Raw genomic sequence first — 57,671 nt, 5'->3', positions numbered from 1 at the left:
GTAAAAAGGATAGCATCATTGTTTATTCCAATTGCGATGAAGTGGAGCTTTTTAATGATCTCAACCATGAGTCATTAGGCCGGAGAAAACGACAAGGTATCGGCACGCATTTTCAATGGGATGGCGCGGATATTAAATACAATGTATTATATGCAGTGGGGTATGTTAATGGTAAGCAGGTAACTCACGATGAGATCATGCTGAATCACTTGCCATCTGCCCCTCATTTATCAAAAGAAAATTCCACTATACTGCAACCGCAAGCTGGTTACAATTATTTATACCGCCTTAATTGCGGCGGCTCGGATTATACCGACAGCTACGGAAACATCTGGATGGCCGACAGGCATCAGGACAATAAACAGCAACCCGGATCCACATCATGGACGGATGATTACCCCGGCATGCCATCCTTCTTCGCCAGCCAGCAACGCACTTTTGACAGGGTTAGCGAAACGGCTGATGGCGAACTCTTCCAAACGTTCAGGTATGGCTTAGATAAATTAAAATTCAATTTCCCGGTGCCTGATGGGGATTACCGTATCGAGCTATATTTTACCGAACCCTGGTACGGTACCGGAGGGGGGATGGATTGTTCAGGCTGGCGTTTGTTTGATGTAGCGGTGAATGGTAAAACTATGATCCATGATCTCGATATCTGGAAAGAAGCGGGATATGCAAAAGCGCTTAAAAAAAGTATTACCGCGCATGTTACCGGTGGGATGCTAACGATTTCTTTTCCAAATGCCGCAGCAGGTGAAGCCATCATATCTGCGATAGCAATCAGTACTTTAAACAAAACCACAAAACCACAATCGGTGGGTTCGGGAATAATTAGCCAATTACAAGGCAATAATAAATGGACGACAAAAAGCTGGATGGACATCGGCCAAAAACAATACACCGATGCCGGGGTAACCTTTAACGATCTTCCACCGGTATTTTATGGTGCTGATTGGATGAGTACAAGCAATTCGGCCCAAGCACAAACAGGCTCATTTATTTTAAATGCTGATGCCGATGTTTATGTAGTTATGGATGTACCGGCATCGCAAAGGCCGGCCTGGCTTTCGGATTATGAAAACACCGGCTTATTTGTAAAAACTGATGCTGATTGTGGGCATCAATTACCCGTTTACAGGAAACGCTTCAAGAAAGCGGATGTAGTTACTTTAGGCGAAAATAAAGGTAAGTTCATGTACACCGTGGTGGTATTGCCTGTTACTTCGCTGCAACCCGCAACTGATCTTCGCAAAACCATCAGTTATAAAGCTGAAGCTGCCGAATTAAAAGGAAGTGGCGCAAGCAGCGATACCTTGAACGGCAAAAAAGTAGTTAAATTTAGCAGCGGTGCGGTCGGCAGTGTGATATTCGCGATAACACCGGGAGTTGCGGATCTGTATGCCCTGCGCATCAAATATTATAACCAAAGCAATCAAACTTTTACAGCAAAAATGCAGCTACTGGCTGCCGATCGTACGGTGATGAAGGAGGAAGAACTGAGTTTTAAACCGGTTGCCAAAAATAAGTCGGGTACGGTTGCAACCAATACGGGCACGAGTATCAACGCGGGTAATTATAAACTGGTGATCACGGGCATTAAAGCTGATGGTTTGGCTGTTTCGGGCATTGAAATGCAATAAAATATTAACATGAAAAGAAAGATCTGCCTGTTATTTCTACTGCTGCCCTTCGGCGCTTTTTCTCAAAATCTGAAGGTGCTTAACCTGCAATGCGAGTACAAAACAAACCCATTAGGTATCGAATCGGCTAAGCCGAAGCTTAGCTGGCAAATGCAAAGCGATGCCCGTAATACAACGCAAACGGCTTACCGGGTTTTGGTTGCTGATGACGCTGCCAAGCTCACAAATAACAATGCCGATATCTGGGATTCGGGAAAGGTACCATCCAACAGATCATTACAAATAGCTTGCAATGGCAAGGGGATGCAAGCCGCCAAAACGTATTATTGGAAGGTAATGGTTTGGGACAATCATGGCAAAGCATCTGCATGGAGCAGTGTTGCCAGCTGGCAAATGGGTTTGCTCACAAAAGCCGACTGGCACGGTGCCGACTGGATAGCCTACGATAAATTGCCCGATTCGTCGGCCATTGTGCCGTTTTATCATGGCAAAGGGCCCAAAAAACTGGGTACTGCTAATGATGTTTTGCCTTTGATGCGTAAGGCATTTAACGTGGAAGGTAAGCTAAAAAAAGCCACGCTTTATTTATGCGGATTAGGGCATTTTGAATTGAGTTTGAATGGTAAAAAAGTAGGCGATCATTTCCTTGATCCCGGCTGGACAAAATATGATAAACAGGCCTTATATGTGCCTTTTGATGTGACCAGTCAACTGATTGCCGGTAAAAATACCATTGGCGTAATGTTGGGCAACGGCTTTTATTACATCCCGCGCGATAGGCGTTACCGCAAGCTTACCGGTGCTTTTGGTTACCCTAAGATGATCTGTCGTTTAATGTTGGAGTATGATAATGGCCGTGTGGATAATGTGGTGAGTGATGGTTCATGGAAAACAGCTCCTTCGCCGGTTACTTTCAGTAGTATTTATGGGGGCGAAGATTATAATGCTAACCTTAAACAACCGGATTGGGATACCAACAACTTTGATGATTCAAAATGGCGAAGTGTGGTTAAGGTAGATGATGTGCCGCAGCTTAACGCGCAAATGGCCGAGCCTTTAAAGATCATGCAGGAGCTTGCTCCCAAAAGCAAAAAACAGCTCACTAATGAGGCATGGGTGTATGATCTCGGCCAAAATTTTTCGGGAATCCCGCAGATTACTGTGCGTGGTAAAAAGGGTGATACTATACGTATTATCCCTGCCGAATTGGTAAATGAGGATGGTAGCGCCAATCAGAAAGCCTCGGGCAGTCCGCATTATTATGATTACGTTTTAAAGGGCGATGGAATTGAAACCTGGCATCCATTATTTACCTATTATGGTTTCAGGTATTTACAGGTTCAGGGTGTTGTTCCTCAAAATGAAGCTAACAGCCAGCAATTGCCCGTCATTGCTGACATCAAAGGCCTGCACACCCGTAACGCTGCTGAAACAGTGGGCAGTTTCGCCTGCTCCAACGAGCTGTTCAACAAAACCTTTAAACTGATTGACTGGGCCATGAAAAGCAATATGGCCAGCGTGTTTACCGATTGTCCTCACCGCGAAAAATTGGGCTGGCTGGAAGAAGCGCACCTGGTTGGCAGTTCCCTGCATTATAACTATGACATTGTGGGCCTGGCGCGCAAGTGTATCAATGATATGCGCATCTCTCAAACCGAAGACGGGCTGATCCCCGAGATCTCGCCCGAATATGTAAAGTTTGATGAGCCTTTCCGCGATTCGCCTGAATGGGGAAGCAATGCTGTGATCCTACCCTGGTATGTATACCAGTGGTATGGCGATAAAGAGGTGCTTGCTCAAAACTATGAGATGATCAAACGATATTTGGCCTACCTTGATAAAAAATCTCAAAACCATTTATTGTACCAGGGTCTGGGCGATTGGTATGACCTCGGTCCAAATCCTCCGGGTGTTTCACAGTTAACGCCGCAAGGGATTACGGCTACTTCGCTTTACTATTATGACCTGGATATAGCGGTTAAAATAGCAAGTCTGCTGGGTAAAAGCGACGATGCCGCATCATATAAAAAGCTGGCTGCCGAAGTTAAACAGGCATACAATCAAAAGTTTTTTAATGCCGAAACCAAACAATACGGTACCGGCAGTCAGGCCGCTAATGCCATGTCTGTTTATGCCGGACTGGTTGAGCCGCAATACAAAGCGGCCGTAGTGAACAATATTGTAAAAGACATTCGCGACCGTGGTAATGCCCTTACCGCCGGTGATATCGGTTACCGTTACCTGCTTCGTGTGCTGGATGATGAAAGCCGCTCAGATGTGATCTATGATATGAACAGCCGTGCCGATGTACCGGGCTATGGTTACCAGCTTGCTCATGGTGCTACGGCCTTAACCGAATCATGGGCGGCGTTGACTTCGGTATCTAATAACCACTTTATGTTAGGCCATTTAATGGAGTGGTTTTACAGCGGTTTGGCTGGCATCCGCCCTGCGGATGATGCTATTGCTTTTAATAAAATAGAGATCAGGCCCGAAACCGTGGGGGATGTAACCTGGGCAAAGGCTAACTACAAATCACCGTATGGAAATATCGTAAGCAGCTGGAAAAAAGATAAGGGGCAGTTTAAGCTCGAAGTAAGTATCCCCGCTAATACTACGGCAAGTATCTATTTGCCTGTTAAAAGTAATGCTGCCATTACGGTGGATGGGCAAAACATCAAAGCAAGGCATGATCTTAAGTTCGTCGGTTATCACGATGGAAAGGCCGAAGTAAAAGTAGGATCGGGTAACTATACATTCATCGCCAAATAAAATATTATATGAACAAGCTAAAAACCAAATGCATAAAGCTGAAACAGGAGAATCGCTTTTAAACAGGAGGCGCCTACGGAGCCAATTCTCTTGATTTTCGTTTCTACAAACATGTTACTCCTACGGAGTTTAAAAAGTGTATGATTATAACTCCGTAGGAGTAACATGTTTATAGCAAAAAACAAGATATATGTATTGGCTCCGTAGGTGTCTCCTTTTCATTACAAGTTTTAAAAGCAATTTTTCTGAAATCTAATGAATTGGTTTTCAGTTTTATAATAGCTTAATCAGTAGACTTATTAATGGACTATATATACAAACCATGAAATACATTTTCAAATCATCCACATTCTTAGTTTATGTTTTTTTAATGCTGAAGGTGCAGGCACAGGAGGTGCCCGAAAAGGTGATGAAAGACATTTATGAGCAAGTAAAAACCCCGTATAAGTACGGACTGGTGATATCGTCCGATGATAATAGCCAGAAGGCCGATTGTCCTATGGTTTTTCGGCAGGGGGATAGCTGGTATATGAGCTATATTATTTTTAACGGTCGTGGTTATGAAACATGGCTGGCCGATAGCAAAGATCTGCTGCACTGGAAAACCCGCGGCCGGATCCTCTCATTTTCTGATGATACCACACGCTGGGATAATAACCAAAAGGCTGGTTATGTTGGCTTGCAGGATTATAAATGGGGAGGCTCGTACAAATTACAGCAATATGATGGCAAGTATTGGCTGTCGTATTTCGGCGGACAAAGTAAGGGGTATGAAAAAGGTTTGTTATCCATAAGCGTAGCTTCTACCGATCAGGATCCGGGTACTGCGCATGAATGGCGAGGATTGGATCATCCCGTACTGTCAAGCATCGATAAAGATGTTAGCTGGTGGGATAACCATACGCAATACAAGCAAACGATTATCTGGGATAAAAAGAAGCTGACCGGTCACCCTTTTATTATGTATTATAATGCCAATGGCGATAGTGTAAACAAAAAACGCGGTGCCGAACGGATTGGTATGGCCGTATCTGACGATATGCTGCATTGGAAACGTTTCGGCAAAGACCCGGTATTGAATCACGGCGATGGCATTACCGGCGATCCATATATTCAGCAGATAGGGAATGTGTATGTCATGTTTTATTTCGGAGCATTTTGGAAAACCGGCGATTCGGGCGTGTTTAACCGCTTTGCCTGCTCGTATGATCTGGTGCACTGGACAGACTGGATAGGAGAGAAGCTCATCCAATCATCTGAGCCTTATGATCATATGTTCGCCCACAAATCATGCGTGGTGAAGTATAAAGGCATAGTTTATCACTTTTATTGCGCCGTAAACAAAGCCGATCAGCGCGGTATAGCGGTTGCTGTGTCAAAAGATCTGGGTAAAAGCGAGCTGAACTTTGTTGCTCCGCCTGTTAAGAAAAGTAAAACAAAATGAGGCTCCGTTATTTATATACGTTGTGTTTAGTACTTTTTACGGCGGGTTTTGCATCCGCCCAAAACGTCCGCAAAACAGAAAGTTTTAACGCAGACTGGAAGTTTTTTTTAGGCGATGACACGGCTGCGAGCCAGGTGAAATTTGATGACAATCGTTGGCGAAAACTTGATCTTCCGCATGATTGGAGTATCGAAGGGGAATTCGACAGTAAAAATCCCACCACGCAGGCCGAGGGCGGGCTGCCTGCCGGTATCGGTTGGTATCGTAAAAGTTTTATGATCCCTGCATCGTCAAAAACTAAAACTATTTTGATTGATTTTGACGGCGTTTTTCACAACAGCGAAGTTTGGATCAATGGCCATTATTTAGGCAAGCGGCCTAACGGTTATATCTCTTTCAGGTATGATTTGACGCCTTACCTCAAATTTGGAGCGCAGCAAAATGTGATCGCAGTTAGGGTTGACAACAGCGATCAGCCTAATTCACGCTGGTACACCGGGTCGGGCATTTACCGCAATGTTTGGTTAACCACTGCCAATAAAATCCATCTGCCGCAATGGTCATCATTTATAACTACGCCGCAGGTTGATCATCAAAAAGCAGCGATTAATATTCGTACGGTATTAGCGGGTTTGGTAGGTTCAAAATTAACGCTCAGGGCTTCGGTTTTGGATGATCAGGGTAAGGTTGTGGGTACAGTTACATCTTCAGTAATTGATACTGTAATTCAACAGAACATTAGGGTTATGAACCCTAAGCTATGGTCAATAAATCATCCTAACCTGTACAAAGTAAAGCTGCAGTTAATTGCTGGTAATAAAGTTATAGATGATTATACGACCACCACAGGTATCCGTTATTTCAACTTCGATGCCGATAAAGGATTTAGACTGAATGGCGAGCCGATGAAAATTCTTGGCGTTTGTCTGCATCATGACCAGGGTGCTTTAGGTACGGCTGTAAATACACGTGCTATTGAGCGCCAATTGCAGATCTTAAAAAATATGGGCTGCAATGCCATCCGTACATCACACAATCCACCGGCACCCGAACTGCTTGACCTGTGCGATAAAATGGGTTTCCTGGTGATGGACGAAGCTTTTGATATGTGGAAGAAGAAAAAAAGCAAACACGATTACCACGAGGACTGGGACGAGTGGCATGTGAAAGATCTGCAAGACCAGGTTTTGCGCGACCGGAACCATCCGTCCATTTTTGCCTGGAGCATTGGCAACGAGATCAGGGAACAGTTTGACAGCACAGGCGTGAGCATTGGTCGCGAATTGGTAAAAATTGTAAAGCAACTGGATAACACACGACCAGTTACATCGGCCCTGAGCGATGCCGACCCTAAAAAGAACTTCATTTACCAGTCGGGCGCGCTTGATCTGGTTGGCTTAAATTATCACCAGGAAGTATACGCCGATTTTCAGAAAAACTATCCCGGCCAAAAGTTTATCGGAACCGAAAACATGTCGGCATTGGCAACAAGGGGGCATTATGATATGCCGTCAGACAGCATCAGGCGCTGGCCAAAGGATGGTAAAACCCCGTTGAAGGATGGCAATGCCGATTTTACGGTATCATCATACGATAACGTATCTGCCTACTGGGGCTCTACGCACGAGGAAACATGGAAGATCATCAAGACGCATGATTTTCTTTCGGGCCTTTTTGTGTGGACCGGCTTCGACTACATTGGTGAACCCACCCCGTACCTGTGGCCGGCCCGAAGCTCATACTTTGGTATTGTTGATTTGGCCGGTTTCCCCAAGGATGTTTATTACATGTACCAAAGCGAATGGACAAACAAATCCGTTTTGCACCTTTTACCGCACTGGAACTGGAAACCCGGGCAGCTGATTGATGTTTGGGCCTATTACAATAATGCGGATGAAGTAGAAGCATTTTTAAACGGTAAATCAATAGGGGTAAGAAAGAAAACCGGCGATGACCTGCATGTGATGTGGCGTGTTAAATATGAGCCGGGGGTATTAAAAGCGGTATCCCGTCGTAATGGCAAAGTGGTTATGACCACGCAGGTAGTTACAGCAGGCGAGCCTTACAAAATACAGCTTAAGGCCGATAGGAGTAAAATTAAAGCCGATGGTAAAGACCTGTCGTATATCACCGTATCTGTTCTGGATAAAAACAACGTTCCTGTGCCTGATGCTAATCAACTGGTAAAGTTTAAAGTAACCGGGCAAGGCGTGCTGAAAGCTGTAGACAATGGTTCGCAAACGGATCTGGATCCGTTTGTATCTGATCAGCACCATTTGTTTAATGGTTTGGGGCTGGCTATTATTCAATCTAAAGCTGTTGGTGGGAAGATTACTGTTACTGCTGCTGCCGATGGGTTGCAGGCGGGTAGTGTTGTGATTGAAAGTTTGCGTTAACAATTAATCAATTTCCAGCGATCACCCGCCAGGCGGCAAATGTGTTGCGAAGACGAGAGGTGCTGGTAAATAATAAACAATGTCATTGCGAGCGCAGCGTGGCAATCTCGTAGCCAATGCATATTTGACTTGCATAGCTACGAGATTGCTTCGTCGTTCCTCCTCGCAATGACATATCTTTTAATAATATCACGGTTAGAAGACAGGTACCTCTCCTGTTTGTGTATTCATTCCGTTAGTGATAATATCCTACAATAGCCGGCGAAAATATTACAGTAAAGGCTAACACCGGTACGTTACATTTGTTATACAATTTTAAACCATAATACTAAATTTACTGTACCACCCGATTAACGCATGAGAGTGTTGCCTGTGTTAGATTTTACCATTATAGGTATTTACCTTATAGCCATGGTGCTGGTTGGATTTTATTTTTCGCGTAAAAATAAAAATGCCGAACAGTTCACCGTTGCATCTGGGTTGATACCGGGTTGGGCCATCGGATTGTCCATTTATGCCACTTTTTTAAGCAGCAACACCTTTTTGGGTGTTCCGGGCAAAGCCTACGGCGGCAACTGGAACGCTTTTGTATTTAGCTTATCCATGCCATTTGCAGCCTGGATAGCGGTTAAATATTTTATACCATTTTATCGTAATACCGGCAACATATCCGCTTATACGCACTTTGAAAAACGCTTTGGTCCCTGGGCAAGGGTTTATGCGGTTATTTGCTTTTTGCTAACGCAGATTGCCCGCATGGGTTCCGTGTTTTTTGGAATAGCACTGAGCTTACAGGCGCTTACCGGCTTGTCTATGAAGATCATCATGATCGTAATGGGCATATCCATTATCCTGTATACCGTATCCGGCGGAATTAAAGCTGTGATCTGGACAGAAGTAGTACAGGCCATCATCAAAACATTAGGAGCCTTGCTCATCATTTATCTCGTGGTAAGCAATATTCCCGGCGGCTTTGATAAGATCGTAGAAATTGGCAAAGCCGATCATAAATTCAGCCTGGGCAGTTTCTCACTTAACTTAACTGAGCCAACATTTTGGGTGATCCTGTTCTATGGTTTTTTCATCAATCTCAACAACTTCGGGATGGATCAGAATTATATCCAGCGTTATCATGCAGCTGCATCTACCAAACAGGCAGCCAAATCGGTATGGCTTTGTGTTGGCATTTATGTGCCTGCATCGTTCCTGTTTTTTGTAATAGGCTCATGCCTATATGCTTACTATAGCCAGCATCCTGATCTGATCTTAAGCCTTAAACACCAGGTAGCTATCGAACGCCTGCCTGCAACAGCTTCGGCAAATGAGGTTGCTGCGTTCATGGGCAAACTTACACCTGCCGATTATGGCGATAAGATCATGCCGCATTTTATGGTTACCAAAATCCCGGCAGGTTTGGTTGGTATTATCGTGGCAGCCATTTTATCGGCAGCCATGAGCACCATTAGCTCGGGCATGAACTCTTCGGCTACAGTTTTCACTATCGATATCTACAAAAGATATTTTAAACCACAGCTCAGCGAAAAAAACACCCTGAATGCATTGCATATAGGCACTGTGGTTTTTGGGTTCGCAGGTATGGCAGCAGGCATAGCTATGATAGGGGTAAAGAGCATCCTCGATTTATGGTGGCAGCTTTCGGGTATTTTTGCAGCAGGTATGCTCGGCCTATTTTTGTTGGGTATCATCAGCAGGCAAACCCGTAACCACGAGGCTATTATCGCCAGCATCATTGGTGTTTTAGTGATCCTTTGGCTTACTTTTCCGGCCCTCATTCCCGAACAATATGCAGCTCTTCGCAGCACGCTCAATACCAATATGATCATTGTTGCGGGTACGCTCGCTATATTTTTAACAGGGATCTTTTTAACCAAAACGAGGCAGTTAACAGTTTAATTTAATCATCAAATGGAACAATCAAAAAAGGGTTTTATCCCGGTAATGTTAACGCCTTTTAAAGATAACGGTGCGGTTGATTACGTAGCACTAACCCGTTTAACCGAGATGTACCTGCATGCAGGTGCCGCAGGAGTGTTTGCCAATTGCCTCTCGAGCGAAATGTTTGAACTGACTGGCGAAGAGCGGTTATCGATCATCAAACACGTAGTTGAAACTGTTGACGGTGCTGTTCCTGTTGTAGCTACCGGTACCTTTGGCGGGCCGATTGAAAAGCAAGCCGATTTTATAAAAAGAGTGTATGACACAGGCACTTCGGCGGTAATAGCCATTACAAGTTTACTGGCCGATGTCAATGAGCCGGATACTGCACTTAACGATCGCGTATTTGACCTTTTTGATCAAACTGAAAATATTCCTTTAGGATTTTACGAATGCCCCGTGCCATACAAAAGGTTATTATCGCCAGAACAGATTCAACATTTTGCAGCAACCGGCAGGGTAATATATCATAAAGATACTTGCCTTAACCTGGAGATAGTAAAACAGAAACTGGAGGCGAGTAAAATTAATAAGGCGTTTGGTTTGTACGATGCTTACATGGTTCATGCGGTTGAATCGCTGAAAGCTGGCTCGGCGGGGTTATCATGTATTCAGGGGAATTTCTTCCCGGAACTTATTGTTTGGTTATGTGATCATTACGATGATGCATCACGCCAGCATGAGGTTGCCATGGTACAGGAGTTTTTAACCGAAAACATGGATGTGATGCATAATGTTTACCCGATTATTGCTAAATATTATCTTACCAAACGCGGTTTGAAAATAACTACCACCACCCGCCGGGATGTTGGCTATTTTTCGCCGGCCATCCGTAATAAAATAGAAGATCTTTATAGTAACTATACCACGCTTCAAAGCGAGATAGGTATTTAAAAATGAAAAAAAACGTCATTGCGAGGAACGAAGCAATCGCGAACTGTACAGGGCACTTGTCTGGTTACTCTGTAAAGTAGAGGATTGCTTCGTGCCTCGCAATGACGTTGGGGATATACCAGTTTTCTTGAATCGTTTTTAAACGGCTTCTAATTTTACTTTGGACTTCAGGCTAAGGACTTAAGATTTAGCAAAATTAAGCAGAAATTGCCTGCTTTTGCCCTTTAATATAACGGCGTTTATACTCAAGCGGGGTCATGCCGGTGACCCTTTTAAAGTGCCGATAAAAGTTTGAAATATTATTGTAACCGCATTCAAAGCACAAAACCTCGGTAGGCAATTTATCCTCAATCAAAAATCGGCAGGCATGACTGATCCTGATCTCGGTTAAAAAATCAAAATACGTTTTCTTGGTCATCAGCTTAAAATAACGGCAAAAGGAGGTAACACTCAGGTTGCCGATGGCGGCTATTTTCTCCAGACTGATCTCCTGTTTATAATTGGCCAGTGTATATGAACATACCTTATTAAGGCGAATAGTGTCCGACTCGTTGGATTGGTGAAAGTCGCTGTGCGATAGCGTGATCGGTTCAAAGTCCTCATTTTCGGCTAACACCTTCAATATTGAAAGCAGGATAATGATCCTGTCGAGGTTGGTAGCTTCGGCTGCCTGGCGCATCAGTTTGGCCAGCTCGGTCTTTGCTTCGCCCTTGATGACCATGCCACTTTTAGCTTTTTCAAAAAGCTTGGGCAGCATGAAAGCTTCGGGTAAATTTAACAAGTAACGGCCAAGGCAGTCGGGTAAAAAGTGGATCACGATCACTTCAACATTCAATCCCGAATCTGGTAAAAAGTATTCGTCCTTGCAGCGCCAGCAGTGTGGCAGGGCTTCACCAAGCAGTGTAATTTCGCCGGGCGAAAAATTGCTGATATTATCACCAATAAACCTAACCCCTTCGCCCTTTATTACGTAGTGCAATTCAAGCTCGGGATGGTAGTGCCAGATGCCCCGGAAGGTGGGCAAAATATCATGCCGTATACTGAATGAATTTTGCGGTTTTACCGCAACCTTGAGAAAATGGGGCTTCATTTTATGAAAATCAATAAAGGTTAGCGGGCCGGCCTATATTTATGTATGTGCCGTGTTGGTTTATATTTTTAAAAGTAGCAATTTTTAATTAAACCCAATTTGCAGTAATGTAATTTTCTTTTGACAAAAAATTAGCTTTGCGGGAAAAATGGGTTATGCTAAGATTGTATAATAAATAGATAAATACAAACAGGAAACGCAAAGGCTAACCATTGATATTTGTTAAAGCAACTTGTTAATCAGGCTGCGGGATACCAGGAAATATAAACCAATAAATTAATTATACTTTTTAGCAGGCTTTTAGAACTGACAAGATTTTAATACTTAATTAATTGTGATATAAACAATTAATTGCTTAAAAAAATGGCAGGATACTATAAACTTTTTGAGGGCTTTTGCATAAGCTGTATAAAGAATTTAACCAATTAAAACACTCATGAAGCACTTTAAATACATAGCCATATTGTTATTATCAGTAGCAGGGAATGCCGCTTTTGCACAAACCACAACCGATAACAACTATATAAAGGTGATCACCGAACGCTCGAACAAAATTGTTACCGGAGCCGGCATTACCGACTCGGTAAAATTTAAGAAAGTACGTGATATTGTGGTAGCCCAGTACAACGATCTGAACACTGTTTACGATGCACGTAAAACAAAAGTAAACGATATCAAAACGCAAATGGCCGATGATAAGGCGGGTGCCAATGCTAAAATTGCCCTTGTTGACAGCGACGTGGTAAAGCAGGTTAAAGTATTACACGCATCATATATCAAAAAGCTGAACAAAGAATTAAGTGCCGATGAAGTTGATAAGATAAAAGACGGCATGACCTATCGCATTTATCCTATCACTTACACTGCTTACCAGGACGAAATCCCCAACCTTACCGACGAACAAAAAGGCAAAATAAAAGGCTGGCTGCTGGAGGCAAGGGAGAACGCAATAGACGCCGAATCATCAGAGAAAAAACATGCCTGGTTTGGCAAGTTTAAAGGCCGCATTAATAACTATCTGTCTGCACAGGGCTATGATATGAAAAAGGAGGGGGAAGAATGGCAGAAACGGATCAAGGAACGGCAGGCCGCAAAGCAATAATTTGAACTAACCTAATATTCCCGGTATCATGATATAAGCTTTAGCCGGGCAAACCAATTATACCAATTAATTAACCTGATCATGAAAATTAAATTATCAAGTTTATGAGAAAACTTTTCCTCTTACTTTCGGTGTTGCTGTGTTTGGGCAGTGCGCTAAAAGCCCAGGATCGTAACATAACGGGTTCCGTTGTGGACGAAAAAGGTGCCCCTTTGCCGGGAGTTGCCATACAGGTAAAAGGCAGCAACACAGGTACTATTACCAATGCCGATGGTAAATACTCTATTAAAGCTACTAACCTGCAATCCATTGTAGTTGGTGCTAAATTTCTTGGATACAACTACCAGGAAAAAACGCTGAAAATTGGCGAAATGAATGCCGATTTCAAAATGTTACCATCACAAAATGCCCTTGATGAGGTTGTGGTGGTAGGTTACGGCACACAAAAGAAAGTTCACTTAACAGGTGCGGTTGCCGCGGTGGATATGAAAACTATCCAGGATATACCTACAACTAACCTTGCCGCTGCGCTTCGCGGTACCAATGCTGCGGTAAGTGTTACCGGTGGTATTGCAAGGCCAGGCCAAAGCGGAACCATCACTATCCGTAACCCTGTTTTCCTGGCAAAGAATGGCGGTAGTACAACACCATTATATGTCATTGACGGTGTACAACGTACCGAAGCCGATTTTAACCTGCTTGACCAAAGCGAGGTGGAAAACATTTCGATATTGAAAGATGCTGCCGCAGCCATTTATGGTATTTTAGGTGCAAACGGTGTTATCGTTGTAACAACTAAACGTGGCCAGGCAGGTGGGCCAAAGGTGAGTTTCAGTTCATCAGTAGGTGTTGCTGATGCCATTCAATTGCCTAAAATGATGTCGGGCGTTCAAATGGCTACTTATCTTAATGATATTGAGCAAACACGATATAACCATACTATTACTCCCGAAGGTTACATCAACGGCGATTTAAGCAATAAAGACTTAAAATATTATACGCCTGATGAGCTTGAGTACTTTAAAAACAATAATCAAAATTTCCTGGAGCAGGCATTTAAGCCGGCGGTAACGAGCAGGAATGCGCTTAGCATAACAGGTGGTAATGATAAGGTTACTTATTTTGCAGGTGCAAACTATGTAAACCAAAACTCAAACTTTAAAGGGGTAAATACCAACCGTTTCGGCTTTAGGGCCAGTGTTGATGCAAAGGTGGCAAAAGGTTTAAAATTGTCATTGTCATTGAGCGAAGACCTTGCCAAAAGCAAAATTTACTGGTACAAGCTTTCAAGCACCACCGAAAGCCCGGACAACGACTTTCTGTCGCTTAACCAGGCACCACCATGGCAAAAATATTTTATCGACGGGCACCCTGTATATTTAGGAACCAGCAATAACGATAACCTTAACTTCTTTGCCGTTCAAAATTCTAACAACTACACAGGTAACAATAATACTGTATTTAATGGTTTAGCCAATTTGAGTTACGAAATTCCGGGCATTAGCGGCTTAACTGCCAATGTAAGCTATAACCGTAACATTAATAATGCTTTTAACAAGCAATATGGCTCAACATTCTATTATAACCAATATTCGGGTGAAGGCGACAATAATCACATTCCGGGAGGAACTGTGGTAAGTGTAAAAGCTATAAAAAATGGTGATAAGGTTCGTCTTACACCGTCATTGGCCGATAACTACCAGTTTAACGCCAACCTTAGCTACCACAAACGGTTTGGTGCGCATGAAATTACGGCCCTTGCATTGTATGAGCAGTATGAATCATACAGCGAAGGTGTGGCAGCAGAAGCCGACGGTGTGATTGTAGGCGGAAAAGATAACCAAACCTTTACTACAGGCGATCAGTCATCAAACCAGGCCACGCTGGTAAAAGAATACGGTCGTAAGGCTGTTGCAGGCAGGGTGAATTATGCTTATGCTGATAAATACCTGGTTGAACTGGCCATGAGGGCCGATGCCAATACCAACTTTGCACCGGGCCATCAATGGGGATATTTCCCTTCGGCTTCGGCAGGTTGGGTAGTTTCAAAAGAGAACTTCTTTAAATCAGTGAGCTTTGTGGATATGTTGAAATTCAGGGGTTCGGTTGGTTTGTTGGGCTCTGATAACACGCCATCATATCTATATGCAGTTAACTACCAGTTTGGTACCGGTAATAAAGGCGGGGCGGTTTTCGGTGGCAATGGCGACAGGGGCCTTGGTGCGTTGTTAAATATCGCCATTCCTAATGCTAATTTAACCTGGGACCATGACTTAAAAACAAACTACGGTCTGGATGCTGCTTTCCTGAATAATCGCTTATCAATTTCTGCAGATTATTTCTGGGAGCACCGTTATGACATGCTTGCTTCATTAAATACTTCTGTTCCGGTAACTATCGGTGCAGCACCATCTGCCGAAAACTATGGTATTATCAATACTTTCGGTTATGAGATCTCTGCAAGCTGGAAAGATAAGATCGGATCAAATTTTAGCTATAGTTTCAGCCCGTTCTTTTCATGGAGCGATAATAAATACATCAAGTATGATATAGCTGCAGCCCAGGTTGGTACTATTCAGGACCTTACAGGTAAATCAGGCGATCCCGGTACACTGGGTTACAAATCGCTTGGTATTATCCGTACACAAGCAGATGCCGATGCGATCATAGCCCAGAGGGCTGCAGCGGCAGGCGGTGCTCAAAATGTTAAGATCTTCGGTTATACACCTGCTCCGGGCATGATCAACTATGTTGATAAAAACGGCGACGGTATCATCAAACAAAACGATATTAACGATCAGTTTTATTTAGGCCATAAAGCATCAAACCACTACAATCTTGGTTTAAACTTTGGCGGCGCATATAAAACTTTGAGTTTAAATGTGGTAATGGGCATGAGTTGGGGTGGTACGCAATCAATTGAGAGCGCAGCTATTAAACAGGCCACAGCTAATCAGAACAGGCCGGTTTTTTGGGCCGATCACTGGACGCCAACTAACACAAATGCTAAATATCCCGATCCGTATTACTCAGATGACGTAAGCGTTACAAGTGATTTCTGGTTTGTTAGTCCGTTCACCTGGAATATCTCCAGCGCTAACTTAAGTTACACCTTGCCTGCCGGTTTAACCAAAAGGCTGGGCATGTCAAGCATCAGGGCCTATGTGGTAGCTACAAACCCTATCAACTTTGTAAACCCGTTCCCTGATCATTATCGTGATATTTCATCACCATTTGGGGTGTATCCCAACTTACGTACAGTATCTTTTGGTTTAAACTTAGGCTTCTAAACTTTGAAAGACATGAAATTATTTAAAACCATATTTGCAGCTTTGATCGTATCAGCCCTGTTTACGAACTGTAAAAAGGTGCTCGATAAAGAGGATCTTACCCATAGCACCCCCAGCCAGGTATTTAATGACTCAACGGTAGCTATCTTAAATATCAATTACCTGTACACAGCTAACCAACCCGGTTGGTTTGGCGACACCGGCGGCGCTATTGGCGGCGGCGGCGATAAATGCGACGAATTTTACAGCGATAACGCCTACGTAAAAGGAACAGTTACTATCGAAACTGTTGGTGATATCGGTACATCAGTAAACATCAGCAATAATTACGGGCGGATCCGTAATATCAATCAAACCCTGCAGGACCTTGATGCCAGTACTTTACCGGCAGGAACAAAAAACAGGTATAAAGCGCAGGCTTATTTTTGGCGGGCTTTCAGGTATTTTGATTTAGTAAGGTTGTATGGCGGGGTTCCGCTGGTATTAAAGCCGTTAGATGCTATAGGCCAGGACGCCAAGAACGCGGCTTTACTGCCTCGTAACAAAACTTCAGAGTGCTTTAAACAAATTGTAAGCGATTTGGACAGCTGTATAAAATATTTGCCTGCTAAATGGAGCGGAAGTGACTATGGCCGTATTTCGTCAGCTGCCGCTGCTGCTTTTAAAGGTAGGGTATTGTTAACCTATGCAAGTCCTCAGTTTAATCCCAGCAACGATGCCGCCCGCTGGCAAACTGCTGCTGATGCCAATGATAAGGCAATGCAGATACTTACTGCCAATAATTACGGTTTAAATCCTTCATATGATAACATGTGGTTTACCGAAAGCAGCAGTAACCCGGAAGCTATTTTGGTTACTGGTTATAACACATCAACAACCGATCAAAACCAAAACAACAACACTTATGACAATGCAACCCGTCCCGCTTATTTAGGTACTAAGGGCGGTTCAAACCAGCCTACCTGGGATATTGTAAAATCATACCCTATGCTTGATGGTAAAGCACCTGGCGCATCAACAAAATATGCTTATGACGATTCTAAGTTTTTTGACAATCGCGACCCAAGGTTTAACAAAACTATTGCCTATAACGGTTGTAACTGGCCTATAAACGGTAACACCTCGTACCGCCTGTGGACTTACTTCTACTACAACAAGGCAGACGGCTCGGGTGTTAAAACTACTGAGCCGGCATCAGCAACCAACTCCGGGTTTTATCTGCGTAAAGCTATCGACCCAAATGTTAGCGTAGCAAACGCGCCTTATGTTGGTACCGATTGGATGGAGATCCGCTATGCAGAGGTGTTATTAAACCAGGCCGAATGTGCTGCTGCATTGGGTAATGTTACTACAGGCTATACCAATATTGCAGCTATCAGGAAACGTGCCGGGATTGAGGCCGGTGCCGATAACCAGTACGGTTTAGATGCAGGCATGAGCCCCGATCAGATGATCACGGCTATCATGAATGAGCGCAAAATTGAGTTTGCTTTTGAAGGTAAACGCTATTGGGACCTTCGCCGCCGTAAACTGCTTGAAAGCACATTAAACGGCTCAAAAAGAACAGGCCTCACCGTTACGCTTAACAATAATGCAAGCGCTAAAGATTATATCACCGGCACAAGGGATGCTTCTGCAGCTGCGTCATTGGATGCACTGTACAGTGCATCGTTCACCGTTAAAACCAAAACGCTGGATTCATACAATATCGCAGTTCAGGCGGGCGATTACTTTTTCGGCATCCCTGCGGCTGCATTGTTAAACAATGTCAATTTACAGCAAAACAACACCTGGGGTGGGCCGTTTGATCCGCTTCAATAATAAATTAATTGAACGATGGGTACCTGCTAACCAATCAACAGAAAGAAAATTACCAATATAGAATATGAAAAAACACACAGCTTTATTTTTAGTAGCAGCGGCATTGGGTTTAGCTAAACCGGCTTTTGCCCAATACCCTGAAGTGCCGGAAAAGGTTAAAGCAGAGAGTGAAGCTTTGATGAAAGAGGCTACCCGTCGTTCAGATTCGGCATGGGCTGTTGCCCTGCCGATTATCCAGGCCGATCAAAGGCGTGGCAAAGTATACGTACCATGGGCTGCGCGCCCAACAGATTTGCCGCAGGCTAAGATCCCGGCATTCCCTGGTGCAGAAGGCGGAGGTAAATTTACTTTTGGTGGTCGTGGTGGTAAGGTATATGTAGTTACCAGTTTGGCTGATAATGGCCCGGGTACACTACGCGAAGCCTGCGAAAAAGGCGGTGCCCGTATCGTAGTATTCAATGTTTCTGGTATCATCCGGATCAAAACGCCGATCATTGTAAGGGCTCCGTATATTTCCATTGAAGGACAAACAGCACCGGGCGATGGTGTTTGCGTTGCCGGCGAATCATTTTGGGTTAACACGCATGACGTTGTGATCCGCTACATGCGTTTCCGCCGTGGCGAAACCAATGTTGGTCGCAGGGATGATGCTTTGGGCGGTAATCCTGTTGGTAACATTATTGCCGATCACGTATCTGCAAGCTGGGGCCTGGACGAAAACTTTTCGATGTACCGTCACATGTTTGATCCGGGCGATGGCTCAAAAGAAGAGAAACTGGGTACTGTGAATATCACCATCCAAAACTGTATCTACTCCGAATCATTGGATTACTGGAACCACGCTTTCGGTTCAACTACCGGCGGCGAAAACAGCTCATTGATGCGTAACCTTTGGGCAGATAACACCGGCCGTAACCCATCAGTTGGTTGGAATGGTGTATACAACTTTGTAAATAACGTGGTATTTAACTGGCACCACCGTTCAATGGATGGCGGCGATTATACTACCAATTACAATGTGATCAATAACTACTTTAAACCAGGTCCGGTTACACCAAAAGATGAACCGGTGGGTCACCGCATCCTGAAACCGGAATCGGGCAGGAGCAAGTTGAAAGAAAAAGTATTCGGTCGTGTTTATGCATCAGGTAACATCATGGAAGGCTATCCTGAAGTAACCAAAGATGCTTGGAACGGTGGTATCCAGGTTGAAGGCCCGGGTGGTAAAGAATTACCTGATGCCGGCCAGTACAAGGATTATATGAAATCAGATGTTCCGTTCCCGATGCCTTCAATGACGATCCTATCGGCAAAAGATGCTTTCAAATTTGTTGTGGCAAACGCCGGTGCAACATTGCCGAAACGCGACCCGGTTGACGTTCGCATCACCGAGCAGGTACGTACCGGTAAAATCACTTACAAAGACATGGAAACCGATACTGCGTACCAGTTTAAAGTGCGTAAATTACCTAAAGACTCATACAAACTGGGTATCATCACTGCTCCATGGCAGGTTGGCGGCTATCCTGAATATAAAGGCACGCCTTACAAAGATTCGGACAATGACGGTTTGCCTGACGATTGGGAACTGGCTCACGGCCTTAACCCTAAAGATGGTAAAGACTCGGCGCTACCTGCAAAAAATGGCGGCGGTTATACCAATATCGAAGTATATTTAAATACAGTAGCCGCTAAAGGCGAAAAGAAACTGGCTACTTTAAAATAAAGAAATATTAGAAGCTTGAAGTCATTTGTATCGTTTATAAAAATCATTGCCGTTGGTTTTAACCAACGGAATAATAAATGGAAACAAAGGGCTTTAGCCCAAATGCCACTTACATAATTTGGCTGAAGCCCGGATTTTTTGGCTTCTATAACCGTTGGTTAAAACCAACGGCAATGAAAAAAATAGATTTTTAAACAACTGCTATAATGCGGGAATTGAGGTTTACAAGGATTTATATTTGGGTTGGTTTAATGACTGGGGGGATGCTTATGCATTCCCCCTTATTTGCACAGGATAAGAAAAAAGCCCCTAAACCACAACCGCCTGTTGCCGCCGATAAAAACGGCAAACTGACTTACGCGGTAGCCCCCAATGGCGACCGCATTCCTGATTATTCATATTGCGGATATATGGCATCCGAAAAGCCTATCCCATTTGTGCCCGTAAAAGTTGTAGTGCCAGTAAAAGCAGGTGACGCAACATTGAGGATCCAGGCTGCTTTAGATTATGTGGCTGGTTTACCTGCCGACAAAGATGGTTTTCGCGGAGCGGTATTGCTTGACAAAGGCACATACCAGGTAAACGGTAGCCTTAAAATTAATGCTTCGGGCGTGGTTTTACGAGGAAGCGGGATGGCTGCTAATGGCACCATATTATTCGCTGCAGGAACAGACAGAGAGACTTTTATACATGTAACCGGAAAAAATGACCGGCAAACATCCAAAGAAATTAAAATTACCGATGCTTATGTACCGGTAAATGCCAATACGCTGCATATTGCAGATGGCGCAAATATTAAAACCGGTGATCTGGTTTTTATCCATCGCCCAAGTACGCAGGTATGGATCAGTACCATCAAAACTGATCATTTTGGCGGCGACCTAACCGCCTTAGCCTGGAAACCCGGAGAACGCGACATTTACTGGGATCGCAAAGTAATATCGATAGATGGCAATAAGATAACCCTTGACGCGCCTTTAACTACCGCTTTGGATACCACTTATGGCGGTGGCTTAATAGCAACCTACCAATGGCCTGGAAGAATTGCCCAGGTAGGTGTCGAAAACTTAAAACTACAATCTGCATATAACACTGCTAATGCCAAAGATGAAGCCCATCGCTGGATGGCAATCACCATAGAAAATGTGAGTGATGCCTGGGTACGCCAGATAACATTTGAGCATTTTGCAGGTTCGGCGGTATTTGTTGGTACTACCGGAAACCGCGTTACAGTTGAGGATTGTAAATCGCTTGCGCCGGTTTCGGAAATAGGGGGGCAACGCCGTAATACATTCCTTACTATGGGCGGACAAAATCTTTTTCAGCGTTTATATTCTGAGCAGGGCTTTCATGATTTTGCCACTGGTTATTGCGCACCGGGGCCAAATGCCTTTGTGCAATGTATGTCGGTAGGTTCGCTGGGTTTTAGTGGCGGCATTGATAGCTGGGCCTCAGGTGTTTTATTTGATATCGCAAACATAGATGGTCAGCCACTAAGCTATATGAATCGCGGACAGGACGGGCAGGGTGCCGGATGGAGCGCTGCCAACAGTATGTTTTGGAATTGTACCGCAGCGCGGGTTGATAATTACCAGCCGCCAACTGCTCAAAACTGGGCTTTTGGTACATGGGCGCAATTTGCAGGCGATGGCTATTGGAGCACACCCAACAGCACCATAAGCCCAAGAAGTTTTTACTATGCGCAACTGGCTAACCGATTAGATAAAGATGTAAGCAAACAAGCCGATATCTTATATCCGGCTACTGAACCTTCAAGCAGCCCGACAGTTGAGCAGGCAGCAGAGTTAATGGCCGCTGCACGTAAACCGGCAGTAACTATCAGCAACTGGATAGATCAAGCATCTAAAAGAAATTCGATTAATACTTCATCTGCAAATGCTAAAAATATTGACGAAATAGGATATAAAAATACTACAACTGCTGCATTAGCTCCAAAGATGGCCGTTACCAACGGTTGGTTAACCCGTGGCAATGTGGTATTAACAGGCAGGCATTTTGAAACCCCATGGTGGAGCGGCACCGTACATCCCGATTATACAGAAAAGGAAGCCAAACCGGCCATCTCCCGCTGGGTACCCGGTCAAACAGGTACCGGTTTAACTGACGATTTAAATTCAGTTACCGATTGGATGCGAAAAGATAATATCGTGGTATTTGAGCATAATTACGGTTTATGGTATGATCGCCGCCGTGATGATCACGAGCGTATTCGCAGGATGGATGGCGATGTTTGGGCACCATTTTACGAGCTGCCATTCGCCCGCAGCGGTAAGGAACTGGCCTACGATGGATTGAGCAAATACGATTTGACCAAATACAACACCTGGTACTGGAACCGCCTGAAACAGTTTGCCGATCTGGCCGATCAGAAAGGCCTGGTTCTGGTCCACCAAAACTATTTTCAGCATAACATTATTGAAGCAGGTGCGCATTACACCGATTTTCCGTGGCGCACGGCAAACAATATCAACGGCACGGGTTTCCCCGAGCCTGTACCTTACGCCGGCGATAAGCGCCAGTTTATGGCCGAGCAGTTTTATGACGAAACCGACCCGGCAAGGCGCAAGCTGCATATTGCCTACATCAATAAATGTATGGACAACTTCGCCGGTAATACCGGGGTGATCCAGCAGATAGGGGCAGAATTTACCGGTCCGCTGCACTTTATGAAGTTTTGGGTTGAAACTATTAAACAGTGGGAAACCACCCATAAAAAGAAACAGATCATAGGTTTGAGTGCCACCAAGGATGTGCAGGATGCTATTCTTGCTAACCCTGCAACGGCTTCGGTGATTAACGTCATCGATATCCGTTACTGGTATTACCAGGCCAACGGAACGGCTTATGAACCAATCGGTGGCCAAAGTCTGGCTCCGCGCCAGCAAGCACGCATCTTTAAACCAAAGGCAGCGTCATTTGAACAGGTTTACCGTGCGGTACACGAATATCGCACCAAATACCCGGATAAAGCAGTACTGTTTTCTGCCGATGATTATGACCATTTTGGCTGGGCGGTATTCATAGCCGGTGGTTCATTACCTGTGCTGCCAGCTAACACCAATAAAGCTTTCCTGGCAGATGCAAGCAGCATGAAACCAACTGATCTGCCTGGCTCGCCTAAAGATCAATGGGGGCTGGCTTCATCAAAAGGATACATAGTTTACAGCAACGGCGGTGGGATCCACCTTGATCTATCAACTGGTATCAGCTACAAAGCACAATGGATAGACCCTAAAACGGGTGAGCTTTTACCCGGTACAGAAACGGTAAAAGGTGCAGTTAATACGGAAATTAAAGGACAGGGAAGCGGGGCCGCTATTTTGTGGTTGAGCCGTAATTGATGCCGCGCATGGTCAAGCGTCCACGCTTGAGTGTTGGCTTAATCGGAGCGTCCACGCTCCTGTAAAATATGTGGAATGTAAGCGTGGACGCTTGAGCCTGCAAAGCATGTCGCAGAGTTGACTCACCCGGTCTACGCTACGCTGGACCACCCTCTCTTCGCCTTTGGCGGAAAGAGGGTAAAGAAAAAATAAGGATCAAATCCCCTCTTTACGCTTGCGTAGAGAGGGGTGACAAGCGCAGCGAAGTCGGGGTGAGTAGATATACAGCAATGCTGTAGTTTTAGGAATCCACGCTTCTAAATTAAAGAGGAATTAGTTATTATAATTATGCTTAAAAAATCTACCATACTAATTGCCATTGCCTGTTTGTTTTTTGCATTTAAAAGCAATGAAACAACCATGCCCCATTTAAGCATATCCAACAACCATCGCTATTTCATGGCCGGTGATAAGCCATTTTTTTGGCTTGGCGATACCGGCTGGCTGCTGTTCTCTAAATTGAAAAGGGAAGAAGCCGAGCAATACCTCGATATCCGCAGTAAACAGGGTTTCAACGTGATCCAGGTGATGGTGGTGCATAGTATTAAAGAAACCAATGCTTATGGTGACTCGGCCTTGAGCAATAAGAATATCGCTCAACCTAAAACAACCCCTGGCAATACTTTTGGTGAAGGAAACGAGTATGATTATTGGGATCATATCGACTGGATCATTACCAAAGCCGCTGAAAAAGGATTATACGTTGCACTGGTACCCGTTTGGGGATCGGTAGTAAAAGAAAGCCATATCGGTGCGGAAAAAGCGAAAGCATACGCCGAATTTTTAGCGAAAAGATACCGCGACCGTCCGAATGTGATCTGGATGAATGGCGGTGATATAGCCGGTTCAGATTCGTTAAAAACCTGGAATGCTATAGGTAATACGCTGCACGATGTGGACGGAACACACCTCATTACCTATCATCCCCGCGGCCGTACACAATCATCAAAATGGTTTCATAATGAAAGCTGGTTAGATTTTAATTGCTTTCAGTCGGGCCATCGCACCTATGCGCAGGACACCTCGAAGAAAGACTTAAAGTATGGCGAAGACAATTGGCGCTATGTGCAAACGGATTACAACCTATCTCCCATAAAACCAACACTTGATGCCGAGCCATCTTACGAAAAAATCCCTCACGGCCTGCACAACATTAAATTGCCCCGCTGGACTGCCGCCGACGTAAGGCGATATGGATACTGGTCGGTTTTTGCAGGTGCCTGCGGATATACTTATGGCGATAACGACGTAATGCAAATGCACAAGCCAACAGATAAAGGCAGTGCTTACGGCTCAAAAGGCTACTGGTACAATTCGGTTAACGATCCGGGTGCAAAACAGATGGTTTATTTGAAAAAACTGATGCTATCACGCCCGTATTTGGATCGTGTACCTGACCAATCATTAATTGCAGGTAACAATGGCGAGAAATATAACAGGCTGATCGCCACCCGAGGCAAAAACTACGCGTTTGTATATACCTATACCGGTGTGCAGATCAATATTAATGCCGATAAACTGGAGGGTTCAAAACTAAAAGCATCCTGGTATAACCCGCGCAACGGGCAAACTACCGCTATCGGAACCTTCGCGAAAGCTAAAACAATCAAATTTAAACCACCCGGTAAAGTATCAAACGGTAACGACTGGGTGCTCATTATTGACGCGATATAAGTGAAAAGGACAATTAAACATATCACCCTATTATTAGCTATTGCGTTGATGTTTTCATGCAGGGTCAGCAAAAGCGTGTACCTTTTTACGTCGTTTCATGAACCGGCAAATGAGGGGTTGCGCTTTTTGTATAGCAATGATGCTTATCACTGGAATGCTATCGACCACATTTTCATTAAACCCGAAGTTGGCGATGCAAAGATAATGCGCGACCCATCCATTGCTCAGGGACCTGATGGTACGTATCATTTGGTATGGACAACCGGCTGGAAAAACGATAAAGGCATTGGTTATGCCAGTTCAAAAGACCTGATCCATTGGTCGGCCGAAGAGCATATTGAAGTAATGGCTAACGAGCCTACCGCGGTGAATGCCTGGGCACCGGAGTTATTTTATGATGATGAAAATAACTATTTTATCATCGTTTGGGCTTCTACTGTACCTTTTCGTTTTCCGAAGGGGCAGGAAGATGAGAACAATAACCATCGCCTGTACTACACTACTACTAAAGATTTTAAAACTTTCAGTCCCTCAAAGCTTTTCCTTGATCCGGGTTTTAGTGTGATTGATGCTGAGATTGTGAAGCGGGCCAAAAATGATTACGTGCTGGTAATGAAGGATAACACCCGGCCAAACCGCAATATCCTTGTGGCCTTCAGCAACAATCCTTTAGGCCCTTACAGTAACTATACGCCAAGGTTTACCGAACCCTATAGCGAAGGCCCGAGCATGACCAAAGCAGGCGATAACTGGCTCATCTATTATGATTCGTACCGCTTAAAAAGATATGGCGCTATGCGCACAACCGACTTTAAAACTTTTACAGACCTGGCCGATAGCGTGAGTGTACCCGTAGGGCATAAGCACGGTACCATATTTAAAGTCACTAAGAAACAGCTTGCGCAGCTTTTAAAGGCAGCCGGGCAAATCGAAGGAGCTAAACATGAATAAGTTCATCAGCATATTGTTTTTTATATCGATGGCCTATAGCGCCCATGCACAGGATACCGTGCATTACAGCGGCAATACGGTTGCCAATGTCGATTATCATCACGGGCAATTAACCCCGGTAATCGGTGTGCACAGCGAGCAGATCTTCAGGGCTAACCGTGAACACCCTGAACTGGCCGATGGCTTTGGTTTTACCTACAACCATGCGCCCATGCTGGTTTACTGGAACAATACATTTTATGTTGAGTACCTGAGCGATAAAGTGGGCGAAAGCGTGCCACCAGGCCAAACCCTGCTCATGAATTCAAAAGATGGAGAAGTATGGTCAAAACCTACCGTGGTTTTTCCTCAATATAAAATACCCGATGGTACTACTAAAGAGGGGCATCCCGGCGTGGCGAAAGACCTGTATTCGGTGATGCACCAGCGGATGGGTTTTTACACTTCCAAATCAAAACGCTTATTGGTATTGGGTTTTTATGGTATTTGTTTAGATGGTCATGATGACCCGAATGATGGCTTGGGCATTGGTCGCGTGGTACGTGAAGTTTTACCAAACGGCAAATTCGGGCCGGTCTACTTCATCCACTATAACCCAAAATGGAACGAAAAGAATACCTCATATCCTTTTTATAAAACAAGTAAGGATAAAGGTTTTGTACAGGCTTGTGATGAACTGATGGCCAATCCGCTGATGATGATGCAATGGGTTGAGGAAACCGACAGGAAAGATCCCTTGATCCCGCTGCATAAGGATTACAAAGCATTCAACTTTTATCACCTGCCCGATGGTCGCGTGGTTGGTTTATGGAAATACGCGCTTACCGCCATCAGTACCGATAACGGCAAGACATGGCCTGCAAACGCAGCCCGTGCACCACGTTTTGTAACTGCCAATGCCAAGATCTGGGGGCAGCGCACATCCGACGGTAAATATGCTACGGTGTACAACCCTTCGGAGTTCCGCTGGCCGCTGGCTTTGTCAGTAAGTAAAGATGGATTGGATTATACCAACCTGCTTTTAGTTAATGGCGAGATCACGACCATGCGTTATGGCGGGGCTTATAAATCGTACGGGCCGCAATATACACGCGGTATCGAAGAAGGGAACGGTATACCGCCCGATGGTAAACTTTGGGTAACCTACAGCATGAATAAGGAGGATATCTGGGTATCATCGATCCCGGTACCGGTCACCGAAAAAGCGGATGCGCATGCTAACGAGGTTTTTAATCAACTGCCTGCCGGTAAAGAACTGGAGAAATGGAACACCTACAGCCCGCAATGGGCACCCGCAGGTATCGATAAAGATTCCAACGGCGAACGCGCTTTAACCCTAAAAGACAACGACCCATTTGATTTTGCCAAAGCTGAGCGTGTTGTACCTGTTTCAAAAAAAATAATGACCGATTTCACCATCACAGCCGGACAAAACAACACCGGTATGCTGGATATCGAATTTCAGGACGAAAAAGGTACAGCCGCTATCAGGCTTACGCTTGATTCGGCAGGGCAATTCAGGACCAAAGCCGGGTATCGCAACAAAAACTTTATGAAGTACGAGGCAGGTATCCAGTATCATATAGTGATCAAGCTGAATACCGATACCCGCTTTTACACTGTGAATGTAAACGGCAAGGATGTGCTTACCGGGTTGTTTTTTGCCCCGGTGCTGAGCGTAAACAGGGTGGTATTCCGTACCGGGGATATCAGAAGGTTCCCGGATGCAGATACACCTACGGATCAGGATTTCGACCGGCCAAACGCCGGGGAAGCCGCAAAGCAAGCCGTTTTCTATATCAAATCATTTAAAACAAGTAATTACTAATAATGCTGCGCCTCATAAAATATTGTTGGTTGACTATCTGCCTGCTGAGCTCCGGAATTGCCGGGGCACAGGTGGTTTTGCCTAAAATATTGGGCAACAATATTGTATTGCAGCGCAATTCTCCCGTACCCGTTTGGGGCACCGCATCGCCCGGCGAAAAGGTGACGGTAAAGTTTGCTAAACAAACAAAAACAACTACGGCGGATGCATCGGGCAAATGGATGGTAAAGTTGGATCCGATGCCGGCTTCCGCCAAACCGTCAACATTAACGATATCTGGTACCAACACGATCAAGCTGGAAAATATTTTGGTAGGAGAGGTGTGGCTCTGTTCTGGTCAATCTAACATGCAGTACGAAATGCGCAAGAACAGCAAAGTGAAAAAGCCAGATACCAGCACGGCAAACTCGCCGGTTGATGAGCTTGAACGTGCACATAACCCGCAGATCAGGATTTTTTTGGCTACTCAAAAAAATCTGTTAAAGCCCGATTCTACCCATTCGGGATGGAGTGTTGCTGAAGATTCGGCTTTGAGGGCTTTTTCGGCTGCGGGGTATTTCTTCGCTAAAAACCTGCAGCATGACCTGAAAGTCCCGGTGGGTATTATTTCATCGGCAGTAAGCGGAAGCCGGATCGAGCCCTGGGTATCGCAGGAGGGTTTTGATGCTATTCCGTATTTCAAGGCAAACAATATTAAGATTGACGGTGATCCCGGTAAGTTTTATGCCAAAATGATTGAGCCGGTAGCACCGTTTGCGTTGAAGGGCTTTTTATGGTACCAGGGCGAAAGCGCCTGCTTTTTAGGTGAAACCATCAGCTATACCTACAAAATGGAAGCGCTGATCAATAACTGGCGTAAGCTTTGGGGCGATAAAACACTGCCATTTTATTACGTGCAGATAGCGCCTTATTACTATACCCAGGGAAAAGGCCCGGTAACCTATACTCCATTCACCGAGCCGGAATTGCGCGAGGCCCAAGCCGCTGCCCTGCAGATCCCCTATACGGGCATGATCATCACTACTGATCTGAACGATGATCTTAAAAATATCCATCCGCCATTTAAATGGGAGATAGGCCGGCGTTTAGAACTACAGGCCTTGGCAAATACCTACAAGCAACCGATAGTTTTTTCGGGCCCGGTGTATAAAAGCATGAAAATAAGCGGCAACAAGATCATCCTTGAGTTTGATCACGCAGGTGCCGGATTGGTAAGCCATGACGGCAAACCACTTACTGATTTTACCATTGCCGGTGCTGATGGAAACTTTGTTAACGCCGATGCTACAATAAAAGGCAATACGGTTGAAGTATCTGCCGCATCGGTTGCCAAACCAGTAGCCGCGCGTTTTGCCTGGTCAGAAACCGCACAGCCCAATTTTTATAACAAGGATGGCTTGCCCGCTGCGCCCTTCCGCACAGATAACCCTTTGAAATTTACCTTAACTGCTAACTGAATATACTGATGAGATCTGCCTGTTTTAAAATATGGATTGTTTTACTGTTTGTGATAAGCGGGTTAACAGCTCGCACCCAGGAAACACAAAAGCTGTTCCTGTCGGGTACAGGGAGCGACCATACCGCAAACTGGCAATTCTTCTGTACAGCGGGTAATAATTCAGGCAAATGGACAACCATCCCGGTGCCATCAAACTGGGAATTTCAGGGCTTTGGCAAATACAATTACGGGCTTGCAAAGGATAGTTTAAAGGGTAAGGAACAAGGGCTTTATAAATATGAGTTTAATGTACCGGCATCATGGCAGGGCAAAGCTATCAATATTGTTTTTGATGGCTCCATGACCGATACCGAGGTGAAGTTAAACGGTAAATCGGCCGGGCCAATTCACCAGGGGGCATTTTACCGTTTTAAGTATGATGTTAGCGCTTTACTTAACTATGGTAAATCAAACCTGTTGGAGGTAACGGTATCCAAACATTCGGCCAATGCATCAGTAAACGCAGCCGAACGTAAGGGGGACTTCTGGGTATTCGGCGGGATTTTCAGGCCGGTATTTTTGGAGGCGTTGCCTAAATCTCATATCAGTTATTATGCGGTTGATGCCAAAGCCAATGGTAATTTAAAAGCGCAACTCAGGCTGGCATCTGTAAAGGCCGGCTCGGTAACAGGGCAGGTGTATACGCTGGCTGGACAAAAGTTTGGCACCCCGTTTTCTGTGAAGATTAATGCCGGGGATAGCCTTGCTAATATCAGTACGCATATTGCTTCGCCTAAATTATGGTCGCCGGAGTTTCCTAACCTTTATCATGTGGTGTTTACGTTGAATGAGAATGGTAAAGCTGTTCACACGGTAAAACAGCGCATCGGTTTCCGTACGGTTGAATTAAGGGAGCATGATGGTATTTATGTAAACAATGCAAAGATCAAATTTAAAGGCGTAAACCGTCATTCGTTTTGGCCGGCAACAGGCAGGGCGCTAAATAAAAAGATCAGTATTGAAGATGTGCAGCTGATGAAAGATATGAACATGAACGCGGTGCGCATGTCGCATTACCCGCCCGATAATCATTTCCTGGATGTATGCGACTCATTAGGTCTTTTTGTGTTGGACGAACTCACCGGCTGGCATCATGCTTATGATGATGTGGTAGGCTCAAAGCTAACTAAGGAACTGATCGAAAAAGACATCAATCACCCATCCATTGTGATCTGGGATAACGGCAACGAGGGCGGCTTCAACTTTAACCTCGATCATTGGTTTGATGAGCTCGACATTCAAAAACGCCCGCTCATCCACCCATGGGGCATCTTCCGGGGGACAAATACACAGCACTACATTAACTACGATTACGGTACCAATACCGGCATCAACGGGCATGACATATTTTTCCCAACCGAGTTTTTACACGGTTTATATGATGGTGGTGGCGGTGCCGGACTGGATGATTTCTGGAAACAGATGTGGCACACCCCGATTTCGGCGGGTGGTTTTATCTGGGATTTTGCAGATGAAGCTGTGGTTCGCACCGACAAAAACGGAGAATTGGACAGCGATGGCGACCATGGCCCCGACGGCATCATCGGCCCCTATCATGAAAAAGAAGGCAGCTATTATGCAATCAAAGAAATCTGGAGCCCGGTATATCTCGAACCGCGTGAAATAACTTCTGCATTTAACGGTACACTGCGTTTAGAGAACAGGTTCTCATACACTAATCTCAAACAGTGCACTTTCAGCTATAAACTGGCTACGCTCAATGGTGCCGGTTCAAAAACTAAAGCCGGCACTATTGCTTCGCCGGATGTTGCGCCGGGGCAGTACGGAAACCTGCAGTTGCAGCTACCAAAAGACTGGCAAAATTTCGATGTATTGTATGTATCGGCATTTGACATAAACAAACATGAGCTGTTTACCTGGAGTTTCCAAGTAAGCAATCATGATCAGATCACTAACCGGATCATTTCCAAAACAGGCGGAAGCAAAGCAGCAATTACCGAAACAGATTCGCTGTACAACGTAAAAACCGGCAACGGGATCGAACTGGCGTTTAACCGTAATTCGGGCATATTGGTTAGTGTGAAAAATGCAAAAGGGAATATTCCTTTTAACAACGGGCCAATATTAGTAGAAGGGCAGGATCAAACAGGTTTTCAAAAGCTTACTTACCGTTATGAGGGCGATAACTTGGTTGTGGAAGCGGTATTCCCACCCAAAAAATCGGAGCCTTTATTAAAGTGGACGATCTATCCATCGGGCTGGGTACAGCTTGATGTTAAATACTGGCCTATTGGCGAGGAAGCGACCTTGATGGGTGTCAATTTCTCTTTCCCCGAAAAAGAGATCAAAGGCGTTACTTACATGGGCGATGGTCCTTACCGGGTATGGAAAAACCGGATGAAAGGTACTTCACTTGGTGTGTGGGACAAAACTTACAACAATACCATAACCGGGCAGGGCAAGGTTGTTTACCCCGAGTTTAAGGGTTATTACTCCAACCTGTATTGGATGAAACTGCAAACCACCGGGCAACCGGTAACCATTGTTTGTAATAGCCGGGATGTGTTTATGAGGTTGTTTACCCCGGCTAATCCTAAAAATGTGTACAACACGGCCCCGGCTTTTCCTTCGGGCGATATCTCGTTTATGCACGGCATAACCCCGATAGGTACCAAATCGCAAAAGCCTGAAAAACTGGGGCCCGGCGGCCAAAAGAACCAATATTTTAATTACGACAGGAATATAGAAGACGCACTGACGCTAAACCTGTATTTCGATTTTTCGGGCAAATAAAGGATGAAGAGGCTGTTCACATATCTCATTTTGTTAGCGGGTTTTATTTTAAACTGCTCGGGCAATTGCTATGCGGATGCCCGCATCGGTTTACAAAACCTGAAATGCGAAATGCTGAGCAATCCTTTAGGTATCGGCACAATAAAGCCTCGGCTAAGTTGGCAGATCTCCAGCGATGCCCGGAATACAAACCAGGTAGCCTATCAAATCCTCGTAGCGTCAACTCCCGAAAAGTTAACAGCAGGGCAGGGTGATCTGTGGGATTCGCATAAAGTAAATTCTACTGAATCCATTATGATCAACTACGCGGGCAAGCCACTGGGCAGCCGTGCAGCATGTTACTGGAAAGTTAGGGTGTGGACTAACAATGGCACAACAACCTGGAGCAAATCCGCGGCATGGAGCGTAGGTCTTTTAAACCCAACAGACTGGAAAGCCAAATGGATAGGCTGCGACCATGGTTTTGCCTGGGATAGTGTATCGAAGTTTTCCCGTCTTTCGGCGCGATACTATCGTCGCCAGTTTGATTTGAAGCCGGGTATTAAAAAAGCTACGGCTTATATCGTTGGTCTTGGACATTACGAGTTATATGTGAACGGTCAAATGATTGGCGACCAGGTTTTGGCCGGTCCGCCTACCGACTATACCCAATCAGTTAAATACAACACTTTTGATGTTACCGGTTACCTCAAGCAAGGTGGTAATGCCATCGGAACGGTGTTGGGTAACGGCCGGTATTTTACCATGCGGCCAAAGTACAAGCCCAAAAAGATCAAGGAATTTGGCTTTCCAAAAATGCTGCTGCAACTGGAGGTTGAGTATACTGACGGAACAAAGCAAATCATCATTAGCGATAACAACTGGCATTTTACAGCAGATGGCCCTATCCGTACCAATAATGAGTATGATGGCGAAGAATACGATGCTGCCAAAGAGTTTCCGGGATGGAACAAGCCTGGTTTTGACGATAGCAACTGGCTTAAAGCCGAATTAGTACAAGCACCAGGCGGCAAGCTTGATGCGCAGATGAACGAGCCCATCAGGATAATGGATACCATCAAACCCATCAGCATCAGTCTACTTAAAAAAGATACGTGGATTTTGGATCTGGGGCAAAATATGGCGGGCTGGATCCAAATGCATGTGAAAGGAAACCGGGGAGATAAAGTAACCCTTCGTTATGCCGAGACTTTGCAGGCCAACAATGAACTTTATATAGCCAACCTGCGCGATGCCAAGGTAACCGATGTATATACGCTGAAAGGCGGGGCAGAAGAGATCTGGCACCCGGTATTTGTATACCACGGTTTCCGGTATGTGGAGATCAGCGGCTATCCCGGCAAGCCTGAATTAGCAGATTTTGAGGGACAGGTGGTTTATGATGCCTTGCCAACCATTGGCCATTTTGAAACATCCAACGATATCGTCAACAAGATTTATCATAATGCTTATTGGGGGATCCTGAGCAATTATAAAGGTATGCCGGTCGACTGCCCTCAGCGTAACGAACGGATGCCATGGCTGGGTGATAGAGCGGTAGGTTCGTTGGGTGAAAGTTTTGTGTTTGCCAATGGTAACTTCTACGCCAAATGGCTGGACGATATCGCGCAATCGCAAAAAACCGACGGTTCTATCCCGGATGTTGCCCCCGCTTATTGGAATTATTACAGCGATAACATGACCTGGCCCGGTACGTATATCCTGGTGGCCGATATGCTTTACCGCCAGTTTGCTGATAAGACTCCTATCGAAAAGCATTATACATCTATGAAAAAATGGATGGACTACATGCGTGTCAAATACATGAAAAATAACATCGTCACCAAAGATAAATATGGCGACTGGTGCGTGCCCCCCGAATCGCCGGAGCTGATCCACGCTAAAGATTCTTCGCTTAATACTGATGGACAACTGATCGCGACAGCTTACTATTATCACCTTTCGGGTTTGATGCAAAAGTTCGCTGTCATGCTGCACAAACCGGCTGATGTACGGGTTTTTGCCGCCATGCAACAAAATGTAGGCAAAGCATTTAACGATAAATACTTTGATAAAGTCACATCGAAATACAGCAATAATACAGTTACCGCCAACCTGTTGCCATTGTATTTCGGGATCACGCCGGCCGCCAATACACGAGCTGTATTTAAAAACATAGTCGCTAAGATCAACGAGGCACATGATCATATCAGCACGGGCGTTATCGGTACCCAATGGCTGATGCGTGGCCTTACTGAATTTGGTCGCCCCGACCTGGCCTGGAAAATAGCCTCCAATACAACTTACCCAAGCTGGGGTTATATGGCTAACCGGGGTGCCACCACCATCTGGGAATTATGGAACGGCGATACCGCCAATCCGGCTATGAACTCCCGCAATCACATCATGCTGCTGGGCGATCTGATTGCCTGGTTTTACCAAGACGTGGCCGGGATAAAAACGGTTAACGCCGGTTTTAAGCAATTGATTATGCAACCCGCAATTATCAACGGGTTGGATAACATTAATGCTTCTTACCAAACGGCTTATGGCCCTGTGAAAAGCAATTACACCAGGACTAAGGACAGTTTTAACTGGCATGTTACTATACCGCCAAATAGTTCGGCACTGGTTTATGTACCGGCAAAAAACATGGATGAAGTAACCGAGGGCGGGAAGAAAATATCAGCAATAAAAGATATCAAACCGGTGAAAATGGAGAATGGGAGAGCGGTGCTCAGCATTTGCTCTGGTGATTATGATTTTGAAGTAAAATATTAAAGCAACATTGATATGAAAAAACTAAACATGGCGGGTGCTATGCTGATAGCCTTACTATCGCTGTCAGGCACGTTGAAAGCCCAGGAACAACAGGCAACTAAATCGGCCCCATCCCCCGAGGCTCAGGCCAAAGTCGATGCGGAAGTTGATAAAAAAGCTACTGACTGGGTAACCTCACTATCCCTTACTGATACGGCAAAAGCTACCCGCGTAAAAAATGTGATAGCAACCCACCTCAAAGCCATCCGCGATTGGAACAACAACCATTCGTATGAATCAGTTCCGGCAGGTATTGATCCGGCTACGGGCAAAGCTTTGAGCACCATGGACAGGCAGATCATCATTAACTCTTCGCTGCCAAAATCGGTACACGAAAACCTGATGACCGGTTTACATGCAGATTTAACCGAAGATCAGGTTGAAACTGTATTGGATAAATACACCATCGGCAAAGTGGCTTTTACGTTAGCCGGTTACAAATCCATCATCCCCGATCTGACTCCCGTTGAAGAAGCTGCAATTCTTGCTAACCTGAAGCTGGCCCGCGAACAGGCTGTCGATTTTAAAAACATCAAACAGGTATCGGCCATTTTTGAAATCTACAAAACCAAAAACGAGCAATACCTCAACAGTAACGGCCGTAACTGGCACAAACTATACGGCGATTATACCAAAGCCATCATCGCAAAAAAAGCCGCTGATAAGGCTGCAAAGGATAAGGCTGCTACTCAAAAATAATATTACGATGTTAAAAAGGATTTTACTTACCGGTGTAGTAGCTTGTCTATTAATAACCAATGTCTTTGCTCAAAATCCATGGCGTAAAGGCATTGTGAAAGACGAATTTATATACGATAAAGCGCCGTACCCCGAGTGTCACGCCGCTACCATCGCCGAAACACCAACCGGACTTGTAGCCTCATGGTTTGGCGGTACTAAAGAGCGCAACCCTGATGTATGCATCTGGGTAAGCCGATTTGTTGGTGGTAAATGGACAGAAGGGGTTAATGTCGCCAACGGCATACAAAACGATACTTTACGCTATGCCTGCTGGAACCCGGTACTGTACCAGGTGCCTAAAGGCGAATTGCAGCTTTATTATAAAATAGGCCCGAGTCCGGCAAAATGGAAAGGTTTTGTAAAAACATCTAAAGACGGCGGTATTAGCTGGTCGGAGCAAAAAGCTTTGCCTGAAGGTTTTTTAGGACCTATCAAAAACAAGCCGGTGTTGTTGAAAAATGGCACCCTGCTTAGCCCTGTAAGTACTGAAGGCAAAGCATGGCAGGTACATTTTGAAGCTACTAAAGATTTCGGTAAAAACTGGACAATGATAGGCCCTATCGGCGATGGTAAAGAGATGAAAGCGATACAGCCAAGTATTTTAACTTATAAAGATGGCAGGCTGCAGGCGCTTTGCCGCAGTCAGAACAGGGCGATATTAAGCACCTGGTCTAAAGATGGCGGGCAAACATGGTCTGCTTTGGAGAAAACTTTATTGCCCAATAATAACTCGGGTACCGATGCGGTGACTTTGAAAGACGGTCGCCAGTTATTGGTTTATAATCATGTTTTGCCACCTGGAAATTTGGCCAAGGGCGCACGTACGCCGTTGAACGTGGCTGTATCCAAAGATGGTATTACGTGGTATGCGGCTTTGATTTTGGAGGATTCGCCTATCAGTCAATATTCTTATCCATCGGTTATTCAAACTTCGGACGGGATGGTGCATGTGGTTTACACCTGGCGCAGGCAAAAGATAAAACATGTGGTTATTGATCCTTCAAAACTGGAGATGAAAGAAATAAAGGATGGTGTTTGGCCGAAGGTGGAGGGGTATACGCCGCCGGTGCCAACTGGGGAGACTAAGGATTTGTAATTAAATTTATATCCAACCGTCATTGCGAGGTACGAAGCAATCCCAAACTGTACAGGGCGGATTTGCTAATCGGGGATTGCTTCGTACCTCGCAATGACGCTTTCTTTTTGTTTAAATGTAGAGACGCATCACATGCGTCTCCTTTAGGACAAGCGGCTTTACAATGAACTTGCTCGCGGGAGATGCATGTGATGCGTCTCTACAACAAATAAAACAATGAAAAAACTGATTTACATACTGATAACCTACTTTACAGCTGTGAGTTTTGCCGCCCGTGCGCAGCAAACTACCGATGCTATGTACAGGAAAACCCTGAAGGAGGTACTTGATGAGGTGCAGGACAAATACCACGTAAAGATCAAATACACGGCTGCCCAAGTTGAGGGTAGATGGGTTAACTATGCGCAATGGCGTTTCAGGCCAAATGTAGATACCACGCTGACCAACATCCTTACCCCGCTCGATCTTAAAGTAAACAAAGAAGCCTCCGGCAGGTATAAACTCAAAGAATATGAATACTTCCGCTGGTCGATAAGCGATGGCTGGAAGGAGCTTGACAGGATTGCCGCCCAATATCACGATCGTGATACCTGGGAACAACGCAAGACTATACTAAAGCCTGAGCTTTACAAAGCCTTGGAGCTATCACCGCTGCCTGCCAAACCTGCCTCTAAACCAATCATCACCCCTAAACGGACTTATGACGGTTACACGGTTGAGAATATCGCTATTGAAATTTTGCCAGGTTTGTACATTAACGGTTCACTATATAAACCATCTAAAATAAAAGGGAAGATTCCGGTGATCTTAAGCCCTGACGGGCACTGGGAACACCAGCGTTACCGGGCCGATTGCCAGATCCGTTGTGCCTCGCTGGCGCGGATGGGGGCAATGGCTTACAGTTATGACCTTTTTGCCTGGGGTGAGTCCTTGTTGCAATTTAAGGATGAAGATCATCGCCGAAGCCTGGCGCAAACCATTCAGGCACTTGGCGCTATCCGGATCCTGGATTATGTGCTTTCACTTAAAGAAACCGACCCGGAACGCGTTGGTATTAGCGGCGGCTCGGGTGGCGGAAGTCATACCGTTTTAATGACTGCCATGGATGACCGGATCAAACTCAGCGCCCCCGTGGTGTCGGTGTCATCTTACTTTTATGGGGGATGCCCTTGCGAAAGTGGCATGCCTATCCATCAATGCGGCAACGGAACAGATAATGTAGAACTGGCTGCCATGGCCGCACCCCGGCCTCAACTACTGATCTCCGACGGGCAGGACTGGACAGCCAACATGCCGGAGCATGATTTTCCTTATCTCCAAAAAATGTATGGCTATTACGATGCTGCCGATAAAGTAGAGAATGTGCATTTACCTAACGAAGGGCATGATTTCGGTTCTTCAAAACGGGCGGCATTGTACCTCTTTATCGCCAAGAATTTTCATCTCGATATTAATAAGATAAAAGACAATAAGGGCGGTTTCGATGATGAAAAGGTAACCATCGAAAAAGAACCCGCTATGTATGTGTTTGGTGACAAAGGCGAAAAGCTCCCGGCCAATGCCATAAAGGGCTTTGAACAATTAGAGAAAGTATTTGCGCAGGCAACAAAAAAATAAGTTATGAAATACAGGTTGATCTCAGGTTTTTGGATAGGGTTGATGATGTGTGCTTTTGGCGCACCGTCGGTTGCCCAAACCGCATCAAAGCAGCGCTATAAAGTAGCAGTTGTTGATCTGATGATCCTTAAACGGCAAAAGTTAGGTGCATTTCAGTTGGCTAAAGATATCGGTGCGGATGGCGTTGAAGTAGATATGGGTGGCCTTGGCGACCGCGAAACTTTTGATAACCAGCTGGCCAATGATTCGATAAGGAATGTATTCCTGAACAAGGCGAAAGAGCTGAACCTGGAAATCCCATCCATGGGGATGACCGGCTTTTTCGCCCAGTCATTTGCCGAACGCCCAACAGCGGTTAAGGCCGTTACCGATTGTATCAACACCATGAAACAAATGCGTGTTAAAGTTGGCTTCTTGCCGATGGGTGTAAAAGGCGACCTGGTAAAATTTCCTGAACTGCGCCCGGCTATTGTTTCCCGCTTAAAAGAGGTTGGCAAGATAGCGGAAAAGGCCGGGGTGGTAATAGGCATTGAAACCGCATTGGATGCCAAAGGCGAGTTGCAGTTATTGAAGGATATAGGCTCGCCGGCTATTAAAAGCTATTTCAATTTTGAAAACGTCATCAGGAACGGGCGCGATTTGGATAGCGAACTTCAAATATTGGGCAAAAATTATATCGTGCAGATCCACTGTACCAATGATGATGGTGTTTGGCTGCAAAACGATCCTAAAATAAACATGAAGCAGGTAAAGGCCACATTGGATAAAATGGGCTGGACAGGTTGGCTGGTCATCGAGCGCTCGCGCGATGCCAAAGATCCACGCAATGTAAAGTGGAATTTCAGCGCTAATACCACATATGTGAAATCAATATTCCAAGCTAAGTAAAAAAACGTAAATGAACATCCGCCGCGTAGTTGTTTTGTTGATGCTGTTAAATGTTGTTTTGACAGGTGGCGCTTTTGCGGCCGAGATTTGGGTAGCACCAAAGGGCTCCGATAACAATGCCGGAACCCAGCAACAACCACTGGCAAGCGTAGCAATGGCAATCCGGAAAGCCCGTGAACTGAGGCGGTTAAATGATGCATCGATAAAAGGCGGTATCCATATCAAAGTATTAGCGGGAGTTTACCAGTTAGCAGAACCTTTATTTATCCGCCCCGAAGATTCAGGTACAGCCGAGAGTCCGACCTTTATTGAGGGCGAAGGCATGGGCAAAACTATCCTAAGCGGCGGCGTTACCGTAACAGGATGGCGTAAAGCAACTTCAGAGATTCCCGGTTTACCGGCAGAGGCTAAAGGCAGTGTTTGGGAAGCTGATGCACCAATGATCGGAGATGAGCCTTTACAATTCAGGCAGCTGTGGGTGAATAATGAAAAGGCGGTTCGTACCCGCAATACTGAAGCCCCGTTGATGAACCGCATTCTTTCCTGGGATCACAAAACCGAAACCTGTGTAATTCCATGGTCTGCCTCTATTGAGACCTCCCATCTTAAGGGTATGGAAGTGTTTATTCATCAATGGTGGGCAATTGCCATTTTACGGGTTAAAGCTGTCAAGGTAATGGGGGATAGTGCCCGCTTATCTTTCTATCAGCCCGAAAGCCGCATCCAGTCCGAGCATCCATGGCCAGCGCCCTGGATTTCCAAAAAAACAGGTAATTCAGGGTTCTATCTCAGCAATGCGATCAGTTTTTTAAATAAGCCCGGCGAGTGGTTTCATGACCGCATCGCTAACAAAATATATTATATCCCACGCAAAGGTGAGGATCTGCAAACAGCTGTTGTTACCGTTCCCCAATTGGAAACATTGGTGAAAATAGAAAGCACTCTTGATCGCCTGGTTAACTACGTCAGCTTTAAAAATATCAGTTTTGAGCACAGCAGCTGGCTCCGTCCGTCAAAGGCGGGTTTAGTTCCGCACCAGGCCGGGATGTACATGCTGGATGCTTACAAATTGAAAATCCCTGGCACGCCCGATAAAAAAGGTCTGGAAAACCAGGCATGGGTGGGCAGACCGAAAGCTGCGGTTGAGGTGGCTTATGCATCGCACATCGCATTTGATGGCTGCGGTTTTGAACACATGGCCTCAACCGGGCTGGATTTTCAGCGTGGCACGCATGATAATGTGATTAAAGGCAGCCTGTTTAAAGATATCGGCGGCACAGCAATTCTCGACGGCGTATATTCAGACGAAGCGCAGGAAGTTCACCTGCCTTATAACCCTACTGAGAAACGGGAGATCTGCACCAATGACACTATCTCCAATAATTTAATTACAGATGCTACCAATGAAGATTGGGGATGCGTTGGCATTGGCGGGGGCTATGTTAAAGGCATCAGCATAACACATAACGAGGTTTGCGATGTAAACTACACCGGCATCAGCATGGGCTGGGGCTGGACAAAGACCGTCAACGCCATGAGTGATAACCGCATTACGGCTAACAAAATTCACCACTACGCCCGCAATATGTATGATGTTGCCGGCATCTATACGCTATCCGCGCAGCCCGGTTCGGTGATCAGCAATAACTATGTCGATAGTATTTATAAAGCTCCTTACGCGCATGACCCGCAGCATTGGTTTTACCTGTATACCGATGAGGGCTCGTCATACATCACCATAAAAAACAACTGGTGTCCGGCAGATAAGTTCCTGAAAAACGCCAATGGTCCCGGCAATGTTTGGGAAAATAACGGTCCGCAGGTTGATGATGGCGTAAAACTATCAGCAGGCATAGAACGGCCTTATCGCTATCTATTTCAGTATCGTAAGGTAAACCCGGATAACCTGCCCATCAATCATAAAACAGAATGAAAATATTAAAAGCATATATAGTTTGGCTCACGGTAGTTTTATTGTTGCCTGCATTTCATGTAGAGGCAACTTCAAATCCTTATGCCATTGTTGAAGTGACGGGTCCGCAAGGTAAACAGCTCAATTATACCGCGTTATTGAATATTGCCCGTAAGCAGGGGCTACCGGCTTCGGCTGTTTACCGTTGGGATAACCATCTCATTGTTTACGGTAAGCATTTAAACGCAACATTCATCCAAAAAAGTGCTCGCGCAGCATATCCCTCATGCCAGGTTACGGTTTATAGCAGCCCCTTTTATGATTTTAACCGAACGCAGCATTGCGGTGCAAATGGCATTGCTAAGCAATGGGATAATATTATACTAACGGCAAACCTGGTTGCCGATGAACGCCTGCAGCAGGAATATATTGATTACCACGCCAGCCAGTTTAAAAACTGGCCCGAGGTTTCTAAAGGTTTTTGTAATGCAGGTTTTCAGCAATTACTGGTGTTCAGAAACGGGCGCCGCCTGATGCTGGTGATCAGTATCCCGAAAGGCAAAAAGCTTGATGACCTTAATCCTAAAACCATCGAAAACAATCCGCGGGTAAACGATTGGAACAGGTTGATGAAAAAATACCAGGAAGGTGTGCCCGGCACGCGAAAGGGCGAGGTATGGGTGTTTTTTAAACAGGTAACAGACAACAGCGACACTAAACGATCATTATAAAATGAGAATAGGAATATTAGGATTAGGCGAAGGGCGCAGCACCATGTCGGCGGCATTGAAAAGTGAGAAGCTTGAACTGAAAATGGTGTGCGACAGGAATATTGAACTATGCAAACACCGCGCAGAGGAGTTCAACTTTCATAGTTATACAACCAACTACGACGACCTGCTTAATGATGCTGAGATAGAAATCATTGCCATTTATACGCCGGATCATCTGCATGCAGAACACGTTAAACAGGCTCTATTGCATGGCAAACATGTGGTTTGTACCAAGCCATTTATTGATGACTTAAGCAAAGCCGCCGAGCTGCTTGAACTGGTTGAGCAAAGCGGCAAAAAGGTATTTGTAGGCCAAAGCTCCCGCTTTTTTGAGCCGATGAAAAAACAGCGCAAAGATTATGAGGCAGGTTTGATAGGAGATTTGATCACCGTAGAGGCCTATTATCATGCAGACCACCGTTGGTTTTTAGAGAAGCCCTGGTCGTTACAGCAGGCTTTTAAGTGGTTGTACGGGGGCTTAAGCCACCCGGTTGATTTTATCCGCTGGTACCTGCCCGATATTGAAGAGGTGATGGGCTACGGCATGCTAAGTTCTAACGGAGCTAAAGGTGGCTTGAAGAACCCGGATACCATGCATTTTATTTTCAAAGCGAAGGATGGCCGCATTGCACGTGTGAGCGGCTGTTATACCGGTCCGGTACAGCCCGTTACCCGCGACAGTGAAATGAGCTGCATTTTACGCGGCACCGAGGGCTGCAGTCAGGGCGATTATATGGACCTGCGCTATGCAATTACCGATAATACCGGCGAAGAACGCATCATTACCTGGGAACATAAGCTTAAACATTACTTCAGGTTTGAGGGCAAAAGCCACCACGCCGGCGAGTATCAAAATTACCTCGAATACTTTGCCGATAGCATCACCGAAGGTTACACCGCTTACCCCGATATTAAAGAAGGTATTGGCACCATCGCCCTGCTTCAGGCTATGGACCGCTCGTTACAAAGCGGTAAACCCGTAAAGGTTGATGACATCCTCACCGAATTTAATTTAACCGTAAACGAATTAAGCGCATGATCCTCGGCATGAGCAATATCGTATCGCGCCTCACGCTGTTGGATTATTCGGTAGTGGCCGTGTACCTGGTTGTTTTAATGGTGATCGGTTACCGCGCCAGTTTCGGCAATAAAAATAAAACGGACGAAACGCTTTTTCTGGCCAATAAATCATTGGGCTGGGCAAGCATCGGTTTTAACATGTGGGGCACCAATGTTGGGCCGTCCATGCTGCTGGCTTTTGCAAGCATCGGTTACAGTACAGGTATCGTAGCCGTAAATTTCGATTGGTATGCCTTTGTGTTCCTGATGCTGCTGGCGTTGGTTTTCGCGCCGAAGTACATCGCGGCCAAAGTATCTACTATGCCCGAGTTTATGGGTAACCGCTATGGCGATTCTACGCGTAACATTTTAGCATGGTACGCATTGATCAAAATGCTCATCTCATGGCTTTCACTGGGGTTGTTTGCCGGTGGGTTTTTAGTAAGGCAGATTCTGGGCATCCCCATGTGGCAATCGGTTATTGTACTGGTATCATTCGCCGGGCTTTTTGCCTTTACAGGCGGCTTAAAAGCTATAGCTAAAGTAAATGTTTTCCAGATGCTGTTACTCATTGGCGTCTCATTAACCTTGACTGTGCTGGGCGTAAACAAAGCCGGCGGGTTATCAGCCGTGTTTCTTCAAACGCCCGCAAACTACTGGAACCTGATTCACCCGGCAAGCGATGTTAAATATCCCTGGTATGCTATTTTGTTAGGCTACCCGGTATCAGCTGTGGCTTTTTTCTGTACAGATCAGGCCATGGTACAATCGGTATTGGGTGCCAAAAATCTGGAGCAGGGGCAGCTTGGCGTTAACTTTATCGGTTGGCTCAAAATACTGTCGCTGCCGCTGTTTATACTCACCGGTATCCTCTGTTTTATCCTCTATCCGCATCTGAGCGATCCTGCATTGGCTTATATGACTATGGTCACCAACCTTTTCCCGCCGGGGATGAACGGGTTAGTTATCGTCGTGCTGATCGCGGTTTTGGTGGGTACTATCGGCTCCTCACTCAACTCGCTGAGCACGGTTTTTACCATGGATATCTATGCAGAAAAGATCAACCCCATGGCCACTAACAAAGACCTGATCAGGGTAGGGCGTTACACTGTAATTGCCGGCTGCCTGTTTGCGATAGGCATGGCGCTGGCTATTGACAGCATTAAAGGGCTTAACCTGTTCGATGTATTTCAATCGGTATTGGGCTTCATCGCTCCGCCGCTGGCCGTGGTTTTCCTGCTTACGGTTTACTGGAAACGCACCACTCGCAAGGCTGTTAATGTCATCTTATCAGCTGGTTCGGCTTTTAGTTTGGGCACAGGTGTGGTTTATTTGTGGGTGTTGCCACCTGCTAAGTACAGCTTTTGGCCGCATTACCTGATGTTGTCGTTTTTCATATTTGTTTTCCTGGCGATATCTGCTGTTTTGATCTCGCTGCTTGATAACGCGCCTACGGTTTACCAGGCAACCCTATCGGAAATACACAATACCGCTAAACCTACCCGGCGTGTAAAAATTGCCTGGGCACTGCTTACCATAGTGATGATTGCCTTATACCTCATTTTCAACGGACATTAAAAATGCATAAAAGATCAACCCATATAAAACTCAACAAGCATTACATATTGATTATGCTGCTCAGCCTGATGTTTTTTGCCGATGTTGCCAAAGCGCAAAAGGCCACCTGGATCTGGTATCCCGGCGATTATGAAGTATGGCTGAGCAATAAAATGCAAAACCGCCGTACCGAGCGGGGGGCTTTCTTCCCGCCATTCTGGAAACTGGACAGTCATTACGTACTGGTTGATTTTCATAAGGATTTTACGCTTGCAAACCCCGAAACAGTTGAGCTGGCCGTTGAAGGCCAATACAATGTAAAGCTTGATGGTAAGGCCTTAGCAGGTTACCCCAAAAATATCCATGTGCCGGCTGGCAGGCACAGGCTTAGTCTCAAAGTTTATAACCAGGCTGCTGCTCCTGCCATATTTGTGAAGGGGCAGCAACTGGTGTCAGATACCTCCTGGCTAGTAACTTATGAGGATAAAGAATGGATCGATGAATCGGGCAAAACTTCTGATGTATCGGCCACCAAATACGTAAATGCCGGTAACTGGAACTTTGATTCGGCGGATAAATTGCCTTCGGCGTTTCGTTTGCCTACGGAAGAGCACAAACCCGCAAAAACGGAGCGAAAAGAGCATTCCATTTTGGTTGATTTTGGTAAAGAAACCTTTGGGTATGCAAAATTGATCGGCTTAAAAGGTAAAGGCAATGTTAAGCTCTGCTATGGCGAATCTAAAGAAGAAGCTTTAGCCACCGCAACCTGCGAACTGCTGGACAGTATCTCCATAGATCAGCCTCAAAAAGCTGATCATACCATGGAGGGTTCGCGCGCATTTCGCTACATCAATGTATTGTTTGATGACAATGTAAGTGCCGACGATGTAGCCATGCTTTATGAATATTCGCCAGTTGAGCAGCGGGGGAGTTTCAGATGTTCTGATGAGCAGGTCAACAAGATCTGGGATGTTTCGGCTTATACCCTGCACCTGAACACACGCGAATTTTTTATTGATGGGATTAAGAGGGACAGGTGGATCTGGTCGGGCGATGCTTATCAAAGCTATTTGATGAATTATTACCTGTATTTTGATTCCCCAACGGTAACCCGCACACTGTATGCTCTGCGCGGTAAAGACCCGGTAACCAGCCATATCAATACCATTATGGATTATACTTTTTACTGGTTTATGGGTATTTATGATTACTACCAATACACCGGCGATAAAAGTTTCATCAAACAAATGTACCCGCGCATGCAAAGCCTGATGAGCTACTGCCTGCAGCGCCGGGACAAAAACGGCCTCATGGAAGGCCTGCCCGGCGACTGGGTATTCATCGACTGGGCCGACAAACTCAGCAAAAAAGGCGAGGTAAGCTTTGAACAATTGCTGCTTTGCCGCAGCCTGGAAACCATGGCCCTGTGCGCCAATATCATGGATGACAAAACAAGCAACGATCAATACCAAAAACTGTCGGCAGATTTGAAATCAAAGATCTTCGACCTGTATTGGAATGAGGATAAACATGCCTTTGTGCACAGTATAGTTGATGGGAAGCAAAGCGACAATGTAACCCGCTACACCAATATGTTCTCGATATTTTTCAATTACCTAAATGCAAGCCAGCAACAGGAGGTTAAAAAATATGTGTTGCTGAATGATAAGATCCAAAAGATAACCACCCCCTACATGCGCTTTTACGAACTGGAAGCCCTTTGCGCCATGGGCGAGCAAAGTTATGTGCTCAAAGAAATGAAGGATTATTGGGGTGGGATGCTCAATTTGGGGGCAACTTCATTTTGGGAAGAGTATAATCCAACCAAAACCGGTGCTGATCATTACGCTATGTATGGGCGGCTGTTTGGCAAAAGCCTGTGCCATGCCTGGGGCGCCAGTCCGATCTACCTGCTGGGCAAATATTATTTAGGTGTAAAACCAACCGCACCGGGTTATCAGCAATATGTGATCGAGCCCCAATTGGGCGGCATGCAATGGATGGAGGGTAGCGTACCAACTGCCAATGGCGATATCAAAGTATCATGCAGTACCAAACAGATCAAAGTAAACAGCGATACAGGAACCGGCTTGCTGCGGTTTGCCAGTACATCAAAACCGATTTGCAATGAAGGGGAAATAACTGCTAAAGGAAATGGGGCCTATGAACTTACCATCCAAAAACAAAAACAGTACACCATAAACTACAGCGCGAAGAAATGATGAAGAAGCTATTATCTATTCTGCTTTTAACGGCATTTTCATCAACCGGGCTTTACGCGCAGCTGGTTGATAAAACACCTGCGCCTATCCCTAATGTGCCTACGGTTTATGATGCCGAGCCATGGGAAAACCCTTTGGTTGATGGTATCAACCGGGACGCTGCACGGGCTACAGCTTATTCATACAGCAATATTAAAGATGCATTGGCGGGTGACAGGGGAAAATCGGGCAGGATGTTATCCCTGAATGGTTACTGGGATTTTAGCTATGCTGCCAAACCTGCTGATGCACCAAAGGATTTTTATAGAAGCAGGGTAAGCGGCTGGAAAAAGATCATTGTACCCTCAAGCATCGAGATGCAGGGATATGATAAGCCTATTTATAAAAGTGCGGTTTACCCTTTCAGGCCGGTTAATCCGCCAAACGTACCACAGGATTATAATGGTGTTGGCAGCTATCAGCGTACGTTTACCCTGCCGCCTAACTGGAAGGACATGAACATTACCCTCCATTTCGGTGGGGTAAGTTCGGGTTTTAAGGTTTGGTTGAATGGCAAGTTTTTAGGTTACGGTGAGGATAGTTTTTTGCCATCGGAGTTCAACATTACCCCATACCTGCAAACTGGCGAAAACGTGGTATCGGTACAGGTGATCCGCTGGAGTGACGGTTATTTTTTGGAAGATCAAGACCAGTGGCGTATGAGCGGCATCCATCGGGAGGTAATGCTACTGGCAGAACCAAAACTACGCATAGCTGATTTTCAATGGCAGGCCAAACTGGATAAACAATATAAAGACGCAGTTTTCAGTATCCGTCCACGGATAGAGAACCTGACCGGCAAAGCTGTTCCCGGTTATAAAATTGAGGCAAGACTTTTCGACAGGAATAATAAAGAAGTGCTGCAAAAGCCATTGGAACGAAGTGTTGAAAGTATCATCAATGAGATCTATCCGCGGTTGGATAATGTAAAATTCGGTCTGATGGAAACCACGCTTAAAAACCCGGAAAAATGGAGCGATGAAAAGCCTAACCTATATACACTTACTTTATCATTAGTTGACAGCACCGGTCAAACATTGGAGGTGAAAAGCTGCAAGGTTGGCATCAGGAGCATTGAATTTAGTAAGGAAGATAGCAAGCTGCTTATCAACGGTAAGGTAACTTACCTGTACGGCGTAAACCGGCCCGATCATGACCCGGTAAAAGGAAAAGCACTATCGCGCGAAGATATCCTGAACGATGTACGCACTATCAAACGTTTCAATTTTAACTGTATCCGCACCAGTCATTACCCAATGGATCCATACCTGTATGATCTGTGCGATGAGTATGGTATACTGGTAATAGATGAAGCCAATCTCGAAACACATGGCCTTGGCTCGAAATTAAGCAACGACCCGATGTGGACCGGCGCTTACCTCGACAGGGCAACGCGTATGGTGATGCGCGATAAAAACCATCCGAGTGTGATCATCTGGAGCTTAGGCAACGAGGCAGGTCGCGGGCCAAACCATGCGGCTATGGCAGGCTGGATCCATGATTTTGATATTACCCGTCCGCTACATTATGAACCTGCCCAGGGCACGCCTCAGGCTGAAGGCTATATCGACCCAACCGATCCGCGTTATCCAAAAACTAATGATCATTCGCACAGGTTGCAAAATCCTATCGATCAGCCTTATGTAGATATCGTGAGCCGGATGTATCCCGGCATTTACACCGCGCCTTTATTAGCTAATCAGCAAAACGGCGATAACCGCCCGATATTTTTTGTGGAGTATTCGCATGCGATGGGTAACTCTAACGGCAACCTGAAAGAATTTTGGGATCAGTGGCGATCAACCAAACGGATTATCGGCGGGGCTATCTGGGAGTTTAAAGATCAGGGGCTTTTAAAACATGATTCCACAGGTAACGCTTATTACGCATACGGTGGTGATTACGGCGAACGCTATTTTGATAATTTCACCATCAAAGGCATCGTAGCATCCGACGGGAGACCAAAGCCCGCTATTTATGAATGTAAGCACGTTTTTCAGCCCGCGGTTTGCGAGTTGGTTGATGCTGATAAGGAAACGATCCACATCAAAAACTGGCATAGTGTGGCTTCACTGGCCGATTATGATGTTACTTTGCAGTTGAGGGAAGAGGGTAATATTATTTTAAAAAAGCAAATGCCGCACATTAACCTTGCTGCGGGGCATGATACCATCATCAGCATAAAACAATACCTGCCCAATTTACAGGCCGGTCATGAATACCTGGCCGATATTCATTTTACCCTTACTGAAGATAAGCCATGGGCAGCTAAAGGTTATGCAATAGCGAATGATCAGTTCCAGCTAACGCCCTCTGAATTTTTGGCGGTTCATCTTGACGCTAAAAAATACCCTGAGGTGAAAATCTCCGAAGACGATAAAGCATACCATATTGGCGGTAAAGATTTTGAGATAGGCGTAAGTAAATTTAACGGGGCTTTAATTTCCTATATCAGCAAAGGCCAGCAACAGGTATTTGCTCCTTTATTGCCACATTTTACCCGCCCGGTTACCGATAATGATCATCGCGGATGGAAAATGGAAAAGAAACTGGCAGCTTGGTTTAAAGCGGTGCCCGTTTTGAAAAAGGTCTCAAGCCAAAAAGCCGGGGATGGTTCGGTAGTGATCACAAGCGTTTATTCGATGCTTAATGATAGTGCAAGGGTTGATGTAGATTACACCATTCGTGGCGATGGGTTGTTGAAGGTTTCTTATTCCCTTGATGTTAAACCCGGTTTGCCAAACCTGCCAAAAGTTGGTATGCAGATGGGGATAGCAAGGGCCGATAGCAATATCAGTTACTATGGCCGGGGGCCTTATGAAAACTACATCGACAGGCGTACGGGCTCGGAAGCGGGAATCTATTCGCAAACCATCAACCAGTTTATGGAACCTTATGTTGTGCCCCAGGAAAACGGCAACCGCACGGATGTACGCTGGATGCTGTTGCATCATAAAACAGGCGGCTTGTTGGTAACTACCGATAGCCTGCTCAGCATGAGCGCCTGGCCTTACACCGAAGATAATATTCAAAAGGCAAAGCATACGAATAGACTGCAGGATGCGGGTTTTATTACGCTGAATATCGATCTGCTACAAATGGGCGTAGGCGGTAATGATAGCTGGTCGGAAGTGGCCGAGCCTTTGGAGCAATACCGTATCCCTGCAAAAAGCTATAGCTATAGTTTTTATCTGAAACCTTATGAGGGTAAACCCGATGCAGCAGGGAAAGCGGCATATCAAATAAAGTTTAACAAAACGCAATGAAGAAGCACGTTTTCATAATTGGTATTTGTTTGTGCTTCTTTTTCTTTAAGGGAATAGCGCAAAAGCATAAATCCTTGTTGCACATAGATGGCTTGGAACAGGCTTTTTTGCACCCTCCCGAATCAGCAAAGCCATGGGTGTTCTGGTACTGGATGCAGGGCGCTGTAAGCCGGGAGGGTATCACTGCCGATCTGAAGGCGATGAAACAGGCCGGGATTGCGGGCGCTTATTTAATGCCCATTAAAGGGCCGGCTAATCCGCCTTTTATCACCCCGTCAATTAATCAGCTAAGCCCCGAATGGTGGGCGATGGTGAAATTTACCATGCAGGAAGCTGACAGGATAGGTGTAAAACTGGCAATGCATGATAGCGATGGTTTCGCGCTCGCAGGCGGGCCATGGATAACTCCTGAGCTTTCTATGCAAAAAGTAGTGTGGTCAAAAACTGAGGTTGAGGGCGGCAAAACTTATCATGATACTTTACTTGTACCAAAGCACTATAAAAACTATTATAAAGACATTGAAATATTGGCCTATCCGTCGCTCCCGGGCGAGGGGCAGAGTAGTTATGATGAACATCCGAAGATAAGCACCAGTTTACCGAATACCGATGTTCAATACCTTGCCGAAAAAGGTAATACTAAAAGCTTTACCAGTAATGAGCCCTGCTGGCTGCAATTGGAATTTACTAAACCTTTTACCTGCCGTTCGCTCATCATCCATACTTCGGCAAGCAATTACCAGTCGCAACGATTGTTGCTTGAAGTAAGTGATGATGGTAAAAACTTTCGCTCGTTAGGCAGATTGGAGCCCCCACGTCACGGCTGGCAGGATGGTGATGCGGAAATTACCAATGCCATTGAACCAACTACGGCCAGATATTTCAGGTTTACTTATGATAAAACGGGATCTGAGCCGGGTGCTGAAGACCTTGATTTTGCTAAATGGAAGCCTACTTTAAAACTTTCGGGGATTGAATTATTAGCTGAACCCCACGTCCATCAGTATGAAAGTAAAAACGGCGAAGTGTGGCGTTTAAGTAAACAAACTACAGATGCCCAATTACCGGCTAACCTTTGTGTTGATAAAAACAAGGTTATCAACCTTACCGATAAATTAGGGGCAGATGGTAAACTGAATTGGCAGGTACCCGCCGGTAATTGGACTATCATTCGTATTGGTCATACTTCCACCGGGCATACCAATGCTACGGGCGGTGGCGGCATCGGTTTGGAGTGTGATAAGTTTAACCCAGAGGCTGCCAAAATACAGTTTGAGAACTGGTTTGGTGAGGCTATAAAGCAGGTTGGGCCGGACTTGGCAAAACGGGTTTTAAAAATCTTCCATGTAGATAGCTGGGAGTGCGGAAGTCAAAACTGGTCGCCGGTATTTGCCGGGGAATTTAAAAAGCGGCGAGGGTATGATCTGTTGCCTTATCTTCCGCTGATGGCCGGTGTGCCGATGGACAGCGCCGAAAAATCCGAAAAGGTTTTGGCCGACGTGCGTCAAACCATAGCCGAATTACTGGTAGATAACTTTTACGGTACCATGGCTAAGCTGGCGCACGAAAAAGGCTGCACATTTACTGCCGAAAGCGTCGCCCCAACCATGATGAGCGATGGCATGCTGCATTATCAAAAGGCTGATATCCCGATGGGCGAGTTTTGGTTCAGGAGCCCTACGCATGATAAGCCGAATGATATGTTGGATGCCATATCGGGCGGGCATATCTACGGAAAAAATATTATCCAGGCCGAGGCTTTTACCGAATTAAGGCTTTTGTGGGATGAACATCCCGGCATGCTCAAAACCACCGCCGACCGCAATTTTGCCTTGGGCATTAACCGTTATGTTTTCCACGTAAACGTACATAACCCCTGGCTCGACCGTAAACCCGGAATGACGCTGGACGGCATCGGCCTGTTTTTCCAGCGCGATCAAACCTGGTGGCAGCCCGGTAAAGCCTGGTTTGATTATATCAGCCGTTGCCAATCGATGCTGCAACAGGGCCACCCGGTTACCGATATTGCTGTTTTTACCGGCGAGGAAACCCCGCGCCGTGCCATTTTACCTGATAGGTTAGTGAGTACCCTGCCAGGGATTTTCGGTGCCGAACGGGTAAAGCAGGAAGCCGAACGTTTGGCCAATAAAGATGTGCCGATCATTAATTCGGTTGAAGATGCAAGTCACTCGGCCAATATGGCTTTGCCCGAAAACTGGATCGATCCGCTGCGTGGTTATGCTTATGATTCTTTCAATAAAGATGCGCTACTACGTTTGGCCGCCGTGAAAAATGGCAGGATAGTTTTGCCTGGTGGAGTAAGTTATGCTGTGCTGGTTATCCCCGGTGTGAGCCAAATGTCACCGCAGCCATGGCAGTTATCGGCAGAGGTTATTAAAAAACTTCAGCAATTGGTGAACGAGGGAGCCACAGTTTTATTGGGCGATCAGCGAATGAAAGCTGCTTTGACAGGTAAACTGCTTACAGGCCCTTACCAAAAAGATACCTTTGATGAACTGGGTATTTCCCGCGATCTGATCGCTACGGATTCGGTTAATCAACCCGCAAAGGACCTCGCGTGGACACATCGCAGTGCTGATGATCTTGATCTCTATTTCATCTCCAATCAGCAGGCTTTAAACCGGACTGTTAATTTGTCGCTAAGGATATCCGGCCGTGTTCCCGAGTTGTGGGAGCCTTTAACCGGGGAAATAAAACGATTACAAAGCAGCAGTAAATCTAAGCGTACAAACCTAAGCCTTGAGCTTGCTGCAAATGGTTCGGTTTTTATCGTTTTTAGAAACAGCCATCCGGGCGCAAAGCTTGAGTTGGATAAAGCGGTACATTTCAAAACCATACAAACTTTTACAAACTGGCAGGTGCAATTTGATCCTAAATCCGGAGGACCTGCAAAACCGGTTACGTTTGATAAACCTGATGATTGGTCGCTGAGTAATAATGATAGTGTGAAGTACTATTCCGGCACAGCGGTTTACAGTCACACATTTCAGTTTACCGGAAAAACAGGAAGGCTATATCTTGATTTGGGTAAGGTCGCTAATATGGCTGAAGTATATGTGAACGGAATTAACTGCGGCACGGCATGGACATATCCTTATTGTGTAAACATCAGCAAGGCGGTTAAACCCGGTGAAAACAAGTTGATAATTAAAGTAACCAATACCTGGGCTAACCGCCTGACGGGCGATCATGTGCTTCCGGAAAATAAACGAATTACATGGACAAACGCACCTTACCGGTTGGAGGGCCGTTCGCTTTTGCCGGCTGGGTTACTAAGCCCGGTTAGGCTGCTCACTTATATTCCCTAATAGTATGAAAATGACAATAAATATCTCATTATTCGGATTCCCTCAGGGGCTGTCTGTGAGTTTAGGTTAATCCATAAATTAATAAGTTAAATGGTCATTGCTAATTGAGTAATCAGCGCGAGTTGAACCCCTCTGGGGTTCGGATAAGGGGCGGGACGTTATTTCTACAAACCTTTACCCCCTCTGGGGGATTTTTATAATTAAACAGTTATTGATCGAGATATGCTTAAGGAAAAGTGCACCAGAGGTGCAGAAGGTTTGTAGCATAAAAATTATAGAAACATCCTTTGCCCCAGAGGGGGCAAAACAACACGCCATGCCGATTAAACGATAAAACTGTGGGTTAACTTGAACTCGCAAAGAGTCTTAAGGTCTTCGGATCTTTCCAAAACGTTAAAATGAAAACATCACATAAATATCTTATCATCACAGTACTGGTAATTGTTGGCGGCAGACTTAATGCCCAAAACAAGGCCCTGGTAAATACCAGCAAAAGTAATTACGCCAAACTCAGCAGCCTTGATATGGGCGCAGTACAATGGACAGGCGGTTTTTGGGCCGACAGGTTTAAGGTTTGCCGTGATACCATGATCCCGAACCTGTGGCGTGTTTATACCGACCCAAAGATCAGTCACGCTTACCGCAATTTTGAAATAGCTGCCGGACTGGATACCGGTTCGCACGAAGGTCCACCTTTTCATGATGGCGATTTTTATAAGCTGTTTGAGGCAGTAGCCAGCATGTACGCAGCTACGCACGATCCTAAATTGGATGCGTTGATGGATAAAACCATAGCCGTTATCGCCAAAGCGCAACGGGCCGACGGCTATATCCATACGCCAACCATTATTGAGGAACGTAAGAACAGCGGCAAGGAAAAGGCGTTTAACGACCGCCTCAATTTTGAAACTTATAATCTTGGCCACCTCATGACCGCCGCCTGTGTGCATTACCGCGTAACAGGCAAAACAACTTTGCTGAAAGTAGCTATCAAGGCTACCGACTATCTCTATAAGTTTTATAAAACAGCTTCGCCCGAACTGGCGCGCAATGCCATTTGCCCATCGCATTACATGGGCGTGGTGGAGATGTACCGTACCACCCGCGATCCCAAATACCTGGAACTGGCTAAAAACCTGATCGATATTCGGGGCCTGATGAAGGATGGTACGGATGACAACCAGGACAGGGTACCCTTCCGCCAGCAAACCCAGGTCATGGGCCATGCGGTACGTGCCAACTACCTGTTCGCGGGCGCTGCTGATGTTTATGCCGAAACCGGTGACACTACACTTATGCATACCTTAAACCTGATGTGGAACGATGTGGTTAACCGTAAAATGTATATCACCGGCGGCTGCGGATCATTGTATGATGGCGTTTCGCCGGATGGCACTTCTTATAACCCTAACGAGGTACAGAAAGTACACCAGGCTTACGGGCGTGATTATCAACTGCCCAACTTCACCGCCCATAATGAAACCTGCGCTAATATTGGCAATGTTTTATGGAACTGGCGCATGCTGCAAATAACCGGGGATGCTAAATATGCCGATGTGATGGAATTGGCGCTGTACAACAGCGTGCTTTCGGGCATCAGCTTAAGCGGTCGCGATTTTTTGTATACCAATCCGCTGGCTTATTCAGATAGTTTACCGTTCAAACAGCGCTGGTCAAAGGATAGGGTGGGGTACATCAAATTATCTAACTGCTGTCCGCCAAATGTGGTGCGTACCATTGCCGAGGTGAGCGATTATGCTTACAGCGTATCGGATAAAGGCCTTTGGTTTAACCTGTACGGCAGCAATACCATAACGGTTAAGCTGAAAGATGGAACGCCAATAAAAATAACCCAAACCACCAATTACCCATGGGATGGAAAGATCCGCATTGGGTTTGATGAAGTGCCGGGCAATAAAGCATTCTCGGTATTTTTGAGGATCCCCGGCTGGTGTAAGGGAGCAAGTATAAAACTTGCTGGCCAGTCGGCTCCGCAGTTAGATACTACTCCCGGAGCCTACACCCAATTGAATGCCGTTTGGCAAAAGGGGATGACGATTGATCTTGATTTGCCGATGCCGGTTACGTTTATGGAGGCCAATCCGCTGGTTGAGGAAACCCGGAACCAGGTTGCGGTAAAAAGAGGGCCGGTGGTGTATTGCCTGGAATCGGCAGATTTGGCTAAGGGACAAAAGATCTTCAATATTGCCCTGTCGGCTGGCAGTGAACTCAAACCTGAAATGATCAAAATAGATAACAGTGACATCATGAGCCTTACAGGTAAAGCTGATCTGCGAAATGAGAATAATTGGAGTAACCGGCTTTATAAGGAAGTATCGGCACCAAAACAAAACGCTGTTGATATCAGGTTGATCCCTTATTACGCATGGGGTAATCGTGGGCATGTGGATATGGAGACCTGGATGCCATTGGATAGGTGATTTTTAAGGTGAAAGGCTAAAGGCGAAAGGCAAAAGGTCAGAATGAAAAAAGTTCTATGTCGCCGCTCGGCTCCAGCCGAGTGGCAACTATTGGGGCGGCCTCTGGCCGCCGAATCTCCTACGCTGGTCGAAGTTTAGCGATAGCGTAACTTCGTCCTAAAACAATGGAAGCATTCTGCTTCCGTACTCGGAATTATTAGCTAAATAAATTCAACCGATTGTATTATTACTTTTATACAGTTAAGCTGAAAGCTTAACACATTTTAGGACGAAGTTACGCTATCGCTAAACTTCGACCAGTAACGGACACATCACCAATAACAGCGCAGCGTAGTAAGGAGGGCGGCCACCCGGCCGAAGCCGGGTGGCACGGAAGATCGGTATTTGCACTCATCATTTTGGTGGCATTATATTGGCAGTACCATTTATAACCGATGCGATCAATTTCAAAAAAGCCCAGAAAAGCTTAAAAAAATGGCGAAATAGAAAAGATGTTTTAGCCCGCTTTTGAAACAGCGAATATTTACCCTTAAAAGGTTTAATTGTTGATAGTCAGGTATTTAATAGTGTTTCGCGTAAAATATTATATATTTGATAATCAACGTGTTTCGTTTTTTAGGTGTTCCGCGTTTTCACTCTCAAAAAATAGAACACTCCTTTTTTTACGAAAAAGAACGCCGGGGCTTTTTTCAATTTTTTTTCGGAATCAAAAAATTGGGACACCTGATTTGTTACAATTGAAAGAGGGTATTTTATTGGCTCATCATCACTATAATATCCTTCTACGCCGCCACTCGGCTGGAACCGAGCGGCGGCGTAGGAATGACAGGTAATTTTATTGCCCCAAAATCACCGTAATATCCTTCCTTCGCTCTTCCGGAAAAACTTTCATATCAACCACTTTTCCACCTTTCAGCGTAGCCTCAACAGTAGTGTTATACGGCGCATGAAGTTTAAAATGAACATCCCAATCCTTAGGCCAGGCGGGGAACAGCAAGATCTTTTTATCATCAACCTGCATCAGCATTTCCTGCAAACCGATCATGCCCGAGCCGCCCCAGTTATGATCGGGCGTCCAGTCGAAACCGGGTCCCCAGAAAGCAGGGAAACGCCTGCCGGAGTTTTTGAGTTTGAAGGTGGTTAGTTTGGCAGCTTCACTGGTAAGGCCTAAACGGGCGGCAAAAATGTTATCCTGTTTCCAGCCAATGCCGCTCCTGAATTTGGCTACGAGGGTATCCAGTTTCCAGGTGTTTAAAGCGGTATCAAGCCCCGGTTTGCTTAAACCGAAGATGCCCCATGGAAATACCGGGTAAAACTGGGTGTTCTCTTCGTTATTGACCCGCTCCCATGATTTGGCAGGAGAGAGGGTTTTGTGGCCGTCAATTTCTGCAAATGTTAATGGGGGGATCCGTTTCTGTAAGGCGGTCAATTTCAAGCGCTCGTCGCTTGTTAAATAGCTATCCGACAAGGCCAGCATTCGTTTGGTAATGGTTTGCAGGGCGGCTATAGTTGAGTTGGAGTTATAGGCCATTTTGAATGTCTCCGCTGATGAGCCGGGATACAAAACAAGGTGCCCGTTGCCATCAAGCGCTTTGGCGCTGCGTTTACGCGAAAGGTATTGGTAATGCTCATCAAAAAAAGTGAGGCAGCTTTCAATAAACGGGATATATTGATAAATGTCGTCGCCTTTAT

At 45.5% G+C, this 57,671-nt stretch carries 31 protein-coding genes (2 of these 31 cut by a window edge); 29 read left to right on the top strand and 2 right to left on the bottom strand.

Annotated features, from left to right (window positions below):
- From BMX50_RS13575 to BMX50_RS13550, 6 genes are all read left to right on the top strand, one after another.
- Window positions 1–1,643, top strand: the end of a protein-coding gene (locus BMX50_RS13575) for a malectin domain-containing carbohydrate-binding protein (protein ID WP_244280970.1). Its footprint begins 1,864 nt before the window's first position; only the last 1,643 of its 3,507 coding nucleotides appear in the window; its start codon lies off the left edge, out of view; the stop codon is at window positions 1,641–1,643.
- Window positions 1,644–1,652: 9 nt separating this feature from the next.
- The gene (locus BMX50_RS13570) at window positions 1,653–4,415 is read left to right on the top strand and encodes an alpha-L-rhamnosidase (protein WP_091211046.1); all 2,763 of its coding nucleotides are present in this window, start codon (window positions 1,653–1,655) and stop codon (window positions 4,413–4,415) included.
- A 322-nt stretch (window positions 4,416–4,737) separates the two neighbouring features.
- A complete protein-coding gene (locus BMX50_RS13565; RefSeq protein ID WP_091211045.1) occupies window positions 4,738–5,859 on the top strand; it encodes a glycoside hydrolase family protein in 1,122 nt (373 codons plus the stop codon).
- A complete protein-coding gene (gene galB / locus BMX50_RS13560) occupies window positions 5,856–8,255 on the top strand; it encodes a beta-galactosidase GalB (protein WP_091211044.1) in 2,400 nt (799 codons plus the stop codon). Before BMX50_RS13565 ends, galB begins: the two co-directional genes overlap by 4 nt.
- 357 nt (window positions 8,256–8,612) lie before the next feature.
- Window positions 8,613–10,169, top strand: coding sequence for a sodium:solute symporter family protein (locus BMX50_RS13555; protein ID WP_091211043.1), 1,557 nt, complete (start codon window positions 8,613–8,615; stop codon window positions 10,167–10,169).
- A gap of 12 nt (window positions 10,170–10,181) precedes the next feature.
- Window positions 10,182–11,105, top strand: coding sequence for a dihydrodipicolinate synthase family protein (locus tag BMX50_RS13550; RefSeq protein WP_091211042.1), 924 nt, complete (start codon window positions 10,182–10,184; stop codon window positions 11,103–11,105).
- Window positions 11,106–11,301: 196 nt separating this feature from the next.
- On the opposite strand, the gene BMX50_RS13545 is transcribed toward BMX50_RS13550, so the two are convergent.
- Window positions 11,302–12,195, bottom strand: coding sequence for an AraC family transcriptional regulator (locus BMX50_RS13545; RefSeq protein WP_091211041.1), 894 nt, complete (start codon window positions 12,193–12,195; stop codon window positions 11,302–11,304).
- Window positions 12,196–12,631: 436 nt separating this feature from the next.
- Between BMX50_RS13545 and BMX50_RS13540 the strand changes: the two genes are divergently transcribed.
- The 23 genes from BMX50_RS13540 to BMX50_RS13430 all read left to right on the top strand — a co-directional run bounded on the left by BMX50_RS13540 (window position 12,632) and on the right by BMX50_RS13430 (window position 55,979).
- On the top strand, window positions 12,632–13,297 hold the full coding sequence (locus tag BMX50_RS13540; protein ID WP_091211040.1) for a DUF3826 domain-containing protein: 666 nt from the start codon (window positions 12,632–12,634) through the stop codon (window positions 13,295–13,297).
- Between the two features lie 104 nt (window positions 13,298–13,401).
- Entirely contained in the window at window positions 13,402–16,587 is a 3,186-nt protein-coding gene (locus tag BMX50_RS13535) for a SusC/RagA family TonB-linked outer membrane protein (RefSeq protein ID WP_091211039.1), read from the top strand.
- Between the two features lie 12 nt (window positions 16,588–16,599).
- Window positions 16,600–18,408, top strand: coding sequence for a RagB/SusD family nutrient uptake outer membrane protein (locus BMX50_RS13530; protein ID WP_091211038.1), 1,809 nt, complete (start codon window positions 16,600–16,602; stop codon window positions 18,406–18,408).
- Window positions 18,409–18,472: 64 nt separating this feature from the next.
- Entirely contained in the window at window positions 18,473–20,134 is a 1,662-nt protein-coding gene (locus BMX50_RS13525) for a polysaccharide lyase (RefSeq protein ID WP_091211037.1), read from the top strand.
- 263 nt (window positions 20,135–20,397) lie between these two features.
- Window positions 20,398–23,496, top strand: coding sequence for a DUF6298 domain-containing protein (locus tag BMX50_RS13520; RefSeq protein ID WP_143065174.1), 3,099 nt, complete (start codon window positions 20,398–20,400; stop codon window positions 23,494–23,496).
- Window positions 23,497–23,823: 327 nt separating this feature from the next.
- Complete coding sequence (locus BMX50_RS13515; RefSeq protein WP_091211035.1) at window positions 23,824–25,209, top strand: glycoside hydrolase family 140 protein; 1,386 nt, start codon at window positions 23,824–23,826, stop codon at window positions 25,207–25,209.
- Window positions 25,210–26,160 carry a glycoside hydrolase family 43 protein gene (locus BMX50_RS13510; RefSeq protein ID WP_244280969.1) on the top strand — a complete coding sequence of 317 codons (951 nt, stop codon included), beginning with the start codon at window positions 25,210–25,212 and terminating at the stop codon, window positions 26,158–26,160.
- On the top strand, window positions 26,153–27,988 hold the full coding sequence (locus tag BMX50_RS13505) for a sialidase/neuraminidase family protein (RefSeq protein WP_091211033.1): 1,836 nt from the start codon (window positions 26,153–26,155) through the stop codon (window positions 27,986–27,988). Before BMX50_RS13510 ends, BMX50_RS13505 begins: the two co-directional genes overlap by 8 nt.
- A 29-nt stretch (window positions 27,989–28,017) precedes the next feature.
- Complete coding sequence (locus BMX50_RS13500) at window positions 28,018–29,445, top strand: sialate O-acetylesterase (RefSeq protein ID WP_244280968.1); 1,428 nt, start codon at window positions 28,018–28,020, stop codon at window positions 29,443–29,445.
- Between the two features lie 8 nt (window positions 29,446–29,453).
- Complete coding sequence (locus BMX50_RS13495; protein ID WP_091211031.1) at window positions 29,454–32,240, top strand: glycoside hydrolase family 2 protein; 2,787 nt, start codon at window positions 29,454–29,456, stop codon at window positions 32,238–32,240.
- Window positions 32,241–32,243: 3 nt separating this feature from the next.
- A complete protein-coding gene (locus BMX50_RS13490; RefSeq protein WP_091211030.1) occupies window positions 32,244–35,000 on the top strand; it encodes an alpha-L-rhamnosidase in 2,757 nt (918 codons plus the stop codon).
- A gap of 12 nt (window positions 35,001–35,012) precedes the next feature.
- Window positions 35,013–35,738: a DUF3826 domain-containing protein gene (locus tag BMX50_RS13485; RefSeq protein ID WP_244280967.1), complete on the top strand. Its 726-nt coding sequence runs from the start codon at window positions 35,013–35,015 to the stop codon at window positions 35,736–35,738.
- A gap of 7 nt (window positions 35,739–35,745) precedes the next feature.
- The gene (locus BMX50_RS13480; protein WP_091211029.1) at window positions 35,746–36,876 is read left to right on the top strand and encodes a sialidase family protein; all 1,131 of its coding nucleotides are present in this window, start codon (window positions 35,746–35,748) and stop codon (window positions 36,874–36,876) included.
- A gap of 216 nt (window positions 36,877–37,092) precedes the next feature.
- Window positions 37,093–38,493 carry an alpha/beta hydrolase family protein gene (locus BMX50_RS13475; protein WP_091211028.1) on the top strand — a complete coding sequence of 467 codons (1,401 nt, stop codon included), beginning with the start codon at window positions 37,093–37,095 and terminating at the stop codon, window positions 38,491–38,493.
- Window positions 38,494–38,496: 3 nt separating this feature from the next.
- Window positions 38,497–39,381: a sugar phosphate isomerase/epimerase family protein gene (locus tag BMX50_RS13470; protein ID WP_091211027.1), complete on the top strand. Its 885-nt coding sequence runs from the start codon at window positions 38,497–38,499 to the stop codon at window positions 39,379–39,381.
- A gap of 10 nt (window positions 39,382–39,391) precedes the next feature.
- Window positions 39,392–41,314: a hypothetical protein gene (locus BMX50_RS13465; protein ID WP_208864701.1), complete on the top strand. Its 1,923-nt coding sequence runs from the start codon at window positions 39,392–39,394 to the stop codon at window positions 41,312–41,314.
- Complete coding sequence (locus BMX50_RS13460) at window positions 41,311–42,024, top strand: L-rhamnose mutarotase (RefSeq protein ID WP_091211025.1); 714 nt, start codon at window positions 41,311–41,313, stop codon at window positions 42,022–42,024. Before BMX50_RS13465 ends, BMX50_RS13460 begins: the two co-directional genes overlap by 4 nt.
- A gap of 1 nt (window position 42,025) precedes the next feature.
- Complete coding sequence (locus tag BMX50_RS13455; protein ID WP_091211024.1) at window positions 42,026–43,105, top strand: Gfo/Idh/MocA family protein; 1,080 nt, start codon at window positions 42,026–42,028, stop codon at window positions 43,103–43,105.
- 8 nt (window positions 43,106–43,113) lie between these two features.
- Window positions 43,114–44,703 (top strand): sodium:solute symporter family transporter, encoded by a 1,590-nt coding sequence (locus BMX50_RS13450; protein ID WP_091211119.1) that lies wholly within the window; start codon window positions 43,114–43,116, stop codon window positions 44,701–44,703.
- Between the two features lie 2 nt (window positions 44,704–44,705).
- On the top strand, window positions 44,706–46,904 hold the full coding sequence (locus BMX50_RS13445) for an alpha-L-rhamnosidase-related protein (protein WP_091211023.1): 2,199 nt from the start codon (window positions 44,706–44,708) through the stop codon (window positions 46,902–46,904).
- A complete protein-coding gene (locus tag BMX50_RS13440) occupies window positions 46,901–50,209 on the top strand; it encodes a glycoside hydrolase family 2 TIM barrel-domain containing protein (RefSeq protein WP_208864700.1) in 3,309 nt (1,102 codons plus the stop codon). Before BMX50_RS13445 ends, BMX50_RS13440 begins: the two co-directional genes overlap by 4 nt.
- Complete coding sequence (locus BMX50_RS13435) at window positions 50,206–53,538, top strand: glycosyl hydrolase (protein ID WP_091211021.1); 3,333 nt, start codon at window positions 50,206–50,208, stop codon at window positions 53,536–53,538. Before BMX50_RS13440 ends, BMX50_RS13435 begins: the two co-directional genes overlap by 4 nt.
- Window positions 53,539–53,936: 398 nt before the next feature.
- Window positions 53,937–55,979, top strand: coding sequence for an aceric acid hydrolase (locus tag BMX50_RS13430; RefSeq protein WP_091211020.1), 2,043 nt, complete (start codon window positions 53,937–53,939; stop codon window positions 55,977–55,979).
- A gap of 835 nt (window positions 55,980–56,814) precedes the next feature.
- On the opposite strand, the gene BMX50_RS13425 is transcribed toward BMX50_RS13430, so the two are convergent.
- Window positions 56,815–57,671 carry the 3' portion of a DUF5703 domain-containing protein gene (locus tag BMX50_RS13425; RefSeq protein ID WP_091211019.1) on the bottom strand. Its footprint extends 1,456 nt past the window's final position, so 857 of the gene's 2,313 nt are visible here — the last part of the coding sequence; the start codon falls outside the window, past its right edge — the gene reads right to left on this strand; its stop codon occupies window positions 56,815–56,817.

It is taken from the genome of Mucilaginibacter gossypiicola (assembly GCF_900110105.1).
Taxonomy (GTDB): domain Bacteria; phylum Bacteroidota; class Bacteroidia; order Sphingobacteriales; family Sphingobacteriaceae; genus Mucilaginibacter; species Mucilaginibacter gossypiicola.
The sequence above is the reverse complement of the archived record's forward strand: the minus strand, read 5'-3'. Positions and strand labels throughout refer to the sequence as shown.

What these genes read in the sequence shown, in the direction of transcription:
- BMX50_RS13570 (WP_091211046.1), top strand. Translation starts at nt 1,653, where the DNA reads ATGAAAAGAAAGATCTGCCTGTTATTTCTACTGCTGCCCTTCGGCGCT.
- BMX50_RS13565 (WP_091211045.1), top strand. Translation starts at nt 4,738, where the DNA reads ATGAAATACATTTTCAAATCATCCACATTCTTAGTTTATGTTTTTTTA.
- galB (WP_091211044.1), top strand. Translation starts at nt 5,856, where the DNA reads ATGAGGCTCCGTTATTTATATACGTTGTGTTTAGTACTTTTTACGGCG.
- BMX50_RS13555 (WP_091211043.1), top strand. Translation starts at nt 8,613, where the DNA reads ATGAGAGTGTTGCCTGTGTTAGATTTTACCATTATAGGTATTTACCTT.
- BMX50_RS13550 (WP_091211042.1), top strand. Translation starts at nt 10,182, where the DNA reads ATGGAACAATCAAAAAAGGGTTTTATCCCGGTAATGTTAACGCCTTTT.
- BMX50_RS13545 (WP_091211041.1), bottom strand. Translation starts at nt 12,195, where the DNA reads ATGAAGCCCCATTTTCTCAAGGTTGCGGTAAAACCGCAAAATTCATTC.
- BMX50_RS13540 (WP_091211040.1), top strand. Translation starts at nt 12,632, where the DNA reads ATGAAGCACTTTAAATACATAGCCATATTGTTATTATCAGTAGCAGGG.
- BMX50_RS13535 (WP_091211039.1), top strand. Translation starts at nt 13,402, where the DNA reads ATGAGAAAACTTTTCCTCTTACTTTCGGTGTTGCTGTGTTTGGGCAGT.
- BMX50_RS13530 (WP_091211038.1), top strand. Translation starts at nt 16,600, where the DNA reads ATGAAATTATTTAAAACCATATTTGCAGCTTTGATCGTATCAGCCCTG.
- BMX50_RS13525 (WP_091211037.1), top strand. Translation starts at nt 18,473, where the DNA reads ATGAAAAAACACACAGCTTTATTTTTAGTAGCAGCGGCATTGGGTTTA.
- BMX50_RS13520 (WP_143065174.1), top strand. Translation starts at nt 20,398, where the DNA reads ATGCTTATGCATTCCCCCTTATTTGCACAGGATAAGAAAAAAGCCCCT.
- BMX50_RS13515 (WP_091211035.1), top strand. Translation starts at nt 23,824, where the DNA reads ATGCTTAAAAAATCTACCATACTAATTGCCATTGCCTGTTTGTTTTTT.
- BMX50_RS13505 (WP_091211033.1), top strand. Translation starts at nt 26,153, where the DNA reads ATGAATAAGTTCATCAGCATATTGTTTTTTATATCGATGGCCTATAGC.
- BMX50_RS13495 (WP_091211031.1), top strand. Translation starts at nt 29,454, where the DNA reads ATGAGATCTGCCTGTTTTAAAATATGGATTGTTTTACTGTTTGTGATA.
- BMX50_RS13490 (WP_091211030.1), top strand. Translation starts at nt 32,244, where the DNA reads ATGAAGAGGCTGTTCACATATCTCATTTTGTTAGCGGGTTTTATTTTA.
- BMX50_RS13485 (WP_244280967.1), top strand. Translation starts at nt 35,013, where the DNA reads ATGAAAAAACTAAACATGGCGGGTGCTATGCTGATAGCCTTACTATCG.
- BMX50_RS13480 (WP_091211029.1), top strand. Translation starts at nt 35,746, where the DNA reads ATGTTAAAAAGGATTTTACTTACCGGTGTAGTAGCTTGTCTATTAATA.
- BMX50_RS13475 (WP_091211028.1), top strand. Translation starts at nt 37,093, where the DNA reads ATGAAAAAACTGATTTACATACTGATAACCTACTTTACAGCTGTGAGT.
- BMX50_RS13470 (WP_091211027.1), top strand. Translation starts at nt 38,497, where the DNA reads ATGAAATACAGGTTGATCTCAGGTTTTTGGATAGGGTTGATGATGTGT.
- BMX50_RS13465 (WP_208864701.1), top strand. Translation starts at nt 39,392, where the DNA reads ATGAACATCCGCCGCGTAGTTGTTTTGTTGATGCTGTTAAATGTTGTT.
- BMX50_RS13460 (WP_091211025.1), top strand. Translation starts at nt 41,311, where the DNA reads ATGAAAATATTAAAAGCATATATAGTTTGGCTCACGGTAGTTTTATTG.
- BMX50_RS13455 (WP_091211024.1), top strand. Translation starts at nt 42,026, where the DNA reads ATGAGAATAGGAATATTAGGATTAGGCGAAGGGCGCAGCACCATGTCG.
- BMX50_RS13450 (WP_091211119.1), top strand. Translation starts at nt 43,114, where the DNA reads ATGAGCAATATCGTATCGCGCCTCACGCTGTTGGATTATTCGGTAGTG.
- BMX50_RS13445 (WP_091211023.1), top strand. Translation starts at nt 44,706, where the DNA reads ATGCATAAAAGATCAACCCATATAAAACTCAACAAGCATTACATATTG.
- BMX50_RS13440 (WP_208864700.1), top strand. Translation starts at nt 46,901, where the DNA reads ATGATGAAGAAGCTATTATCTATTCTGCTTTTAACGGCATTTTCATCA.
- BMX50_RS13435 (WP_091211021.1), top strand. Translation starts at nt 50,206, where the DNA reads ATGAAGAAGCACGTTTTCATAATTGGTATTTGTTTGTGCTTCTTTTTC.
- BMX50_RS13430 (WP_091211020.1), top strand. Translation starts at nt 53,937, where the DNA reads ATGAAAACATCACATAAATATCTTATCATCACAGTACTGGTAATTGTT.